Raw genomic sequence first — 57,194 nt, forward strand, 5'->3', positions numbered from 1 at the left:
ACCACCTCGTCGTGCAGGCTCTCGTGCACATACAACCGCTTCAACGCCGCACACGTCTGCCCGGTGTTGATGAACGCACCCCAAAACAGATCCTCGGCGATCGCCGCGGGATCGGCGTCCGGCAGCACGATACCCGGGTCGTTACCCCCGAGTTCGAGCGTCAACCGCGGCAGGTTCCCCGCGCTGGCGGCCACGATCGCCCGCCCGGTACGGGTGGAGCCGGTGAACATCAACTTCCCGAACCCGGGTTCGGCCACCACCGCCGCCCCCAACTCCCGGCCACCCGAGAGCACCGTCAACACCCCCTCCGGCAGCACCCGCCCGACAATCTCCCCCAACGCGAGCACCGACAACGGGGTGTACTCCGAGGGCTTGAGCACCACCGTGTTGCCCATCCGCAACGCCCCCGCCAACTGCCAGCACGCGATCAACGCCGGCCAGTTCCACGGCCCGATCGCCCCCACCACCCCCACCGCCCGATACCGCAACACCGCCGACTCCCCCACCTGCTCCGGCTCCAACGGGATATCCGCCGCCGCCCGCAACCACGCCGCCACACCACCCGCCTCAAACCGGCTCCCCGGCCCGTTCAACGGCTTACCCTGCTCCCGCGAAATCAACTCCGCCAACGCAGCCGACGCACCCTCCACCGCATCCGCCGCCACACGCAACAAACGGGACCGCTCCTCATGCCCCAGCGCCTCCCACCCCGGCTGCGCCACCCGCGCCGCCGACACAGCACGACTCAAATCCTCCGCAGTGCGATCCGGCGCGTAACCGAGCACCTCACCCGTCGCCGGATCCCTTACCTCGAAGCCCTCTCGCGCGGCAACCGCGGCCAGCAATTCGTCGTAAGTCTGCATGTCCTCTCTCTTTCTGCATGAGCGGCTCAGGCCGGAAAGGCCGACCGCGCCGAGTAGCCGAAGTCGGCCGTCAGGCTCGCGCCGGAGATCCCGGCGGCCAGTGGTGACGCCAGGAACAGCACGTGCGCGGCGATGTCCTCCGGCCGGTGCACGGGAAAGCCGTCGAACCCGCCCAGGTCGGCCCGGCTCATGGGAGTGTCCACAACGGACGGACAGAGTGCGTTCACCCGAACCGCTCCCGCCGTTTCGACGGACAACGCGCGGGCGAGCTGCACCACCGCGGCCTTGGACGCGCAGTACGGCACCATGCCCGGCGCGGCGACCAGCGCCGAGTCGCTGGCCAGCACCACCGCGGCACCCCGGCCGGAGGCGCGCAGTGCGGGCAGGGCGTGCTTGAGGGTGAGGAACGCGCCCAGCACGTTCACCGCGAACACGGCCTGCCAGTCCGCGAGCCCCACCGATTCCAGCGGTTCCCCCACCGGACCGGAAATCCCGGCACACGTGACGACGACGTCGATACCGCCGAACCGGTCGAGCGCCGTGCCCACAGCCGAGCGCACGGACTCCTCGTCGGTGACGTCGGTCCGGATCGCCAGCGCGGGCGGTCCCAACTTTTCCGCGGTACGTTCGACCGCCGGGCCGTCGCGATCGAGCAGCACCGGCCTGCCGCCGTGTTCCGCCACCGCCGCCGCGACCGCGGCACCGATGCCGCTCGCCGCTCCCGTCACGAGCACCACCGCGTCGTCGAGACCGAGGTTCATGTGAACGCCAGGGTCGGGACGTCGACGACGTGCGCGCCGCCGTCCACGACGAGTGTCGCGCCGTGGACGTAAGCCGCGTCGGAGCCCAGCAGGAACGCGACCACGCCCGCGATCTCCGCGGCCTCCGCGGGACGGCCCAGCGGCACGTCCTTCGTCACGGTGGCGTAAGCGGATTCGACGTCGGCCGCGCCTCCTTCACGCACGAGGACCGCCATCTCCTCATCGGCCATCGGGGTCCGCACCCAGCCGGGGCACACCGCGTTGGCCCGCACACCGCGGCGGCCGTAGTCCCGCGCGATCGAGCGCATGAGTCCCAGCAGCGCGTGCTTGCCGACCGTGTACCCGGCCGTCTCCGGAGCCGCACGCAGGCCCGACAGCGACGACACGATCACCACGCTGCCACCGGACGCCGCGAGCAGTGGCAGCGACTCCCGCACGGTCACGAACGCCGTCGTCAGGTTCGCGTGGAGGCTCGCCTGCCACGCCTCGTCGCTCGTGTTCTCCACCTTGTCGTAGCCGTGCCCGCCCGCGTTCGCGACCACGCCGTCGAGCGAGCCGTACCGCTCGCGCACGGTTTCGACCAGTTTCCGCATCGCAGAGCCATTTCCGGCGTCCGCGGGGATCGCGGTGATGCGCTGGTGCGCCGCCGCGACCGCCTCCAGCGGTTCCCGGCGGCGACCCGAGATGACGACGTCGCCGCCGTCGTCCGCGAGGCGGGCCGCGACGGCGGCACCGATGCCGGTGCCGCCGCCGGTGACGAGGTACGTGCTCACTGCGGTGTCCTTTCCGCCGCCCGCTGCGCGACCCGGTCGAGGTCCTGCTCGAGCGAGTCCCAGATGTGCTTCTTCGCCGACCGGAACACGGCCGCCACGACGACCGCGAGCACCGCGGCGACCGGCAGCAGCCAGGGCAGCAGCGTGATCACCGGGCTGTCGCTGCCCGCGAGCTGCGGGAAGTTCACGAACGCCAGCACCGTCACCGTCCACAAGCCGATGCCGCCGAGCAGCGGCAGGAGGAACGTCTTGCCCCACCGGGCGTCCCGCACCCGCCGGAAGTGCACGACGATGGCGGTGGCGGCGATCGCCTGCAGCACGATGATGCCGAGGGTGCCGATACCGGTGAACGCGGCGACCAGTGAGGTCACCGGGTTCGCGCCCGCCACGGCGTACGCCATGGCGATCACGGTCGCCAGCACGAGCTGGACCGTCGACGCGACCACGGGTGAGCCGTTCTTGCGCCGGGTGTGCGACAGCGGCTTCGGCAGCACGCCGACGCGGCCGAGCGCGTACAGGTACCGGGACGCGGAGTTGTGCAGCGCCAGCAACGCGGCGAACAGGCTCACCACCAGCAGGAGCCGCATGACGTCCGTGAGCGCGGTGCCGAGGTACTCCGCGGACACCGAGAACACCAGGTCACCGGTGGCCAGGTGGTCGGCCGCCGCCGCACCCGCGTTCCGCACTCCGAGCGCCGAGACGATCGCCCAGGTGGTCACCGCCGCGAAGATCCCGATGAACACGATCGCCACGTACGTCGCGCGGGGGATCGTGCGTTTCGGGTCGCGTGCCTCCTCGCCGAACAACCCGGTCGCTTCGAACCCGACAAAGGCGTTGGCGGCGAAGAGGAGTCCCAGGCCGACCGAACCGGTGGCGAACACCTCGGGCCGGAACACGTCGAACGAGAACCCGGTGCGGAAGAGGATGACGACGTCGAGCACGAGCAGGATCGACACCTCGCACACGAGCGCGACCCCGAGCACCTTCGCCGAGAAATCGATGCCCGCCCTGGTCAGCAGCCACACGCCGGCGACCGACACCAGGCTCCAGATCCACCACGGCACGTTCAGCCCGAACACGCTGTCGAAGACCGCGGAGGTGAAGAACCCGCTCGTGCCGACCGCCCCGGCGACGAAGCAGTTGTAGCCGACGACCGCGACGAAGGCCGCGACGAGCCCGGCGGTGCGGCCGAGCCCGCGCACCACGTAGGCGTAGAAACCCCCGGCGTTGACCAGTTTCTTCGCCATCTGCGCGTAACCGACCGCGAAGAGCAGGAAAACCACGGTCGCGATGAGGAACATGACGGGGGTACCGCCGCCGGTGCCGACCGCGATGCCGATCCCGCCGATGACGATGATGCCGGTGAGCGGGGCCACGGCGGCGAGCACGAGGAAGACGATCCCGCTGACCCCGAGGTGCCCGCGAAGGCTGGTTTCGTTACCGGACAACGGAATCACTCCTCGAAGGCGGAGCAGTCGGTCCTGTTGACGATCTCGGCCCCCGCCCCGACCGGGAAGTTCACCAGCGAGGAGGTGTCGAAGCCGTCGTTGCCGAAGATCTTGCCGTCGGTGTGCAGGGCTTCGAGGTCGATGAGGATGACCCCGAGGGTCGGCACGATCTTTTCCCGCCACACGAACAAGGTCAGCTTGTCGCGGACGGCGATGTGGTGGCAGGCGTCGGTGTCGGCGAGCCCCTGCTCGACGCCGCGGAGGCAGTGCCAGGTGTAGCGCCCGGGCGAGAGGTAGATGTGCTCGTAGACCTCGTTCGGCGAGTAGGTGTAGCGGTTGCGCAGGCCGACCAGCTCGCGGGTCGGCGCGTGCCGGGCCGCCGTGGAGCCGTCGATCGCGCCGTGCCTGATCCGCGCGGTGACACCGGTCGGCTCCTCACCGCGCTGCACCCGGGTGTACGCCGACTCGGCACGTGCCTCGGGGCCGGGCAGCCTGCCCTCGATGAGGGTGACGAGGCCGGCGTCGGTGTCGAGCACGAACGTCGTCGAGACCTCCCCGGCAACACCGTCCACAAGGTACAGACCGTCGCGGATCGACGTGACCCGCACCGGAACGTCCTCGTGCTCACCCCACGAAGCGACACCGTCGTTGATCGAAAGAGCACGCGGCCCGTCGAGGTCGAGCGCGAAACGCGTCCCGGAAAGATCCTTGACCGGTTCGAGCAGGTCGGCGTCCGGCGCGAAACCTTCGCCGAGGGCGCCGACCGGGATGAAAGCTTCGCCCATTTCTCCTCCACGTCGAGGGGGTTCTTTCGGAAAACCCTAGGGACTTGCGGCGAAAAACACCTAGGACGAGCGCGCACGGCGCTTGTCCTCCCGTGGCGATTCAGTGGCAGGAATGCGCTGACCGGTTCGGCGGGACGTCGAGCGTGGGGTTGCGGTCGAAGAAACCGACCGGTTTGAGCTTGAAACCGGTGTAGTCGACCGGCATGATCGGCCAGTCCTCCGGACGCGGGAAATGTGTGAGCCCGAAGGTGTGCCAGACGACGATTTCCTGCCCGTCGATGTCGCGATCGGCTGCGGCGTACGCGGGCAACCCGGCGCCGCCCGGATGCTGGTTGACGAGATCTCCCGCCGCGTACCGCTCGGCCGGGTCGTAACGGGTGACCCACAGGTGTTTCGTCGCGAAGGTGGCGCGGCGGGAAATGGAGGAATCCGGATCGGCGAGCAATTCCGGATTGCCTTCGGGAACCAGCGCGTAGGCCACGGGATCACCGAGCCGGTTGCGGGAACGGGGGTTCGTGATGTGCCAAACCCTGCCGACGCGGTTGTCGGCGAGGCGTTGCGCCTGCGATTCGGTGCGCAGTGGCGTGCGGCGCTGGGTGAAAGCGTTGCCGCGCGGGTTGTCCGGTCCCGCGGGGACGCGCTGGACCTCGACCTCCTCGACGAGGTTGGTGGGCCCGTCCACGGCCATGTGGAGGCGCGCGTTGAACAGGTGCTGGTGGTAGGGCGCGCCGAGGCCGGGCGCGAGTTCGGAGGCGTAGGCGTAGCCCTTGCCGGGGTGCGCGGAGGTGAACACGACCCCGGTGGCCTTGGCTTCACATTCGATGGTGCCGTCGAGGTAGAGGTACCAGTAGAAGCCGTAGTCGTAGTTTCCGATGGTGGTGAAGAAGGAGATCACCATGCGGCGCTGGCGGCGGGTCTCGGCCGAACCCGCCCAGAGATCGGTGTGCTTCCAGAGGATCCCGTAGTCCTCCTCGTGCAGGCAGATGGCGTTGTGCAGCACGCGGGGATGACCGAACTCGTCGGCCACGACGGCGTCGAGGTAGGTGATCTCGCCGAGGCAGTCGCAGCCGAGTTCGAGTGCGTTGGCGTAGCGGCCGATGAGGTACTCGCCGGTGTCGAAGTAGTTCTGCCACGACCGGACGGGCGAAGGATCGGCGTAGGGCACGACCATCTCGGAGATCGACGCGCGCCGCACGACGGGCCGGTCGCGGTCGCCGTCCCGGAAGGAGATGTCGTGCAGGACAAGGCCTTCGCGGACGTCGAAACCGATGCGCAGCGACCAGTTCTCCCACCGCAGCAGGTGGTCCTCCAGCGTGAAACTGGGTCCCTCGGGCTGGGTGATCACGATGGGTTTCTGGGTCGTCCTCAGTGGACCGGTGACGGCGGGGTCGTCGAAGTTGCCGGATTCGGCGGGCACCGGCACGGCGCCGAGGTCGATGACCTGGTCCACGGTCTTGTTCAGCACGTCCACGTAGGCGACCAGCCCGTCCACCGGGTGCGCCCACGCGTGGTCGCGCGGGTGTTCCTGCACGAACGCCAGACCGCGCAGGATCCGCCGCCCGGTCTCCTCGGGGTACTCGAACACCCCGGCCGACAGCGGCGCGACCCGCACCTTCGCCACGTCGAGCCCGCGTGCCGCCAGCGCGGCCAGCCACCGCTCGTCGGCGGCCAGCACCTCCTCGACCAGCGCGAACTCCTCGTCCAGCACCGGCAGCTGCCCGTCGACGGCGGGGTCGAGCTTGCGTTCCTCGGACACTGTCCCGGCGGCGAGCGACACCAGCACGTCCCGGCCGCCGGGGTCCGCCAGGTCGTGCAGGAGGACGCGGACGGTCCGTTCGGGCGCGGCGTCTTCGAGGCCCAGGTAGGCCACCCGCGCGCTCTCGGGCAGCAGGCCCGCGTCGGCGAGCACGTGCCGGACGCGGGTGATCTCGTCGGCGGTGAGGGGCGAAAGCGGATGCGGGGGTGGTGCGGCGGGCATCGGCGACCTCCGTTTTTCTCCACGTGTAGACGAAAGGATGCGTCACCGCAGCGGGAAACGCAAGGGCCGACCGATTACGGTGGGAGCCGTGCCGAAGCAGGTTGACCACGACCGCCGCCGTGCCGAGATCGCCGAGGCGACGTGGCGGCTGATAGCCGAACGGGGCATCGACGGGACGACGATGCGGGCGATCTCGGCCGCGCTCGGCATGGCCCACGGCGCGCTCAAGCACTACTTCCCGGACAAGAACTCGATCATCCGGACGGCGTTCACGCACGTCTTCGACAGCACGAACACGCGCATCCGGGAACGGCTCGGCGACGCGACCGGTTTGGCGGCGCTGCGCATCTTCTGCCTCGAAGCCGTCCCGGTCGAGGAGGTGACGATCCTCGAAGCCAGGGTCGTGCTCCCGTTCTGGCAACGCGCACTGGCCGACGCCGAGCTGGAGTCCGTCTTCGTCGACGCGATGTCCGTCTGGCGCGAGCAGATCCTCCGCTTCCTGCGCCAAGGCCGCGCGGACGGCTCGGTCCGCACGATGACGGACGACGAGGTCGTCACGGAGCAGCTGCTCGCCCTCCTCAACGGCGCCCAGGTGCTCGGCACCCTCACCCCCCGCGCGGCGACGCCGAAGCGGCAGCACCAGATGATCGACGCCTTCCTGGACGGCCTCCGCCGCTGACGGCGCGGGTCGGCCGGTTCAGGACGAGCCAAAGCCGATGGCCCGTGGAAGGCACCCTCCGCCGCTGGACCTCACGCGCCGCCGCGCCTCCGGTTCGCCACGGCGGGAGGGACCGGCGTGTCCTCGTCGTAGGTGGCTTGGGCCTCGTGGATCCGGTCGGTGTGCCGGTCGACCCACGCGACCAGGCCGACCAGGTGCGTCGCCAGATCGGCGCCCAGCGCGGTCAGTGAATAGGTGACCTGGATCGGCACGGTCGGGGTCACCGCGCGGTCGACGAGCCCGTCCCGGGTAAGCGCTTTCAGGGTCTGGGAAAGCATTTTCTCGCTGATGCCCCCGATGGCGGACGCGAGTTCCGAGAAGCGGTGCGGCCGGTTCGCCAGCAGGCCCACGACCAAGGTCGCCCACCGGCTGGTGATGTCGTCGAAGATCGGCCGGACCGGGCAGTCCGCAGCGAAGACGTCCCGCGAGTGCACCGGCCGTCCGCCGACGAGGATCTCTGGTCGCTGTCCCACGAACGGAGCTTACCTGTAGGTATGTACTTACGAATGGCTAGCCACCTGGCTAGCGTCGCCTCCGTTGGTGATCAACTGCCGCGAACGAGGAGCGCACTGATGATCGATCTACACGGGCGTACCGCTCTGGTGACCGGAGGCGCCAAAGGCATCGGCCGCGGCATTTCCGTGGCGCTCGCCGCGGAAGGCGCCGCGGTCGCGGTCAACTACGCCACGGACCCGCAGGCCGCCGAACGGACCGTCGCCGAGATCGTCGGCCACGGCGGCAGGGCCGTGGCCCTGGCCGGGGATGTCGGCAGCCCCGCCGACGTCGAGCGGCTCTTCGACCAGGCCGGTGCCGCTCTCGGTCCGGTCGACACCCTGGTGAACAACGCCGCCCGTTACTCCTTCCAGCCGCTGGAAGAAATCACGCCGGACGAGTTCGAGCGGCAGTACCGGACGAACGTGCTCGGCGTGTTCCTCACCTGCCAGGCCTTCGTGCGGCAGGTGCCCGTGGCCGGTGGGTCGATCGTGAACATCTCGACCTCGGGCATCGCGAGCAACACGCCCGGCTCGGCCCTCCACACCTCGACCAAGGGCGCTGTGACCACGCTGACCCGGGTGCTGGCCAACGAGCTCGGCCCGCGGCACATCCGGGTCAACGCCGTCGCGGCCGGTGCCACCGACACCGAGGGCGCCCGGAACCTCGGGCTCATCAACGACGAGAACGTCGCACGGGCCGTCGCAGCCACGCCGCTGGGCCGGCTCGGGCAGCCCCGTGACATCGGCCGCGTGGTCGCTTTCCTCGCTTCCGCCGAGGCCGCCTGGATCACCGGCGACGTCCTCTTCGCCTCGGGCGGCCTGCGCTGAGCCTCAGGACCACCGAAGAAATCCACTCACCGCCGGACTTGATCACGTCCTTGGCGCGGTCCACGAGCGTGCGGAAGCCGTCCGGGGGAGATCCTCCCGATGTCCCCGGTGCGCAACCAGCCGTCGTGGAACGTCTCCGGATCGACAACCCGCCCCAGGCGAGTAGGAGGTAGCGGTGACCCACGGGCCACCGCTACCTCGGCTACCGCTTCGCCGTGTTCCCCATGCGCAACACCTTCGGGCTGTCCCACGAGACCGTCAGGAGGAACACCCCGGGCAGGGCCGCGGCGCTCTACGCCGTGGGCGACGACGACGAGGTGCACGCCTTCCTGAACTTCGCCCTGCCGGAGCAGCCGTTCGCCGCGTTCCGCGATCCGGCCGCGCCGCCGGTTCCCTCGCGGGCCGGGGGCAAGGGCGGCGCCACGCTGTTCCCGGCGACCGCCGAGGCACTGGAACAGCGCAACGAACGCCTGCGCGGCTCAGCGCGATGCCACCCGCGCAGGGGCGGCCTGCCCACCCGGCCCTCACCCTGCCGGAGTTCGCGCTCACGACGTGACCCGGATCATGTTCCAGGACAACGGGGGCAGCGTGATCGCCAGCTCACCGGCGTCCACGCCGTGGCTTTCCCCGGCGCGGGGCACCACTCGCGCGGGATCGTCCGCCGTGTTGGCCGCCAGGGGATCTCCCCCGCCGAGGTAGGTGTGGGAGGCCCGGGACAAGCCTTGACAGGCACGAAGATCGACCGTCAGCGGCAGCGGCTCGTGCTGATCGCGGTTGACGGCGAAGATCGTGATCCCGTCCTCTCCCTGGACGGACACTGCGTCCAGCACCGGAACTTCGCCGAAGCGCTCGGTCTCGTACCGCGGCGACGTGATCGCGGGGCGCAGCACGGCACCGCGTCCGTAGCGGCTGGTCAGCGCGAACGGGTGGAAGATCGTCTGCCGCCAGGCGGGCCCGGCCGGTTCGGTGCGGATCGCGCCGATCGCGTTCACCAGCTGCGCCAGGCACGCGATCCGCACCCGGTCCGCGTGCCGCAGGAGGCTGATCAGCATGTTCCCCACGACCACCGCGTCGACCACGTTGTACTGGTCCTCCAGCAGCCGCGGCGCCTGCTCCCAGTCCCGCTCCACGGACGTTCCCTGCGAGTACCACACGTTCCACTCGTCGAAGGCGAAGCCGAGCCGTTTCCGGTGGCGCCCCTTGGCCCGCACGTGGTCCGCGGTGGCGATGGCGGCGTCGAGGTAGGCGTCCATGTCCGTGGCGCACGCCAGGAAACTCGCCCGGTCGCCGTCCCGCTCCTGGTAGTAGGAGTGCAGCGACAGGTGGTCCACGTGGTCGTAGCAGTGTTCGAGCACCGTCGCGTCCCACGCGGGGAACGTCGGCATCGCCGCACCCGACGACCCGCACGCGACGAGCTCGATGTCCGGGTCCACCAGCCGCATCGCCTGCGCCGTCCGCGACGCCAGCAGCCCGTACTCGTCGGCGGTCCGGTGCCCCACCTGCCACGGGCCGTCCATCTCGTTGCCGAGGCACCACAACCGGACCCCGTGCGGATCCGGCGTCCCGTTCTTCCGCCGCAGGTCCGACCAGTACGTCCCGCCGGGGTGGTTGCAGTACTCGACGAGGTCCGCCGCCGCGTCGGCGCCACGCGTGCCGAGGTTCACCGCGAGCATCGGCTCCGCGCCCACCCGCCGGCTCCACGCGCAGAACTCGTCCGTGCCCACGGCGTTGGTCTCGACCGACTTCCACGCGAGGTCGAGCCGGGTCGGCCGGGACTCCCGCGGGCCGACGCCGTCCTCCCAGCGGTAACCCGAGACGAAGTTCCCGCCCGGGTACCGCAGGACCGGCACCCCCAGCTCGGTGACGAGCTCCGCCACGTCGCCGCGGAAGCCGTGCTCGTCGGCGCTGGGGTGCTCCGGTTCGTAGATCCCGGTGTACACGCCGCGGCCGAGGTGCTCGACGAACGCCCCGTACAACCGCGGATCGACCTCGCCGACCGTGAACGCGGGATCGACGACCAGACGGGCCTGGGACATGGTGGTTTCCTTTCGCGGGAGGGACACCTCAGTCAGCTTGCCGCACCGACATCACGGCCCACGGCGGAAGCTCCACATCGATCTCGAGCGTGCCGTCGCCGGTGACCGTGAGCGTGAACCTCCGGAGCGCGTCGGCGACGCCGCTGAGGTACTCGCTCTGCGCGCGGGAGAGGTTCAGCGGGGAACCGAGCTGGTACCAGGCCTCGGCGACGTTCCCGTGCTCCCAGTCCAGGACCTCGGCCAGGAACGTGGTGCCCGGTTCGAGGCCGCTGATCGTGTGCCGGACCCGCCGGTGCGGTCCCGCTTCGGCCAGTGCCCGCGTCTCGGGGTACGAACCGGTGGACTTCAGTGCCAGCTTGCCCGGGTAGTTGAAGAACACCGCGGACAGCGCCGAGGTCCGGCTGTCCCGGGTCACGACGCCCTCGTCCGTCGCGAGCAGCAGCCGGTCGCCGAGCCCGTTCAGCATCCGGAACGCGTGGAACGTCGGCTTGTGGATACCGCTCTCGTTCACCAGGCCGAAGCCGCCGTGGAAAGGCCCGAGCCCGGCGCCGCCCTCCTCGAACACGTCGGTGAAGGTCCAGTAGGAGATCGAGTCCGCGAGCCCGACGCACTTCAGGTACGCCCGCGTGATGTAGGTGGCCGCGAACACCGTGTCGTGGATGAAGTCCCGCGCCGACGGCGAGGTGGACCACTCGGTGATGTGGACCTCCGCGTCCGGGTACTGGCTGTCCGCCAGGAGTTGACGCAGGACGGTCAGGTCGTCGAACGTGGCGTCGGCGTACCGGGCGATCTGCACCGCCTCGCCGTCGGCGCCGTAGGCGAAGTCCGTCGGGTACAGGTGGGTCGACACGAAGTCGACCGGCAGGTCGCGCTTGGCGCACCAGCCGAGGAAGTCCTCGATCCACACCGGACGCCAGTCGAGAGCGTCCACATCGGACGCACTGGCCGTCGCGTGCATCGCGGAGCGGTCCTCGACCTCGCCGCGGTACCGGTCGTCGGGCACGAAGACGCTCGTCGCGGGCCCGCCCACCTTCAGCCCGGCGTCGATCGCCTTGATCGCCGTCACGGTCCGCTCGTAGAGCTCGAAGTACTCCGTCTTGGTGCCGGTCCAGAAGTGCGGGACCAGGTTCGGTTCGTTCCACACCTCGAACCGCCACTGGCGCACCTCGTCGAGCCCGTACCGGCCGATCCAGTGTTCGACCGCGCGCGCCACCAGCTCCGCCCAGCGCCCCATGTCGTTGGGCGGGCTGCAGTGCGCACCCCACCAGAACACGGTCTCCTGTTTCGTCGCCAGCTCACGCGGCATGAACCCGAGCTCGACAAACGGGCGGGCGCCGGACTCCACGATGAAGTCGAACACCTTGTCGACGTAGCTGAAGGTGTGCACGGGGGCGGCGAGGGGCGAGTTCCGGCCGAACCCGTGGCCGTAGCTTTCCCGGTACACGAACATGTCGTCGTGGAACACGCCGTGGAAGCGGACCGCGCGGAAGCCGCAGGCGGCCACGGCCTCGGTGAACTGCCGCTGCCAGTCCGCCCGCAGCGCCTCGTTCGCCCGTCCGGCGCCGACGCACGCCGCCCAGCTGTGCGGGAGCGGGGTCTCGCGGGGGAGGTCGCCGTCGATTCGGAGGTTGTTCATTCCTTCACTTTCTGCTCGGAGTCGAATGCCCTACCCCTTGACGGCGCCGAGCGCCACGCCCGACTGCCAGTACCGTTGCAGGCTCAGGAAGGCGACGATCAGGGGGATGATCGTCAGCAGCGCGGCGGTGAGCACGAGGTTCTGGATCAGCGCGCCGTTGCCCGCGGTCGAGCCGAGCTTGTTCCACTCGTTGAGCCCGATGGTCAGCGGGTACCAGTCCGGGTCCTTGAGCATGATCAGGGGCAGGAAGTAGTTGTTCCAGATCGAGACGAACGAGAAGAGCAGGACCGTCACGCTCGCCGGCGCGAGCAGCGGCAGCGCGATCCGCACGAAGGTCCGGAACTCCCCCGCGCCGTCGACCTTCGCGGCTTCGAGCAGCTCCGTGGGCACGGCCTCCGCCGCGAAGACCCACATCAGGTACAGCCCGAACGGGTTGACGAAACTCGGGATCAGCACCGCCCACGGCGTGTTGGTGAGGCCGAGCCGCGCGAAGAGCAGGAACTGCGGGATCGCCAGCGCGATGCCGGGCACCGCGATCGAGCCCAGTACCACGAACAGGAGCAGCCGCTTGCCGCTGAACCGGAGTTTCGCCAGCGCGTACCCGCCGAGTGCGGCCAGGAAGGTCGAGACCACCGCACCGACGACGACGTACAGCACCGTGTTGAGCAGCCACCGCGAGAAGATCCCGTGCTGGTAGCGGAAAACCGCGACGACGTTGTCCCACAGGCGGAACCCGTGGCCGGGCGCGAGCCCGAACGTGGAGACGAAGTCGGCCTGCGACTTCGTCGCGTTGACGACCAGCCAGACCAGCGGCAACAGGCAGTACAGGGCGAACAGCCCCGTCATCACGGTGAGCGTGACGCTCTTCCTCGGGTTGTCCACTGTGTACAGCCGCGGGCGGGCCGCCGGGCTAGCTGTCGAAGGCATTCTTCAGTCCCCTGATCTGGACGGCGTAGGCCACCGCGATCGTGATCGCCGCCATGACGAGCGCGAGAGCGGCCGCATAGCCCTGCTGCGAGCCGGTGAACGCGAGGTTGTAGGCGTAGAGGTTGGGCGTGTAGTGGGTGGTGATACCGCTGTTGGCCACCATCGACGGCAGGATCTGCGGCTCGTTGAAGATCTGGAACGTGCCGATGATCGAGAAGATCACCGCGATGACCAGCGACCGGCGCAGGGCAGGCAGTTTGATCCGCCACACCACCTGGAACTCGTTCGCCCCGTCGAGCGCGGCGGCCTCGTACAGCTCACGCGGGACGGCTTTGAGCACCGCGTAGAAGATCAGCATGTTGAAACCGGTGAACGCCCACGTGACCATCACCCCGATCGACACCAGCGTGGTGCCCGGCGCGAAGGGGTCGAAGTCCGTGCCCACGGCCTTGTTCAAGCTGCCGAACAGGCCGTACTTGACGCCCAGCAGGAAGCCCCACATCAGCGTGGACACGACGGCGGGCACGGCGTACGGGAGGAAGATCGACACCCGCAGGAACCGGGCCCCGTGCAGCCGCCGGGAGTCCAGCGCCAGCGCGAGCGCCATCGCGAGGACCAGCATGACCGGCACCTGGACGAGCGTGAACGCCAGCACCCGCCGCACGCTGTCCCAGAACTGGGCGTCGTGGAACAGCTTGGCGTAGTTGGCGAAACCGGTGAACCTGGTGCCCCCGATCAGTTTCTGCTGGAACAGGCTGAGGTAGGCGGCGAAGCCCACCGGCACGACGTACACGAGCGTGAACAACAGCGCGAACGGCGCGATGAACACCAGCCCGATCTGGCGCCCGCGGCGCTTCCGGCGCCGCGTGGTGGCCGGGGCCGCCGTGGCCGGCAAGGTGGCTGTGTGGACCATGGTCGCGGTGCTCCTTCCTGCCGGGGAACCGTCAGTCCACCTGGAAGCCCTGCTCGTTGCCGTAGGCGATCATCCGCTGCTTCCACTGTTCGAGGATCGCGGCGAGCGAGCCCTTCCCCGTGCTGTAGAGCTGCGAGACGAGGTCGCCGTAGACCGACCGGGCCCACTCGAAGAACGGCGGGTACTGCCAGCCGCCCGCGACGATTTCCGAGGCTTCCGCGAGCACGGGGCCGGTCTTCTGGCCGCCGAAGTACTCGTCGGCCTTGCTCTGCGTGTCGGCGCTTTCCAGCACGGACTTGTTCGGCACGAACGCGCCCGCCTCGACACGGGACGAAAGCCCGCCGCCGTGCGTGAAGTACTCCAGGAACTTGTACGCCGCGTCCTTGTGCCCGGACGCGGCCGGGATGCCGAAGGCGCTGCCCCCGTTCTCGGCCCCGACCTTGGCGCCCGGCTGCCACTGCGGCATCAGCGCGACGCGGAAGTCGCCGGCGGCCTGGGGCGCGCGCTGCGGCAGCGACGACTTCAGCCAGCCGCCCATGATCTGGGAGGCGAGGCTGCCGTCGTTGAGCGTGCGGTTCCAGTCGTCGGACCACGCGGTGACCTTGGTGTTGAGCAGCCCCTCGTCGAGCATCTTCTGCCAGAACGCGACGGCCCTGGTCGTGGCGGGCTCGGTGAAGTCGATGTGCACCTTGTTGCCGTCCACTTTGAACGGCCGCCCGCCGGCCTGCCAGATCAGCGACAGCAGGAAGAACAGGTCGCCGGTGTCCTGGGCGATGTAGTGCTCACCGCCGAGCGCGCGGATCTTCTTGGCGTCGGCGTAGTACTCGTCCCACGTCGCGGGCGGCTGGGTGATCCCGGCCTTCTTGAAGCTCTCCTCGTTGTAGAACATGACCGAGGGGCCGTAGTCGGACGGCAGCGCGAAGACCTTGCCGTCGACCGTCACGTCGTTCCAGGCCGCCTCGACGTAGTCCGCCTTGAGCTTGTCGGCGCCGTGCCCCCCGAGGTCCTCGAGCTTGCCGGGGATGGCGAAGTAGGGCACCGCGAAGTACTCGAACATCGCGACGTCGGGTACGCCGGAGCCGGCCTGGATCGCGTTGTCGAGAGCGGTGTACTCGTCGTACGACGAGCCCGCGTTGACCACCTCGACCTTGATGTCCGGGTTCGCGGCCTCGAAGCCGGGCACGGCCTTCGCGACGGTGTCGTCCCAGCTCCAGACCGTCAGTTTCACCGGGCCGTCACCGCCTCCGCTGTCCGAGGGCCCGCTGGCGCAGGCCGCCAGCGCGAGCACGGGCACGAGCGCCGCGGCGAGGAACCTTGCTTTTCCGGGGAGCCTCATGAGCCGCCTCCTCCTTGAGATGACTCGAAACTGTTTCGAAGCTTTTTCGAACGCTGGTGGCAAGTTACTGGGCTCTCTCGCCGGGCGTCAAGGACTTCGAGGGCGGGAGGCGGCAACCTTGTGCGCTGTGTAACCTGAGGCCGGGTTCGAAAAAGTTTCGGGAAGAACGGAGTGCCGATGACTCGGCGATCTCGGTCCGGGCGGGCCACGCTCGCGGACGTCGCCCGGCTGGCCGGTGTCTCGCCGGCGACCGCGTCGAAGGTCCTCAACGGCCGCAGCGACGTGGGGGCCGGCACGCGGGACCTCGTCCTCGGCGCCATCGCCGAGCTCGGCTACAAGCCGACGACGGGGCGGCGCGACCCGCAGCGGGAGCGGACCCTCGTCACCGTGCTCGACATCGTGGAATCCCGTTACGCGGGCACGGTTCTCCAGGGCATCCTCGTCGCCGCGACCGCCGCGAGCGCCGAGCTCCTGCTGCGGCTGCCGCCGCCGGACTGGACCGCGACGAGCCGTACGGCGGCCCGCGCGTGGGTCGCCGAGGCGCAGGCGTCGGGCGTCTCCGGCATCATCGCGCTCGCCATCGCCGTGCCCGACGCCGTTCTCCTCGCCGCGGAGGAGGCGGCGCTGCCGGTGGTCACGATCGACCCGATCGACACCACCGACTCACGGATCATCAGCATCGGCTCCACCAACTGGGCAGGCGGGCGCTCGGCGACCGAGCACGTGCTGAAACTGGGGCACCGCAGGATCGGCTGGATCGGCGGGCCACTGGGCTCCGCCCCTTCGGCGGAACGCTTCCACGGCTACCAGGCCGCGCTGCACGCGGCGGGCGTCACGCCGGACCGCGCGCTCATCCGCCACGACACGTTCTCCGTCGAAGCCGGGCTCGAGCACGGCCGCACCATGCTGGCGCTCGAGGACCGGCCGACCGCGATCGTCGCCGGGAACGACGAGATCGCCGTCGGTGTGCTCGCGGCGGCCGGCGAACTCGGCATCCCCGTGCCGGCCCAGCTGTCGGTCACCGGCTTCGACGACACCCCGCAGGCCCAGTGGACCACGCCCCGGCTGACCTCCGTCGGCCAGCCACTCGTCGGCATGGGGCGGATGGCCGTCGAGACCGTCCTCGGCATGGCCGACGGCGTGCAGCCCGCCTCCCGCCACCTCGAACTCGCGACGACGCTCAACGTCCGCGACTCCACGGGGCCGGTGGCGGGCTGACCCGGAAGCCGGGTGTCAGGACGGGTCCCTTCCCGGCTCGATGCCGGCCTGGCGCATCACCTCCCGCGCCTCCGCCGGCCAGTTCCCGTCAGCGACCTGCACGTTGCCGTCGAGGACGTTGTGGTGCGGCTCGCCGGTCACGACGCGCGTCAGCCCGGTGTCGTACCAGTTCCCCCGGAAGGTGTTGTCGTTCGTGTTGTTGGTGGCACTCGCGTTGGTGAACGCCCAGACGCCGGAGTCCTGGATCACGTTGCCCGTCAGGCTCACGTAACGCGAACCTTCGTCGAGGTACAGCCCGACGGTCTCGTGGTTGTCGTAGACGTAGTTTCGGTCGATGACGGCACCCGGGTTCGCCGAGAGGTTGTAGATGCTGCCACCGTCGTGGAAGACCTTCTTCGTGCCGTGCACGAGGTTGTAGCGGACGACGGTGTCCTTGAGCGTGGTGGGCGTCGAGTACACCGGCTGGTAGTCGTACAGCCCGCGGTCGCGGTAGTCCTGGCTGCCCCCGGGGTCGTTGGCGCCCCAGCCCCAGCCCACGTCGATGCCGTCGTAGGCGAGGTCGGACACCTCGTTGTGCTCGATGACGGCGTGGGTGACGTAGGTGGTCAGGACGCCCGCCATGTCCTTGTAGTCCCGCGCGACGTCCGTGACCAGGTTGTCGGTGATGGTGATGTCCCGGTCGGCCATCGCGGGATCGGCGGGGTGGTGGGCGTCGGGCTGGACGCCGCCGGCGACGATGCCGGAACCGGCGTCGTCCCGGAAGGTGTTGCGGTGCACCGTGATCCGGGAGGCACCCAGCCCGGCACCGGAGGCGTGGGCGTTCGCGTCGTTGCCGATGCCGAGCGCCACCTGCCCGAGGTGGGCGAAGGTGTTGCCGGTGAACGAGATGTCGCGGGCGGCCGAAACCTGGACCGCGGCGGGCACCTGGTGCCAGCTGTTGCGCGCGGCCTCGAACAGCGGGCAGCCCAGCTGGCACGAGGTGAGGAAGTCGGCGGGCTGCGGGTAGGCGCCGGCGAGGAACGTGCCGCTCTGCTGGTTGGCGTAACCGACCGAGGTGCCGGGCTGGAGCCACGTGGTGTGCTCGAAGTGGAGACCGCGGAACGCGAGGTCGTGGACCGGCCGGGTGCGGGTGCCGCTCACCTGGACCAGCGAGGACAGGCGCGGCAGCTCGACGTCGCTGTGTGCCGGGTCCCACCCGGCGGGCGCCTTGTAGTACACCTTCCCGGCGTCCGGGTCGAGGTACCACTGCCCGGTCTGCAGGAACGCGTAGGAGTTCTCCAGCAGCAGCGTGCCACCCGCGAAGGGGTGGGCGAGGGTGTCATACCCCCAGTTGTTGTTGTTCCAGGCCGGTTGCCGCATCGTGATCGTGGTCCCGGTGATGCTCTCCACCGGCGCGTACCGGTCCGTGAAGGAGTTCTGGCTCTCCACCTCGATCCGGTCCTGGTCGGGCAGAGTGGCCAGGTAGCCGAGCGCCGGGTTCACAATGGACAATCCCGTCGGCGTGACCTGGACGTCGGTCCGGGCGATGGGAATCGCCGCTCGCGGGGCCGACACACCGTCCACGTAGAGCTGGCGGGAGTCCACGCCCTTCGGCACGTCCGCGACGTAGATGCCGGCCGCCGGGTCGTGCTGTTCCCAGCCGGTCACCGGCAGCCCGCCGGACAGGACGGGTGTCTGCCCCGGCAGGGCCTGCCAGGTGATGGTGTGGCCGTTGCGGCCGGAGTCCTCGCTGGTGAACTTCAACGGGGAGGCCAGCCGGTAGGTGCCGCCCGCGAGCGCGACCGTGACGTTCCCCCGCGCGGACAGGCCGCGGGCCAGCTCGCGTGCCTTCTCCAGGGTGGCCACCGGCCTGCCGGGAGTGCCCCGGTCGTGGTCGTCCCCGCCGGGGGCGACGAAGATCGTGAACCCGGGAGTCCCGGTGGCTTGCGCCGGGGCCGTGGTCAGTGCCACCACCGCTGCCGCGACGGCCAGCGCCGCCAGCGCTTTTCTGCCGGTGTACCGCATGGTGCAGTGTCCTTTCCGGAGGTTTGGTGCCGGCCGGGTTCAGCGCCCGAGCCAGCCGCCGTCGACGGGGATCAGCGCGCCGTGCACGTAGTCGGAGGCGGCCGAGGCCAGGAAGACGGCCACGCCGCCGAAGTCCTCGGGGCGGGCCCACCGGCCGGCCGGGATGCGCTCGAGGATCGCCCGGAACCGGGCGGGATCCTCGCGCAGGGCCAGGGTGTTGTCCGTCTCGACGTAACCGGGGACGATCGCGTTGACGTTCACCCCGCGCCCCGCCCATTCGTTGGCCAGCGCGCGGGTCAGGCCCGCGATGCCGGATTTCGCCGCCGCGTACCCGGGAACGTTGATCCCGCCCTGGAAACTGAGCAGCGACGCGGTGAACACGATCTTGCCGCGGCCGCGTTCGAGCATCCGCCCGCCCACCTCGCGGGTCAGCGTGAACTGGCTCGACAGGTCCACGCTGATGACGCGGTCCCAGTCCTCATCGGAGTGTTCCGCGGCGGGCGCGCGGGCGATGGTGCCCGCGTTGTTGACGAGGATGTCGATCGGCCGCCCCAGATCGGCCAGGCCGGCCGCGAGTTCCGCCACCGCGGCCCGGTCCGAGAAGTCGGCGGTGAGCGCGGTGCACCGGCGGCCGAGCGCGGTGACGCGCGCTTCGACCTCGCTGCCCGAGGTCTCCTGGTGCGCGCTGACGGCGACGATGTCCGCGCCCGCGGCGGCCAGCGCCTCGGCGATCCCGAGCCCGATCCCCCGGCGGGCGCCGGTGACGACCGCGAGTTTCCCGGTGAGGTCGAACATCCCGGTCACCGTGCCTCCCCCGCCCCACCGGACTGGCAGTCGATCAGGACCTTGACCACGTTCGCACCACTTTCCAACGCCACGAAGGCTTCCGTGGCCCGGCCGAACGGTTCCACCCGCGAGATCAGGGTCGCGGCCGGGATCACGCCCTCGGTGAGGAGGTCGACCGCCGCGGTGAAGTCCTCGCGGTCGTACAGGCGCGCGCCGAGCAACGTCAGCTCACGCCAGAAGAACCGGTGCAGGTCCACCTCGCGGGGCGCAGGGTGGATCGCCACCTGGACCAGCCTGCCCCGCGTCGCCAGCGCGGCGACCGCGGTCGACACCCCGGCCGCCGCACCGGAGACCTCGAAGGCCACCGCCGCCCCGGCGCCGTCCGTCCACTCGTCCACCGTCGCGGTGAAGCCGTCGTCGCGGGGATCGAGCGCGGTCAGGCCCAGCCCCTCCCCGATCGACCTGCGGTAGCGGTCCGGCTCGGCCAGCAGGACCTCCGCTCCGGACCGCCGTGCGAAGACCGCGATGAGCAGCCCGATCGGCCCTCCGCCCACGACGAGCGCCCGTTCGCCGGGCCGCAGTTCCGCCCGCCGCACGTCGTGCACCGCGACGGCGGTGGGTTCGACCAGCGCGGCGTGGTCGAGCGGGAGGTCCGCGGGCAGCCGCACCAGGGTGTCCGCCGGCACCGTCCAGCTGGTCTGCATCGAGCCGGGCGCGTCGATGCCCAGGAACACCAGCCGGTGGCAGATCGACGTGTGCCCGGCCCGGCACGCCGGGCACTCGCCGCACCACCGCAGGGGCATCACCGTGACCGGATCACCGACCTGCCAGCCTTCGACCCCGCTGCCGATTTCCGCGATCCGCCCGGACATCTCGTGCCCGAGCACGCCCGGCGGGCGGACCCTGCCGTCCATGTCGCCGTGGAAGATGTGCAGATCGGTGCCGCAGATCCCGGTGTAGGCCACCGCGATCCGCACCTGCCCCGGCGGCGGTGGCACGGCGTCGGCTGTTTCGACGACGAGTGTCCGGGCGCCGGAGTAGGCGACGTGGGAACTCATTGCGGGTCCTTTCGTGCGTGGTACGTCCGCGCCGCGTTGCCGTGCAGGACGGCGTCGGCCGGAAACCCGGCGAGCGCCTCGCGGACGAGGTCGAGCCAGGCGTCGTGGTCGGTGGCCAGGGTCAGCACGGGCCAGTCGCTGCCGTACAGGCACCGCTCCGGCCCGAACACGTCCAGCGCCTCGCGCAGCGTGTCGCGCAGGACGGCGCGGGTCGTGCCCGGTCTCGTCTCCGTCGCCAGGCCCGACAGCTTGCAGAGCACGTTGCCGTGCCGCGCGAGCCGGTACAGGTCCTCGCGCCAGCGGCCGTACTCCGGGCCGCCGGGAGACGGTTTTCCGAGGTGGTCCAGGACGAGGGTCGTCTCCGGGCAGGCGGCGGCCAGGTCGGTCAGCTCCGGCAACTGGTGCGCGCGGACGCACGCGTCGAACGGCAATCCCGCCTGTCCCAGCAGGCTCACGCCGGTCCGGAACTCGCGTCCGCCGAGGAAGCCGGGGCCCTCGTCCTGCACGTTGCGCCGCACGCCGAGCACGAACGGATCGTCGGCGTACTCCGCGAGAAACCGTTGTGTGGCAACGGGATCTCCGAGTTCGGCGTGGGCGACGACGCCGCGGATCCACGGGTGCCGCTCCGCTTCCCGCCGGAGCCACCCGATCTCGGCGTCGGCGTCGCCCCGGCTCCTTCCCGCTTCGACGAAGACGACGTCGGCTCCACGCCCCGGAAAGTCTTCCGGCAGAAAAGGCCGGTTGAGCTGCGGCACTTCGTCCAGCCACGGGTAACGCAACCGCCGTGGATCCCAGAAGTGCACGTGGGTGTCGATGAGGTCCGGACCACTCACGGCTCTCCCCCGGGGTTCTGGTTTTCCGGGCGCCCGTTGGGCCACGAAACGTCCCGCACGGGCTCCAGGCACGCCTCGACCTCCCGCAGCAGTTCCTCGTCACGCGGCTCGGAAAGCCAACGGACGTTCCGCCGCACTTCCTCCGGGTCGGCGGCGCCGACGAGCGTGGTGGGGAAATCCCCGGTGCTCACCGCGAACTGCAGCGCGACACGGGCCAGCTCCTCGCCGCGCGCCCCGCACAACGCACCCGCCTCCGCGCAACACTTCAGGATTTCCGCCGGCGCCGGATGCCAGGACGGCGCTCCGCGATTGGTCAGCGCGCCCATCGCCAGCGGTGACGCGTTGATCACGGCCGTGCCCCGGCGCGCGAACCGGTCCCGCCACGCGGCCAGCCGCCGGTTCTGCAGGGTGTAGTGGCAGTAGGAGATGATCGTGTCGACCGGGGCGCGTTCGACGACATACGCGAGCGCGGGCAGGGGGTACCCCGTCACGCCGACCGCGCCGATCACGCCGTCCTCCTGCAGCGCGCGCAGGGCCGGGATCGTTTCGCGCACCACCTGGTCGAGGTCGCCGAACTCGACGTCGTGGCACTGGACCAGGTCGAGGTGGTCGGTGCCCAGCCGGTCGAGGCTCTCCCGCACGCTGCGGGTCACCCGCTCCGCGCTGAAGTCGAACTCCGTGTCGCTGTACCGGCCGACCTTGGTCGCCAGCACGTAGGCCGAGCGGTCGACGCCGCGCAAAGCCTTGCCCAGTACCGTTTCCGCAACCGTCTCGCCGTAGTACGGGGATACGTCGAAGAACGTGATGCCGAGTTCGAGCGCGGTGTGGACGGCCTCGATGCCCCGTCGTTCACCGCCCCGCGGCAACCGTCCCAGCGGAGAGGCGCCGAAACCGAGCTCCGAGACCTCCAGCCCGGTCCCGCCGAGTGGACGGCGCTTCACGCGGCACCTCCGGACCGGTCGAACGGCGTCGCGTAGGAGGGGGTGCGCGCCCGCAGCGCGAGCCGCAACGTCAACCGGACGCGGGTGGACGGCGGCAGGTCCACGCGCAGCCAGGGGCCGCCGACGTGGACCGGCGCGGAGGTCACGACCGGCTCGCTGTGACCGTAGTCGTAGAGATCGCCGACCCACGACGGGTCCTCGCACACGGTGTGCTCCACGGTCTCGATGTGGTGCTCGGCGAACGCCCCCGCCTGCACGATCACCGGGCGCGCGGCCTCCGGGTCGAGGTTGACCAGGTCGACCACGGTCGCCTCGGGCTCGATCCCGGACACCAGCGCCGCGACCGAGGGAGGCAGGCCGGGACGGCGCGCGGTCGCGTCGTAGTAGCGCACGCGGGCCTGTTGCAGTCCCCCGTTGTACACGACCTGCGGGGCGCCCCAGGTGAGCTGGACCAGTGCCTCGGTGACCACCGGGTTCGACTGCTGCCACAGGTGGATGTCCGCCTCGGGGACGTCGCGGCCGCGGTACCGCTCCATCCGCGCCAGCCGGTGCCGCACCTGCGCCTGCGCGGCCGCCAGGATCCGCTCGGGGTAACCCGGGTTGTCGCCCGCGAGGTAGGCGAACCACGGCTCCTCGTGCCCCGCCTCCTCCTTGCTGCGGAAGGGCCGCACCGTGCGCCAGTCGTGCCCGCTCGCGGCGCGGAGGCGTTCGATGCGCTCCCGGTCCTCCGGGGACGCGGTGTGGTGCCACAACGCCGCGGGCACGCCCATCAGCATCGGGTTGTAGTCGAACCAGCCCCGGTCGTCGTACCGGAAGGGGACGTGCAGCGTCGGCGTGTGCACGTCTTCGCGCAGCTGCACCGTCCACTTCGACTGGAGGCTGGAATCCGCCTCGGTGAACGCCATGACCTTGCCGTGGCCGATGATCTCGTCCAGCGCCGGGCGCACCAGGTCGGTGAACGAGTCGTCGCCCGTGACCAGTGCCGCCGCCAGCGCGGCCACCACGGCCGCGTGCCCCACGCTGTACCAGCCGTGCGGCCAGGACCAGCCGTAGTGCCCGCCGTACCAGCGGCCGTCGAGCAGCCCGCCCACGGTGCCGTCCGGGGCGACGTTGTCGGGGACGATGCCATTGTTGGCGCGGGCGCGCTCCCGCCACGCTCCCACGTACTCGGCGAGCCAGTCGCGGTAACGCCCGTCGCCGGTCAGCAGGAACGCGTTGAGCACGAGCCCGGACGTGGCCAGGTTGACGGCGGTGTCGCCCACCCCCATCCGGCGCCGCATTTCCTCGCCCAGCCGCGGATCCCGGCCCGGCGGGTGCTCCCTGCTCGTCAGCCACTCCAGCGGATAGCCGTACATCCTCGCTTCCTGCGGCAGCCAGGGATAGGCGTCCCCGTCGAAAAGCCCCTCGCGCGAAGGGTCGCTGCCGTTGTGGGGACGCCGGATGATGCGGTGCGCGGGGTCGTAGTTGCCGTGGGCGGGATCGACGTAGAGCTCGGCGAACCGCACCGCCCGCTCCCGCCACCGCTCCGGCGCCGCCATGCACAGGAAGTACAGCAGCAGCAGGCTTTCGCCCTGGTGGAACCAGTCGTACCCGCGTTCGTACTCCTCGCGCAGCATGCCCAGCCCGGTCAGCTGCCGGGTGACGCCCTCCCAGTGCCGCTCCGACTCGGCGAGCAGGTCGTCGGCGCCGCCGAGCAGGTAGAGCTGCGGCCAGTTGAAGAACGTCTCGTAGAAGTCGTCCACCCCGTCCCGCGTGCTCAGGCGGCCGCCGTACCGCAGGCGCCCGTCGGGCTCGGTGAAGTCCCGCCCGAACCGGCGCCAGGCGTGGTCGAGCAGGTCGAACAGCTCGCGCTGCGCGATCGCCCAGCCCGGCGGTTCGAGCAGCGGGACCGAGGCCGTGAGGGCGGGAAGCATCAGGGGAGTTCTCCGTTCCGGGGCGGTGGCGCGGCGAGGTCACTCCTTGGTCGCGCCGGCGAGCATGCCGGCGACCAGGAAGCGCTGGGAGAAGAGGAAGACGAGGAGGACAGGGGTGATCGCCACGAGCGTGGCGAGCGCGAGCTCCGGCCGTTGCACGGCGGCGGTGCCGACGGTGGGGTTGAACTGCGGCACCGCGTTCAGCAGGGTGCCGAGCCCCACCTGCACGGGGAACTGGTCGCTCTCGGGCAGCAGGACGTAGGGCAGGAAGTAGTTGGTCCAGTTGGCCACGAAGCTGAAGAACCCGACCAGTGCCACGACCGGGGCGGCCAGCGGCAGCGCGATGTGCCGGAACACGCCGAACTGCGAGCAGCCGTCGAGCTTCGCCGCGGCGATGAGGTCCCGCGGCAGCGAGGTGGTGAAGTAGATGTAGGTCAGGTACACGCCGAACGGGTAGAACGCGTACGGCAGGATGACCGACCACATCGAGCCGATCAGGTGCACCGCGTTCACCTCCAGGAACAGCGGCACCACCAGCGTCGCGTTGGGCATCAGCATCACCACGAGCGTCGCGACGAGCAGCGTGCGCCGGCCGCGGAACTCGATCATCGCCAGTGCGTAGCCCGCGGGGACCGCCACGCACAACGTGATCACGAGCGCGACGGACGAGTACACCGCGGAGTTGCCCAGCCACGAGAAGATCGCGTTGTCCTGGAACGAGGTGAGCGCGTGCCAGTTGTCGGCGAGCGCCCGCCACGAACCGAACGACAGCGGGCTGCCGTGCACGAGCTGGTCGTCGGTCTTCGTCGCGGCCAGCAGCAGCCACACCACCGGCAGCACGAAGAGGACGAGGAACAACGCGAGCACCAGTGCCGACAGCGGGTTCGGCAGTCCCCTCGCGCCGTGCCTCCGCGGGCGCGCGGGCACCGGGCGCCCGCCGCTCCTCGCCTCCGCCGCCCGGGTCGGCACCCTGGTGTCAGTCGGCATCGAAGAACCCCGATCGTGCGACGAACACACCGGCGACGGCGAGCCCGATCACCAGCAGCTCCACCGAGATGGCCGCGGCCGTGTTCACGTTGTTGTTCTGGAAGGCGAAGTCGTACGAGAGCTGGTTGAGCGAGTAGTCGTGCCCGGCGACGCCCACACTCGCCTGCGACAGCAGCTGCGGTTCGACGAACAGCTGGGTGCCGCCGGCGAAGGCGAGGATGACCATGTAGACGATCCACTTGCGCAGCAAGGGGATCTGGATGCGCCACGCGGTCTGCCAGACCCCCGCGCCGTCGATCCGCGCCGCCTCCAGCAGGTCCGGCGAGATGTTGTTCAGCGCGCCGTACATCACCACGATCCAGCCGCCCGCGCCGGTCCAGAACGCGATCAGCGTGAACAGGACCGGCAGGTTCCCCGGCGCCACGACCTGGCCGAACGCGTCGAAACCCAGTGCCCGCAACAGGAAGCTCACCGGGCTCACCGACGGGTCCAGCATGAACAGCCACACCAGCACGCTCGCGGAACCCGCCAGCGCACCCGGGATGTAGTACAGGAAGCGCAAGGTCCGGCTGGCCGCGCCCGAGCGCAGGCGGTGCAGCAGCAACGCCAGCCCGACCACGAACACCACCAGCGAGGCCAGCCAGAACACCAGGTAGAGCGCGACGTGCCCGACCGCGGACAGGTACCGGAAGTCGCTCGCCGCCTCGGCGAAGTTCGCGAAGCCGGCGAAGTTGTCGCCCGCGTCGGTGAACGCGAAGTACACCGCGTAGAGCGTGGGCACGACCCCGAACGCGATCAACAGGACGACGTACGCGAAGACGAAGAGGTGCCCGGCCCGGCCCGGCCATCGCGTCCGCCGCCGGGACGTCCTGGCCGGGCGGGCCACCGTGGCCGTGCTCACTGCCCGACCTCGTACCCGTTGGACCGCGCGTAGTTGACGATCGCGTTCTGCCAGTCGGGCAGCAGGGACACGATCGACCTGCCCGAGGTCATCCCCGGCGTGACGGTCGCGGCCCAGATCGCCTCCTGGCTGAACTGCCCGTACCCCCAGCCCGGCCACACCTGCTTCGCGGCCGTCTGGAGCGGTTCCGCGATGTCACCCACGTAGTACCCGGCGGCGTTCTGCTTCGCGAGCCAGGTCTTCGCCGCCGGGGCGTAGGCCGGGTAGCCCGGCGCGAGCTGCCCCTGGTAGGCGTCCGAAGTGGTCACCCAGGTGAGGAAGTCGGTGGCGTCCTTGAGGTTCGCGCTGTGCGCGGACAGCAGCCACGTACCGCCGCCGACGTTGCCCACGGACGGTTCCGGGTCGCCCGCCCACTGAGGCAACGGGGCCACCGCGATCTGCCCCTGCGGCGTCTTGAACGACTCCTGGAACACCGAGCCGCCGAACCACGACGGTCCCGGCATCATGAGGACCTTGTCGGCGGCGTTCTTGTCGAAGTCGGAGCTGAACACGCTGCTGGTGGCCATCGTGTGGTTGGCGATCAGCGTGTCCAGCAGCGAGGCCATCCTCGTGCAGTTCGCGCTCGTGGTGTTCACCTTGACCGCCTTCGGGCCGGTGATCTCGTTGGCGCCGCACTTGGCGGACCACAGGTAGATCTCCGGGGCGAAGCTGTCACCCGCCGTGCCGACGAGGTAGCCGGGGTGCTCGGTGGCCACCCGCTGCCCCAGCGCCTGGTACTCCTCCCAGGTCTTCGGCACCTGGTAGCCCCACTCCCGCATGAGCGGGGCGTTGTACCAGAGCACGGTCTGGGCGAGGTCGTTGCGCAGGCAGTACAGCGTACCGTCCACAGTGCACGGATCGTTCGAGCCGGGAGCCCAGTTCGCCAGCGTCGCCTCCGGCACGAGCCCCTTGTTCAGCGGCGCGGTGAACCCCGCCTGCACCGCCCACGAGACCTCGTTGTTCTGCGAGCTGAACACCACGTCCGGCCACCCGCTCCGGGTGCGGTTGAACAGGCTGACCTTGGTCTGCAGGTAGTTCGAGCCGTTGGCGTCGCCGTCGTAGGTGACGATGTCCATCTGCACCGACGGGTGTTCCTTCTGGTACAGCTGGGCGGCCGGCAACCGGGTCGAGTCCACCCAGACCGTGATCGTCCCGCCCTTCTGGTCCACCGGCCGGAACTCGCCCTGTGCGCCGGTCCCGCTCCCGCCGTTCCCGCAGGCCGTGACCGCGGCGAGCACGGCCGCGGCCGCGAGGACCACCCCCGCGTACCACCCGCGCCGCCGGGGCGTTCTCCTGCCGCGGGTCGCGTCGGCAACAGGTGTCATCAGCTACTCCACTTCGTCGTGGCACCGGAAGGTCTGACTGATCGGACAAGGTTTCCCAGGATGTATGCGACACATTCGTGATGTCGCGCTGGCGTGTCCATGAAAACCGGTGCGCATCGGCACGTCAAGAGAGGAGCGTGAGAAAAATAAGTCATACACATTGTGCCGTCGGTATCGGGGATGTATGTTTCTCGGGATGTCCGACGACGAAGGAGGCGAGTGGGTGGACGGCGTGCCCGCTCCGGCCGGTCCCGGCCCTGACGAGAACCGGCAGGCGGCCCCCTACCGGCCCGGCTACGAACTGGTGGCCGAGCAGATCCTCCGGCTCATCGCGGAGCTCGACCTGCGCGCCGGTGACCGCATGCCGACCGAGAACGAGCTGGCCGCCCGCCTCGGCGCGTCGCGGACCGTGGTGCGGGAGGCGATCAAGATCCTGTCCGCGCTCGGGCGCGTCCGCGCGCAGAAGGGCCGGGGCCTCTACGTGGCCGACGACGAGGGGATGCTCGGCTCGGCGCGGTGGTCGGGCTTCTTCCTGCCGACCGACCTGGACCACGTCTACATGCTGTTCGAGTTCCGGCGGGTGCAGGAGATGACCGCCAGCCGCCTCGCGGCGACGCGGGCCACCCCCGTCGAACTGCGGGCGATCGAAGCGGCCGCGGAGACCTGCCGCCAGGGACACCTCACCGGCGAAGCGGCCCTGTTCGACCGCGGGGACGAGGAGTTCCACCTCGGGATCGCGGCCGCGTCCCACAACCAGTTCCTGCTCGCCGCGGTACGGGAAGCGCGGCGGCTGCAGCACCAGTCCAGCACCATCGGGCTCCACGGCACGGTCGGCGGCCACGCCGCCGAGGCGGTCGAGGAGCACGCCGCGATCTACCAGGCGATCCGGGACGGTGACCCGGAAGCCGCCGCACACGCCGCCGCGGTCCACCTCGACAATACCCTGGAGGACTACCGCCGCGAGATCCAGCGGCGGGTCTTCGGCTGACCGGCGTCGCGCGCCTGCCTTTTCATACACGATCACCGAGCCGTTCAGTCAGACCTGCCCGGCAATCGGGGGACGGGTACTTGTCCCGGGCCCGCACGGCTTTCACGCTGCTGTTGTTGGAAAACGACCGATTGGAGGCAGGATGAGCAAAATCATCTCCCGTGCGACCAAACGGATCTTCGGTATGGGCCGGATGGCGGGCCGCTACGTCTGGTACCACTGACCGACCGGCACGGGCCGGCTCGCCGTGCGGTGGGCCGGCCCGTGCCGCGGGCCGTATATCCACTTCGGACAGGAGGCGGCGTTGACCGAGCACCTACCACCGGGACCGCGGGGACACCGGCTGCGGGGCAACCTCCCCCGCTACGAAGCCGACCGGCTCGGGTTCCTCCGGCGCTGCCAAGAGGAGTACGGCGATTTCTGTTCCTTCGACGGGAACACGGTGGTCGTCAGCGATCCGGCGACGGTGCACGAGATCCTCGGCAAGACCAACGCGGAGTACCTCGCGGAGGGCACGCTGTTCGCCGGAGGGGACGACCTCGACGAGGCCGCGGAGCGCGCCGCGGTGTGGATGGCCGCCCGCCGCAAGGGATCGCGGGGTTTCAACCGCAGGGTCGCCACCGCGCACGCCGAACGCATGATCGGCATGCTCGACGAGCAGCTCGGCCGGGCCGGTTCGCAGACGGTCGACGTGCAGCCGCTGATGGCCCGCGTTTCCGGGTGCATGGTCGCGGACTACTGCTTCAGCGGCGAGGGCAGCGAACTGGTCGAGACCATCGAAGCCCAGGTGGCGGCCGCGATCCCCATCATGTCGGCGGCACGCGTGCTGCCCCGGTGGATGCCCGCGGCGAGGAACCGGCGTTTCGCCGCCGCCCGCCGCAGGACGATGGCCGCGATCGGCGGGATCGTCGACCGGCGCCGCGCCCGCCCCGCCCCCGAGTCGCCCCGCGACCTGCTCGACGTCCTGCTGGCCGCCCGCGACCCCGAACTCACCCAGCACCAGATCGAAGAAGTGCTCAGGGTGACGTTGCTGGCTTCCTACGGCGTGCCCGGCACGACGCTCGCCTGGATCGTGCGCGAGCTGTCCTTCCGCCCGGACATCCAGGCCCGCGTCCAGGACGAGGCGACCGCGTGGGACGGGCGGGAAACCCCGCCGGAACTGGCGGAACTCCCTTACACGGAAGCGTTGGTGAAGGAGATCCTGCGCGCGTACACGCCGACCTGGCTGATGGGGCGGACGGTGCGGGAGGAAGTTCGGGTCGGCTCGTGGACGCTGGCGCCGGGACGGCAGATCATGTTCTGCCCCTACCTCATCCACCGCGATCCGCGGTGGTGGGACGAGCCGGAGAAGATCGATCCCGGGCGCTGGCTCGGCGAGAAGGCGCCCCACGCACGCCACGCGTACTTCCCTTTCGGCGCCGGGCCTCGGACGTGTCTCGGTACCCACCTGGGCATGCTGCAGCTGACGCTCGTCACGTCGTGGCTGGCGCGGCGCTACGCCATCGCCGTCGAGACGCCGGGCACCGTTCCCGCCAGTCCCGCGGCCCTGCTGTCGCCGGCGGGCCTGCGTGCCTCGTTCGCCGTGCGGGAGCACGAGGACGCGGGGTTCGTCTCAGCGGGCGGCCGGTGAGTCCGTCGGGCCGGATTTCCGCCACGGCGCCGAGCAACGCGGTGACGAACGCCGTGGTCGCGGGCGGGTCCGGCGGCTCGCCGTGGGCGGCCAGGTAGACGTGCCGCCGGAACTCCCCCACCTCGCTGGCTTCGATCCCCGGCGTGCGGTGGGTGCGCAGGGCGAGCCCCGCCATCGTGGTCACGCCCATGCCGGCCGCGACGAGCGCCTGCTGCACGATGGGGTCGTCGCCGGTGCAGGCGATGGACGGGACGAAGCCCGCCTTCGCACAGGCGCCCAGGAACTCGCGGCGGCAGTTCTCGCAGCCCGCGATCCGCGCCGCGTCGCGGTTGCCTCATCGACTAACAGGCGATGTACGACGTCCTCCGCGACGCCCGTGATGCGCTGGCCGGACGTGTCGTCGTCAACCTGAGTTCGGACACCCCGGCGCGGACACGGGAGGCCGCCGCGTGGCTCGCCGAGTGCGGGGTGTTCTACAGTGGACCGAGGGAGGCTTTCGAGGTCCACGAGCGGTGCTGCGGCACCTCGGCAGGCCGGAGTACCTGGGCGCGACCACGCGCTGGCGCAGCTGTTCTACCGGGCGCAGTTGACGATTTTCCTCACCGCGCTTTGCGCGTACCTGCAGGCGTTCGCCCTGCTGGACGCCGGGGGCACCGACCCGGCGCGGCTCGCGCCGTTCGCAAGGAGGTCACGCTACCCCGGCTACCTCAGCACGGCGACGATGATGGGCGCGACGGCGGCGCACATCGTGGGGACGTCCCGTGACCTCGGGGTGGACGCGGCGCTGCCCGAGGCGGTGAAGTCCTTGTACGGCAGGGCGATCAGCGCGGGGCATGGCGTGGAGAACTGGACCAGCCCATGGGAGGCGGTCGCGAAGCGGCGGTGAGGATCGCGCGCTGGCCAGCGCCGGGTCTCGGCAGGCGGCGCGTCACGGCCGTCAGGCCCCCCGTTACGCGTTCGGCATCTCCGAGGCCGACACCAGGCTTTCCTGATCCACGCTGGGAGCAACACCCGCTTCCGCCAGCTGAGTGGTGAGAAACTCCACCACCGGCGCGCGTGTGCCCGGCGCGCTGTGCCCGACGCCGGGCACCACGACCATGCGGACCGGGGATCCGTGCTGCGCAAGGCTTTCACGCAGGCGGGAGAGCTCCTCCGGGCGGCTGCGGCCGGCCCGGCCCATCGCGGCCAGGTCGGCCCTGCCGTCGTCCTCGGAGCCGACGACCAGCAGGACCGGGATCCGCGCAACCGCGGCGGGATCGACGGGAATCCCGAACCGCCGCTCGGTGTCGGCGATGCCCTCTGGCCAGTCGAGGGCCTCGTCGAGGACGGTGACGCTGCCCGGCGCGCCCACGGCGACGGCGATGACCCGGTCCGGGTGGAGGAAGAGGAAGCGGTTCGCGAACTGGCCGCCCCCGGAGTGCCCGCACAGCAGCACGCGGTCGGTCCGCGCGTGCCACCGGTGCCGGACCTCCTCCAGGATGTCCAGCACAACCAGGTCGAACCGGACGCCGCCGGAGTCGATCGTCTTGTAGTTGTCCACGTCGTCGGGGCCGTTGAGGCCGACCGGGAACAGCGGGACCACGACGATGACGCCGTGCTCTTCCGCGAACGGGATGAACCCCTCACGCAGCTCCCCCACGCTGCGGCCCGTGCCGTGCACCGCCACCAGCACGGGCAGCTCGCTGTCCGGGGTCCAGCTCGTCGGGACGTAGACGCTGTAGCTGCACCGCGGATCCCGTGGCGCCACGAAGAACGGCGAACGCTTGGTCAGCAACCGCCGGCCGGGGTGGGTGGCGGGCAGGTCGGCGACGCGGATCACGAGGCTTCTCCCCCGGCTCGGCCGGGCACGGACAGGCGCGCCAGGGGCACGTGGTGCTGGCCCGCGTGCACGTCGCGGTCCCGCAGCGAACCCTGGCTCACCGGACGCGGGAAGGAGATCTTCACGACGTTGAGCGACGGGATCCGGAACAGCTGCACCGAATCCGCGTCGACGCGGTAGAGGTCCGCGACCACGCGTTCGTTCAAAAAGGACTCGTCCGCCGCGATCCGGTACCCCTCCTCGTCACGCAGGAACACCTCCATCGTGACCCAGAACGGCCCGGCGTTTTTCGAACGGACCTCGTGGGCGAGGTCCGCGAGGGTGGTCTCAGGCACCGGTGCTCTCCATCTCGATCCGGAACAGTTCGGTGGGGTTGTCGCAGTCCACGACGTGGTTCAGCACGAACTCGTAGGCCGCGCCGCGCTCGACCTCGGCGGGTGACGACGCGAACGCCAGGCTCGGCAGATAGTCCATCCCGGGCGCGGGCAGGTGCAGCATCAACGGGTTGGCGACCTTCGCGACGGCCGTCGCGGTCGCCTGGTCGGGCGCGTTCACGAGCAGCATCACGCCGACCTCGCGCGGCGGCCCGCTTTCGGGTTCCAGCTCGTCCAGCACCGCGTTGTACCCGTAGAGGCGGAGGTCGAAGGCGTACTCGTCGTCGGCCAGCCCCAGCGTCTGGCTCACGCGCTGCCGGAGGATCGTGTGCATCAGCTCCGCCCACGCGTCGAGGTCGGCGAGGATGAGCGGGTCCCGGATCGCGGAGAACGACATCGTTTCGTAGCCGGTGATCCGGGCGCCTTCCAGCTTGATCGTGTACTGGTCGGCCGCGTGGAACTTCGAGCCCTCGACCCGCACGATCCGGTCGTCGACCGCCGTGTAGCGCGCGTCGCGGACGTCGAGGGTGCCATCGGGTTCCCGCATTTCGAACGGGTTCACCGTCTCGTACAGCATGTGTGCGGCCACGGTGGTCGGCGTGCAGGACACCGCCGGGTCCAACGGCTCGATGGTGAACCCGTCGGCGTCGATGGTCGCCAGCACCCCGCCCGCGCGCGGGTTGGTGGTGCACTGCCCACCGCACTCGACGATCTTCGCGGCGTGCCACGTGGGCCCCGGCGGCATCCCCTTCATCAGCGGGTACGCGGCCGCCAGCGCGGTGTCGGTGGCGCGGCCCGCGAGCACGACCTGCGCACCCGCGCGGAGTGCCTCGACGATCGGCTCGTGCCCCATCGCGCCGACGATGTGGGTGCAGCTTTCCAGCGTCTCCGCCCGCAGCTCCCCCAACGGCGGCAACGGGTGCACGCGGCCGGAGTCGAGGTATTCCTTCAGCACGGCCGAGTTCTGCTCGCTGTAGATCCGCGCGACCTTGAGGTCCAGCCCCGCCTCCGCCATCACCTCCGCGACGATGCCGGCCACCCAGTCGACACCGCTGTCGGTCCCGCTCGTGCCGCAGGACCCCACGATCACGGGGATGCCGGCCGCCGCGGCCGCCGTCAGCGCGCTGCGCAGGTCGCGCTTCACCGCCTTGGCGGTCGTCTTGGGGGACGCCGACCCGAGGTAGTGGGGGCCGGAGTCCGTGGACCCGCCGTCGATGCTGATCACGTCGGCGCCCAGCGCGATGCCGCGCTCGACCGTCGCGTGGTCCCAGCCCGCGCCGAGCATGCCGCTCGGCGTCAGCACGCGGACGGACTCCACCGGTTCGTTGTCCATGGTCCTCATTTCTTTCCCTCGGCGATCAGGTCGGCGTTCACCGCGAACCGGGGACGGCCCGCGAGTGCTGCCAGCAGTTCCTCCGCGCCCTGGAGTCCCGCCGTGGCACGGGCTTCGGCGGTCTGGCCCGCCAGGTGCGAGTAGACGACGATGCCGTCCACGCCCCGGAGCGGGCTGCCGGGCGGCAACGGCTCCTCGCGCGCGACGTCGAGCGCGGCACCCGCGATCTCGCCCGACCGCACCGCGGCGGCGAGCGCGTCCTCGTCGACGATGGCCCCGCGCGCGGTGTTGACGAGCAGCGCGGTCGGCTTCATCTGCTTGAAAGCGCTTTCGTCCAGCAGGCCCCTCGTCCGGTCCGTGAGCGACGTGTGGACGGAGACGTAGTCGGAAACGGCCAGCAGTTCCGGCAACTCCACGAACCGCACCTCGGCGCTGTCCCGCAGCTCCGGCGGCACGGAGGTGGTACAGACCATGTGCATCCCGAAGGCTCGTGCCAACGGCACCACCGCCCGCGCCGCCGCGCCGTAGCCGATGAGGCCGAGCGTCGCGCCCCGCAGTTCGTGCCCGTCCTCGCGGGGCCAGATCCCGTTCGCCACGCCCTGCGCGGACTGCACCAGCCGCCGCGCCCCGGCGAGCAACAGGCCCATCGTGTACTCGGCGACGGCGTTGGCGTTGACACCGGGCAGGTTGCTCACGCTGATGCCCAGCTTCGCCGCGGCGACGGTGTCGATCGAGTCGTACCCGACGCCGGTGCGCACGATGGCGCGCAGCCGCGGCGCGCGGGCGAGGACGTCGGCCGTGAAGGGGTCGTGGCCCACCAGCGCGGCGTCGATCCCGTCCAGCGCCGCCTCGAGCTGTTCGGGGTCGCGGCGCCCGCTCGGGGGCTTGTGGACGGTGTCCAGGCCTGCCCGTCGCAGCAGCCGGTCGACCTCGTCGCCGGGGCGCAGGTAGTCCGTGGTGATGAGAACGCGGGGCACGTCTTCCTCTCCCTCAAAGCGCCCGGCCGGTGGCGGACCGGCGCTGCAGCGCGCTGACCCGGGCGACGCCGAGCACCGCTACGAGCGCGACGATCGCGACGTCCAGCAGCATCAGGGGCCAGCCGGTCACGTCGACCATCGCGCCGACCAGTGCGGGCCCGAGGAACCCGCCGCTCGCCCAGCCCACGGTGTACAGCCCGGTGTAGGTCCCGACGACGCGGTCCGACGGGGCGAGGTTCCACAGCACGACGACCGCGTTGACCAGGAACGCGGACGCGGAGGCGGCCGCGAGGCACAGCGCGACCATGGCGCCGGTGGGGGTCCGGATCACCGTGCCCAGCACCATGGCCGCCGCGAACGCCGCCATCCCGATCATCATCACGCGGAGCCGGCCGAAGCGTTCCGCGAGCATCGCGACCGGGTAGGCGGCGACGATGAAGGCCACGCCGCTGGGCAGCGTCAGCCCGCCCGCCTCCCCCGCGGACATGCCCAGCGCCTCCATGCCGTAGGGCGTGATGAGCGACCGCGAGGCGGCCCACGCGCCGCCGAAGAACAGGATGGACAGGATGAGCAGCAGCCTGCTCCGGTCGGAGTCCTTGATGATGTCGGGCACGATGTCCCGCACGCGGACGCGCACCCGCGACTCGGCGTGCTGCTCGCGGTCCTCGGCCAGCGCCGCCTGGTAGGCCGGGGACCGGCTGTCCCGCACCTTCAGCGCGAGCACGAGCACGGACACCACCATCAGGATCGACGGGATGGCGAACGACAGCCCCGGGTGGTCGTCGATCAGGAGGATGCTGATCAGCGCCGCCACGATCGCCGTGACGCTCGACGCGATCTTGACCGCCGCGTTGGCCCGGCTCCGCCGTTCGGGCGCGATGAAGTCCGGCAGCAGCGCTTCGGCGATCGGCTTGAACGAGTTCGCGATCAGCGCGTAGGCGAACATCACCGCCACCAGCAGCGGCAGCGACGCCGCCACGTGCGGGATGACGAGGAACAGCAGCGCCGCCACCGGCATCCCCACGACGAGGTAGGGCATCCGGCGGCCCCACGACGTCCGGGTGTTGTCCGACCGGTTGCCCATCCACGGCTGCACGAAGATGCCGAGCAGGTTGTCCATGCCCATCAGCAGGCCGATGAGCGCGGCGCTGGTGAGGTGCTGCCGCAGCAGCGGCGGGACCTGGGACTCGTAGAGGTTCCAGGTCGACTCCTGGGCGAACACCGCCAGTGCCACGAAGAACGTGATCCGCCCCGTGCGGACGCGCTGAACGGTCGCTGTCGTCATTGGCGCAACCTTTCCTCCCGCCACCGCCGAGGGTGGCGCTTACGCTATAGCAAAAGACTCATAGATTGCAATTAGCTATGCCATGGCAGATTCGAACTCGACCAGGAGCGTCAGGTCGTCGTCGACACGGATCCGGCACTCGGGCCCGAAGCAGCACGAGGACTCGCGCTCCTCGAAGACCGCGGGCCCGGTGATCTCCGTGCCCGGTCGCAGCCGGTACCGGTCCCAGACTGTGGCCCGCAGCCAGCCGTGCCCGGGGATCCACACCTCACGCGTGCCCCGCCGCGGATCGCCGTCGAGCGGTTCGCACGCCAGGGAGACGTCGTGCCCCGGCAGCTGGGCCGAAAGCCGCCAGTTGACGACCTCCGCGGGGCCGCCGAGCGAACGCCCGAACGTCGCGCGGTACGCCTGCTCGAAGGCGGCGTGCAGGTGGTCGAGGTCCAGCTCCCCGTCCGGCAGTGCGACCTCGATCTCAGACCCCTGCCCCAGGTAGCGCAGGTCGGCCGAGCGGCGGAACCGCACCTCCTCCGGCTTCTCGGGCCGCAGCACCGCGAGGGCCTGTGCGGCCATCTCCTCGTACGCGGCCGCGACCCTCGCGTCGTCCACTTCGGACAGTGCGGAGGGCAGGCTGCGTGCCTGGTCCACCGTCGGCGCGGCGACGAGGAAGCCGTAGGCCGACATGACCCCGGCCCGCATCGGCACGACGATCCGCCGGATCTTCAGCTGCTTCGCCAGACCGTAGGCGTGCACGGGGCCGGCCCCGCCGAACGCCACCAGCGCGAAGGCGGCGGGATCCCGGCCCTGCTCGGACAGGTGCATCCGGGCGGCGGCGGCCATGCTCGCGGTCGCGACCTCGACGATCCCCGACGCGGCACCGACCCGGTCGAGCCCGAGCGGCTCCGCCACGTCCCGGTCCACCGCCTTGTGCACCTCCGCCGTCCGCAGCCGCATCTCGCCGCCGAGGAACGCGGCGGGGTCGAGGTAGCCGAGGACGAGGTCCGCGTCCGTCACCGTGGGCCGTTCCCCGCCGCGGCCGTAGGCGACGGGCCCCGGCACGGAACCGGCGCTCCGCGGGCCGACCTTGAGCAGGCCCAGCGGATCGGGCGCGGCGATCGACCCGCCGCCCGAGCCGATCTCGATCATGTCCACGACCGTCAGCCGGACCGGCAGCCCCGAGCCCGGTTTGAACTTGTCGACGCGGCCCGCTTCGAAATCGTGCTTGCGGCGGGGTTCCCCACCGCTGACGACCGCGATCTTCGCCGTCGTGCCGCCCATGTCGAACGAGAGGACGTCGCTTTCGCCGAGGCGCCGTGCCACCGCCGCGGCCGCGATCGCGCCCGCCGCCGGCCCGGATTCGAGCAGGCGGACGGGGAACTCCTTCGCGTCCTCCACGGTCGTGATCCCGCCTGAAGACAACACGATGTGCAGCGGCGCGTCGATCCCCATCGCCAGCAGGTCGTCCCGCAGCGCGTCGAGGTACCGCGACATCAACGGCTGCACGTAGGCGTTGAGGCACGCGGTGCTCGCGCGCTCGTACTCGCCGAGCACGGGGGCGACCGCGCTGGACAGCGTGACCGGCAGCCCGGGGTGGGCCCGCGCCAGCAGCTCCCGCACGCGTCGTTCGTGGCGGCCGTCGCGGTAGGAGTGCAGGAACGCCACCGCCACCGCCTCGACGCCCCGCTCCAGCAGGTCCGCCACCTCCGCCAGCACCCCCGCCTCGTCCAGCGGTTCCAGCTCGGTGCCGTCGGAGCCGATGCGGCCGCCCACCCCGCGGCACAGGTGCCGGGGCACGAGCGGTTCGGCGGGACGGGCCAGGAGATCGGTGGTGTCGAACCTGATCTCCCTGGCCATCTCCAGGGTGTCGCGGAAGCCGCTCGTGGTAAGCAGGCCCACGACCGCGCCAGTGCGTTCGAGCAGGGTGTTGGTCACCAGCGTCGTGCCGTGCACGACCGCGGCGACGGCCCCGGCGGGCGTGCCGGTTTCGGCCAGCAGCCGCGTGATCCCGGCGGTGATCGCCTCGTTGGGGGCGTCCGGGGTGGTGGGCAGCTTGCCGGGCCAGGTCAGGCCGCGAGCCGGGTCGTGCAGCAGCAGGTCGGTGAACGTGCCGCCCACGTCCACTCCGATGCGGACGGTGCGCTTCATCGGACGTACCCACCGATCTCGTCGGCCAGCACGAGTTCCGGCTCGCGGTCCTCCGGCGCGCCGTAGCCCCCGCCGCCGGGGAAGGAGATCACGACGGAAGCACCGGGCGCGAGCTGCGAGATCGACTTCAGCGGCACGCGTTTGCCGTTGTCGAGCACCACCTGCGCGGTGGCGCCGGGTTCGCCGCCGGCGAGCCCGAGCGCGGGGTGCCGTTCGCGGTCGCCGAGCAGCACCAGCTGCACCGGGCGGCTCGTCGGGTTGTGCACCTCGATCTCCTGCCCCAGCCCGCCGCGGCGCCGCCCGCGGCCGCCGGATCCGGCCCGGAGTTCCTTGCGTGCGAACCGGAGCGGCGAAGCGACCTCCATCGCCTCGACACTGCCGCTGCCGGAGTTGGTCGGGAAGGCCGTGGCCGACAGGCCGTCCTTCTCCTTGGACGCGCCCATACCGCCGTTGGCGAAGAGCATCTGGGCGAACGGGCGCCCGGCGTCGTCGACCCCGGCGAAGCGGACCCGCAACGCGGGCGCTCCCCCGCTGTCGGCGATGACCCGGTCGGGCAGCACCGGCGCGAGCGCCTGGTAGATCGCACACGAGAGCAGGTGCCCGGTCAGGTGGCGCGCGACGACGGGCGCGGGGAACCGCGGGTTGACGATGCTGCCTTCGGGGGCCGTCACGCTGATGGCCCGGTAGGAGCCCCAGTTCGTGCGCGTCGCCGGGTCCAGCAGGATCTTCAGCGGGTACATCGAGTACGCGCGGGTGTAGTTCAGCGTGGAGTTCGTGGAGAACGGCACCTGGCCCGAGGTTCCCGTGTAGTCGATCTCGATGCGGTCGCCGCGCACGGTGACCGCGCATTCGATGCGCGTCGGATGGCCTTCGACGCCGTCGGCGTCCAGGCCCGCCCGGTACACCCCGTCCGGCAGCTCGCGGATCGCCGCGCGCATCGCCGCGTCGGTCATCGCGTGCACCTGCGCCGCGAACTCCTCGAAGTCCGCTTCGCCGAAGTCGTCGAGGAACTCCCGCGCCCGGCGTCCGCACACGGCGTGCGCGGCGGCCTGCGCCTCCAGGTCACCCCACAGGTCGTCAGCGAGGCGGACGTTGGCCAGCAGCAGATCCTTGACCCCCTGTTCGAGCCGGCCCGCGCGGTACAGCCGCACGGGCGGGATCAGCAGGCCCTCGGACATCAGGTCCGTGGCCCCCATCGACGGGCTGCCGCCGATGTCGGGCGAATGCGCCGCGGTACCGGCGAAAGCGACGAGCGCACCGCGGTGGAAGACCGGGGTGATCATGGCGATGTCGGGCAGGTGGCCGGTGGCGATCCACGGGTCGTTGGTGATGACGCAGTCGCCGTCCTGCCACTCCTCGTGCGGGAACCGGTCCAGGATCACGGCGGTCAGCGAGCTCATGAGCGCGGCGAACCCCGGGATGCCCGCACGGGACTCGGCCATCGTGCGGCCCTGGCGGTCCATCAGGACGACGGTGTAGTCGTTCGACTCGCGGATGATGGTGGAGAACGCGGTGCGCAGCATGGTCGACGCCGCCTCGTCGGTGGCGGCGGCCAGCCGGTCCCACCGTACTTCGAGCCCCACCGGGTCGGGCACGGGCGCGTTCACGACGCCGCCCCGATCGCCGTGGCGATGGCCTTGCCGAGGCCCTCGGTCGTCCCGGCACCGCCGAGGTCCGGGGTGAGCACGCCCGGCTGCTCGTCGAGCACGCTCTCGATCGCGGCCACGATCCCCGCCGCCGCCGTGGTCTCCCCCAGGTGCTCCAGCATCATGGCGCCGCTCCAGATCTGCCCGACCGGGTTGGCGATGCCGCGCCCGGCGATGTCCGGTGCCGACCCGTGCACGGGCTCGAACAGGCTCGGCCACGTGCGGTCCGGGTTGATGTTGGCGCTCGGCGCGATCCCGATCGTCCCGGCGCACGCGGGGCCGAGGTCGGACAGGATGTCGCCGAACAGGTTGCTCGCGACGACCACGTCGTAGGAGTCGGGCCGCAGCACGAACTTGGCGGTGAGGATGTCGATGTGGTCCTTGTCCGCGGCCACCTGCGGGTACTGCCGCGCCATCGCTTCGGCGCGCTCGTCCCAGTACGGCATGGAGATGGAGATGCCGTTGCTCTTGGTCGCCCACGTCAGGTGCCTGCGCGGGCGGGCGGCGGCGAGTTCGAACGCGTACCGCAGCACCCGGTCCACGCCGGTGCGGGTCATCACCGTCTCCTGCAGCACGGTCTCGCGGTCGGTGCCGTCGAAGATCCGGCCGCCGATGCTGGAGTACTCGCCCTCGGTGTTCTCGCGGACGACGAGGAAGTCGATGTCGCCGGGCTCGCGGTCGCGCAGCGGGCTGCGCACCCCGCGCAGCAGCCGGACTGGCCGCAGGTTGACGTACTGGTCGAAGCCGCGCCGGAACCGCAGCAGGCTGCCCCACAGGGAAACGTGGTCGGGCACCACCTCGGGCCAGCCGACCGCGCCGAAGAAGATCGCGTCGAAACCGCCGAGCACGTCCCGCCAGTCCGGCGGCAGCATCTCCCCGTGGCGGACCCAGTACTCGGCGCTGGCGAAGCCGAACTCGGCCGTCTCCAGCTCGAACCCGTGGAGATCGGCGGCGGCCCGCAGGCACCGCAGCCCCTCCGGGACCACTTCACGACCGATGCCATCCCCCGGGATGACCGCGACACGATAACGGCGCGACACCACCATCTCCTTCGACGCCGGAGCTGTTCCGCGCTCCACTGTGGTCCGCGCCGGGTACCGCGGCAAGACGCTCGGCGGCAACCTATCCTTTCTCCCATGGAAACCCTCAGCGCCGGGGTGACGTCGTGACGAACTCGATGGACGACCTGCACTTCTTCCACGTGGTCGCGTCCAACGAGACGCTCACCGCCGCCGCCCGGGAGCTCGGCTGGTCGCTCCCCGCGGTGAGCAAACGACTGAAAGCCCTGGAACAGCGGCTGGACGTGCGCCTGGTGCACCGCGGCACGCGGCGTCTCGTGCTGACTTCGGAGGGTGAGCTCTACGCGTCCCACCTGGAGGCGATCCTCGACCGGCTCCGGGAGCTGGAGGACCTGATCACCCACGGCTCCGGCGAGCTGCGGGGGTCCATTGTGGTCCAGTCCACGCTCGGCCTCGGCCGCGCGCACATCGCCCCGCTGCTGGGCGAGTTCACCGCGCGGCACCCGCAGGTCGGCATCCAGCTGCGCACGTCGGCACTCCCCCTGCGCCCGCACCGGCACGAGTTCGACCTGGCCGTGCACGTGGGGCTGCCGCCGGACTCGACGCTGCGGATGCGGCGGCTGGCGAAGAACCGTCGCGTGCCGTGCGCCGCACCGTCCTATGTGGAGCAACGCGGGATGCCGGAGCGGATCGAGGACCTCGCGGAGCACGACTGCATCGTGCTCCGCGAGAACGAGGGCGACTTCGACCTGTGGCGCTTCGGCGACGCCCGCCACCCGCGTCAGGTGCGGGTGCGCGGGCGCCTGTCGAGCAACGACGGCGACGTGGTGACCGACTGGGCGCTCCAGGGCCGCGGGGTGATCATGCGGTCGGAGTGGCAGGTGCGGTCCCACCTCGACAGCGGCGCGCTGGTGCGGGTGCTGCCCGGCGTCCCGACTCCGCCGGCCGACATCTACGCGCTCCTGTCCGACGACGTGCACGTGCCCCGGCGCGTCAGCGAGCTGATCAAGTACCTCGCCGCCCACCTGCCCCGGCGGATCGGTCCCTGAGGGAGCAGCCTCAGCGGACCTTGACGCCGTCCTTGAAAACCGCTCGAACCCGCTGCTTCAGCTCTGCGAATTCCAGCGCGTCCCCGTCGACGAGGACGAGGTCGGCCCGTTTGCCGGGGGTGAGGGTGCCGAGTTCGGCATCCACGCCCAGCAGTGCCGCGGCCGACGAGGTGGCGGCCACGAGCGCGCCGGCCGGACTGAGCCCTCCCTCCACCATCAGCGCCAGCTCGCTCAGATTGGCTCCGTGCGGGAAGACGCCGCTGTCGGTCCCCATCGCGATCTTGACACCCGCATCCACCGCACGCGTCATCGCGTCCCGGTGGATCTCGACTATCTCCTCCGCGTACTCCAGGGTGCTCGCCGACACACCGGCGCCCGACGCCCCGGCACTCACGATCGCGCGCGGCGCGGCCAGCGTCGGCACCAGCCACGTTCCGCGTTCGACCATCAGGTCGATGGCCTCCTCGTCGAGGAAGATCCCGTGTTCGATGGACCGCACCCCGGCGCGCACTGCCGCCTTGATGCCCTTGGCCCCGTGTGCGTGTGCCATCACCGGGAGCCCCACGGCTTCGGCCTCGGCCACGACCACGGCGATCTCGTCGTCCTGGAACTGCGAGTGCTCCGGACTGTCCGTGTGGGACATGACCCCGCCGGTCGTGCAGATCTTGAGCACGTCCGCGCCGGCCCGGATGATTTCGCGCGCCCTCTGGCGCACCGCGTCCGGTCCGTCGACGACACCATCCGGCCGGCCCGGGTGGGGCAGCAACGGGGTCAGGTGGAGACCCGACGGCAGCCAGCTGTCGCAGTGACCGCCGGTCTGGGACAACGCGGTGATGGAGATCTGCATCCACGGGCCGTCGATCAGCCCGTTCTCGATGGCCCGCACCATGCCCAGGTCCGCACCGCACGCGTCGCGCACGGTCGTGATCCCGCAGTCGAGCGTGCCGGACAGGTTCCGGGCGGCTTCGTAGAACTGGTAGGAGAACGGACGAGCCGCCGTGCTGAACACGCCCGTCCCGCTCACCGTGACGTGCACGTGGCAGTCGAACATGCCGGGGATGACCGACGTGCCGGCCGCGTCGATCGCGACATCCCCGTCGAGCCCACTGCCGACTTCGACGATCCTGCCGTCCTCGAACGTCACGTCGGCTTCCGCCGGGGCCGAGCCGGTGCCGTCGAAGACGCGGCCGTTGCGTACGACCGTGCGTACCATGGGACCTCACCAGGCCTTGCGTTGGTTGCCCTCTTCGACGGTTTTCGCGGCCATCCCCTGTTTCTTGCCGCCCAGCATGCTCAGGCCCTGGTGCGAGACGTGGAAGCCCAGGTCCTCGCTGACGAGCTTCTTCCACGGTCGCGAGAGGATCGAGTGGGTCATGCGCCGGGCGTAGCGCGGTCGCTCCATGATCATCTCGGCCAGCTCCCAGGCCCTCGCCAGGAGCGAGTCGTGCGGCACGACCTCGTTGACGAGCCCGAACTCGAGCGCCTTCCGCGCCGGGATCGACTGTCCTGTGTAGATGTGGTGGGCGGCGCGTTTCGTCCCCATCAACGCCTGCAGGGCCAGCCCCAGCCCGTCACCCGGGGCCGTACCGGCGAGGAAGTGCGGATCCATGAGGTCCGCGTCCTCCGTCGCGAGGGTGATGTCGCACAGCAGGGCGAACTCCGTGTGGACGCCGGGCCCGTTGATGGCGGCGATGGTGGGGATCTCCAGCGCCGTCACGAAGTTCTCGATCAGCTTGGTGCCGTCGTAGAACTGCTGGTAGATGTAGTCGGGGTCCTCCTCGTACAGCGGCTTCTGCCACACGTCGCGCGGCGCGCCGCTGAACCACCGGTCGCCGGTGCCGGTCAGGATGAGCACCTCGTTGTCCGGATCGTTCCCGACGTCCTGCCACACCCGGTTCCACGCGTTGTGGGCGGCCCAGTTGTGGACGTAAGTGCCGCCGTCGGTGTGCATCCGCAACTCGAGGATGCCGTCACGCCGTCGCATGACGAAGGAGTCTTCGTACTTCTTCGCGTACTCCTCCAGGGACGGCGGTGGCACGTATCCCGGCCACCGCGCGGCCAGATCCTCTCGGGACATGGGCAGCTCCTTCATCGTCGAACTCCTTAAAGCAACACGAGTCTTGCATTAAGGCTGCGGGGAGTCAACCCGGTATCGTCAGGGCGGATCCGTACCGCACCGACTGGAGAGCGACCCGACGATGGCGGAGCAGCCAAAACGAGCACGTCCCGGCGGCCGCACCGCGGCCGTGCGGCAGCGCATCCTCCGCGCGACGATCGAACTCGTGGCGAAGCACGGCACGGAACACCTGAACTACGAGGAGATCGCCCGGACCGCCGGGGTGAACAGGGTGACGCTCCACCGCAACTGGCCGTCGCGCAACGACCTGCTGCGCGACGCCCTCGCCGAGTTCGCGAGCGAGTCGATCCCGTTGCGGGACACCGGAAACCTCGTCGCGGACCTCACCGACTACCTCTGCACGATGGCCCGCACCGGACAGTCCACGGTCGGACGGGCACTGCTGCAGGCGGCCATGCACTCGGGCGACGAGCCGGTCATCCGCGAACTGGGCCTGCAGCTGCTGGACAACCGGCTCCCCGAAGTACAGGCACTGCTCGACCGGGCCACCGCACGCGGCGAGATCCCGCGGGTCGACGCGGTCTTCATCAACCAGATGCTGTCCGGACCGGTGCACCTGCACCTCACCAGGGGCCGGACACCGTTCGAACGCGCGGACGCGCAACGCATCGTCGACTTCGTCCTGGCGGGAGCGCGGGCCACGGCAACCGAGCCGGACGTCCACAAAGGACGAACACGAGCCACGTGACGGGGGCGCAGCTCCCAGGGGATGGTGCCGGACAGGACCGCGCGTGGATCGTGCTGTCAGTGATCAGGGCGCGGATCTGCAGCGTCGCCGCGCGCGGAGAGCTCTGGCTGATGAGGATGCCGCCCTCGCCGCGTTCGCGCATCTCCCCCAGTTGCGCGGCCCCCGGGGTCAAGTCGGCGGCGGACTGGAAGTCCGCTGTGTTCAGCGGCGCGCAGGACACCACCTCGATCCTGCCGAAGCGGTCCCGGATCGCGCCGGCCAGCGCGGGGATCTCTCACCGGCCAGTGCCGTGAGCCGGTCGCGGTTGCGGGCGACGAGGGCGACCCGGAACCCCTCCCGGCCGAAGGCCGCGACCGAGGTGTTCCGGGAGAAGGGCCTGGGGGTACCGCTGGAGGAGATCGCGCAGCGGGCGGGCGTCAGCGCCGGGACGCTCTACAACCGGTTCGGCGGCCGGGAGGCGCTGATCGACGCGGTGATGCCCGCGCTGGTCGCCGAGCGGATGGGCGAGGCGCTGAGCCGTGCGGAGGCGCTCGCCGATCCGTGGGGCTCGCTGGTCACCTACGTGACCGTGCTGTGCGAGCAGCAGGCCGGGGACCCGGCTTTCCGCGACGTCGTCAGCAGGCAGCTCGCGGGCAGGCCCGAGCTGACCGCGAAGTGCGAGGCCGAACTCGGCAAGTCGGTCCCCTTGTTCGAGCGCGCGCGGCGGGCCGGGCTGCACGCCGGCGCGACGCACCCACTGCCCGCGCCCGCTCCGGACGCGGACCAGATCCGGCGGATGCTATAGCAAACCGGCGGGGAGCGGTACGATGAGCGTGTGACCGAGGATCTTCTCGCGACGCTGAAGAGCGACACGCTCGCCGATCGCGCGTACAAGGCCATCCGTGACGCCATCGCGACGGGAGGCCTGCGCAGCGGGGAGAAGGTCACCGAGCGCGGCCTGGCCGCACAGCTGTCGGTCAGTCCGACGCCGGTCCGCGAGGCGATCCGCCGTCTGGAACAGGACGGTCTCCTGGTGCGCAAGGGCCCGCGCACGGTCATGGTCTCCGAGATGGGCGACGCGGCGCTGGAGGACCTCGCCGAAGTGGAGGTGGGCCTACGTGGCATGGTCGCGCGGTTCGCCGCCCGCCGCGCAACGCCGGAGCAGCTCGACAGCCTCGACGCGATCCTGGACGAGGCCGACGACCTGCTGATCCTGATCGTCCAGCGGAAGCAGGCGGGACAGCACCCGCAGCGGCACCTCGACCAGCTGATGGACACCATGCAGCGGTTCAACGACGCGCTGGAGGCGTGCGCGGGAAACCCCGTGCTGACCCGCCTGCTGGACCAGGCCAGGGTGTTCTCCCGCGCCGAAAGCCGGGCCCGCCGCCTCGAACGCATCGCCCACGACCCGACCTTCGGGCTCGACCGCTACTCCGGCCACCGCGCACTCGTCCGAGCCCTCCGGGCGGGCGACGCGGAAACCGCGGAAGCCCTCGTCACCGCCGACGTGCGCGGTGGTCTGGACGACCTCCTCCACCCACCCCGCTGAGCCTTCCCGCGTCAGCGGCGCCAAGCCAGCTGCCGCCCCACTCCAGCCCGGCGCGGCGGAAGCACCCCCAGCCTTCCCGCGTCAGCGGCGCCAGCCGAGGTGCAGGCCCTTGCCGACGGGCACGGTCGCGGCGACGAACGCTGAATCGACGGCGATGAGCGCCAGCACGTCGGCCACCTCCGCGGGGTGGGACAGGACGTTGTCGATCGCGAGGACGCCGCCCGGCCGCAGGACCCGTGCGGGGTGAGGCCACCAGCCCGCGTACCGGGTGCGCTCGGCGTCGAGGAAGAGCAGGTCCACGGAAGCGCTTTCCCGCCGCGCCAGGTACGCGCCGCCGTCCTCGATCACCCGCGTCACGCCCAGACCCGCCAGGTTCTCGGCCACGCCGGGCCACTCCGCCACGTCCACGGTCGTCACGCGGCCACCCGTGTCGCGGGCGGCGTCGGCGAGCCACATCGCCGAGTAGCCGTTCGACGTCCCGATTTCGACGACCTCCCTCGCCCCCGCGATCCGCAGCACGAGCGTGAGCAGCTCGGCCGTCGCCGGTTCGAGGTTGCGCAGGCGCCGCAGCCGGTCCGGCTCGGCCGCGTCCTGTGCCGCGCCCCGCTCGAACAACCCGGCCAGCCGCCGGCGGAATTCCTCGTCCACGCCGACAGTATCCCGTTCGCCGGGACGGAACCTTCGGAGGGAGCCGAACGGAGCAGCGCCGGACAGGAATCGGACAGAGCGGCGGAAAAGTCTAGACCACTGACGGCGATCGCTCGCACACTGCCCGCACGGTGTGTTTTTTCCGGTCCCCCCAGGAGGTGTATCCCCTTGCGCCGACGAATCGCGATCGCACTCGGTGGTGCGGCAGCTCTCGTCCTCGGTGTCACCACCGCCGCACTGACCCCGGCCACCGCCGCGCAGGCCGCTCCCGGCCTGATTTCGGCTCTGCAGCGCGACTTCGGCCTCACCGCCGAACAGGTCCAGACCAGGTTGACCCAGGAGAAGGCGGCGACCGAAGCCCTGCCGGCCGCCGAACGCGCCGCCGGCACGGCCTTCGCCGGCGCGTGGTTCGACGCGGCGCGGGGCAAGCTCGTCGTCGGGGTGACCGACCCCGCCGCGGCCCCCGCCGTCGAGCGGACGGGTGCCGTGACGGTGCCCGCCAAGGTCAGCGCGGCGAGCCTGGACGCCGCGAAGGCCAAGCTCGACGACTCGGTGCGGGCGCAGGCCGCACCGGCGTCGGTGACCAGCTGGCGCACGGATCCCCGTCACGGCAACCTCGTCGTGGCGGTGCAGCCCGGCGCGCAGGGGGCCGACGTCGACGCGTTCCTCGCGCGGGCGCGGCAGACCGGGGTGCCCGTGACGGTGGAAACGGCGGCACGTCCGCAAACCGTCGCGGCCGGCACCGTCGGCGGCGATCCTTACTACATCAACGGCAACGTCCGGTGTTCCATCGGGTTCTCGGTGCGGGGCGGGTTCGTCAGCGCCGGGCACTGCGGGCAGCCGGGCGCGTCGGTGACCGGCTGGGACGGCTCGGCCATGGGTTCGTTCGCAGGCTCGTCCTTCCCCGGCGACGACTACTCCTACATCACCATCGGCAACGGCTGGTGGACCACGCCGGTCGTGCTCGGCTGGGGCACCGTGAGCGACCAGCTGGTGCGCGGTTCCGCGGTCGCGGCCCCCGGCACGTCGATCTGCCGCTCGGGCTCGACGACGCACTGGCACTGCGGCGTGGTGGAAGCGCTCAACGAGACCGTGAACTACCAGCAGGGCACGGTGTTCCAGCTGACGAAGACCACGGTGTGCGCGGAGCCCGGCGACTCGGGTGGCTCGTTCATCTCCGGTGACCAGGCGCAGGGCGTCACCTCGGGGACGACGGGCAACTGCAGCACCGGCGGGCACACGTGGTTCCAGCCGGTGAACGAGATCCTGCAGCGGTACGGACTCTCACTCGTGACGGCCTGACCGGTACCGGCCGGGCGCTCCGCGTAGAACTACTCATGCGCGGGGCCCCGGCCGGCCCCCACACTGGGGCCATGACCGGAACGCGACGTCCCGGCGTGGCCCTGGCCGGGTTCGCGCTGTGTGTGGCCTTGCTGGTGGTGGACGTGGTCGCACTGGCCGGGGACGCCTTCGGGGCTTTCGGCTGGCACGCCGGTGAGTACACCTACACCTTCGTCGCCATCACCCTCGCCGCGATCCTGGCCGGCTGCCTGCTGAAGCTCGCCCGGCCACCGTGGCCGTCGTTCGGCACGGGGCTGATCCTGGGCGCGACGCTCGGTGCCGTGGCCCTCGCCGCGGTGGGCGCACTGCTCCTCATCGGACTGTCGCAGTGGTCCAGCGCGGCCGCGGTCAGTGGAATTCCAGCCAGTCGAGGTTGAGGGCGCCCGTGTCGCCGGACTCGTAGGACAGCGTCACCACGGGGTTCGGCCCACTCACCGGGATGTCGCCGAACGTCACGGTGCCCCAGGCGTCCCAGCTGTCGGAGACCCTCGGGAACGCCACCTGCCGCACCTTCCGCCCGTCGACGGACAGCGTCATCGTGCGGCTGTCGCTGTTGGCGTTGGCGTACCGCAGGGTGATCGCGCCCGTGCCCGCGGCCGCCGTCGCGCGGTGCACGGTGAACGACGACGACGCGCCCTGCGCCCACAGCCCGTCGAGGAAGGCGCGGCCGGAATAACCGGTGTGGTTGACGTTCGTCTTCACGCCGCCGGTGTTGAGCGCGTCCTCGGCTTCGATGTGGGCCGGATCGGGGCAGCCACGCAGCGCCGCGACGCCCGGCGTGTCGGGGCACGCGTCCCGCGCGTCGGTCACCCCGTCGTCGTCCCGGTCGCCGTTCGTGGCGCCGGTGAGCACGATGTTGACGGTGTGCTCGCCACGCAGCGACGCGGGAACCGAGTTCCCCGGCACCCTCCTGCCGTCGAGCGTGAACGACCGGATGCGGGTCCCCGCGCCGTGCAGCGCGACGGTCAAGTCGGCGTCGCGGTAGTGCAGGTTCCGCAGCGTCACGTCACCCCAGCCCGCCGGGAGCACCGGGCTGAACGCCAGCCCGGCGTCGGTGAAGTCCATGCCGAACAGTCCGTTGTGGATCATGCTGAGGAACGCCGTGGCGGACCAGGTCTGGTCCGGTTCCGAGCCCCAGTGGAACTTCACGGTGTCCCCGAGGCGTTGCCAGCCTCCGTCGACGACGCCCGTGTTGCCGTTGTAGATCTCCCAGAACCCGCTGTTGCTGTTCGCGAGTTTGGCCAGCCGGGCGGTTTCCGAGGCGAACGCGTCCTGCTCCCCCTGCTGCGCGAGCGCCTTGGCCCACAATCCCTGGACGAGCGGCCACACGATCGCGTTGTGCCTGCCGGGCTGCTCGTCGGAGTACCGCGCCCAGTTCGGGTAAGTGTCGGGCATCCCCCACGGCATCTCGGCCGCGTGCGAGACGATCGAACGGGCCTGCGCCGGGTTCGCGATCCCGAAGAGCAGCGCGAACGCGAGACCGGTGCCTTCCTGGTAGGCGCCGTGGGTGCCGTCGGCGAGCACCATGTAGTCGTAGAGCCCGGTCCGCTGGTTCCAGAAGTGCCGGTTGATCGCGGACTTCAACGCGGCGGCCTTGGCCCGGTACCCGGCGACCTCCCCGCCGGGCCGTCCGAGCCGCTCGGCCATGTTGGCCAGGTTGACGTACGCGGCGTAGTAGACCTCGTTGGTGCTCAAGAACATCCCGTTCGCCACGCCGGGCCATGGCATGCTCCCGGTGCTCACCGACTCGGTGGCGTCGGCGGGCGGCGCGGGGTATCCGGCGATGCCGTCGTTGAAGAACGAGGCGCCGGTGAACAGCCCGTAGCCCGGGTTGAACCCGGGAGCCGCGCTGTGCTCACGGATCGCGACGGTGTCCGCCGCCGTGCGGTAGGCGTTGTCCAGGAACGTCCGGTCGCCCGTGACGAGGTAGTGGTTCCACGCGGCGGTCACCCAGATGACCTGGTCCCACTGCTGGTCGTCCTGCTGCACGCGCAGGTTGCCCGCGGCGTCCTTGTCGACGACCGACCACAGCGTGTTCTCCGCCTGCGCCGGGGAAAGCAGGCTTGCCGCGTTCCAGCTGTTGACCGACGCGTCCCGGGTCCAGGGCTGGTCGTACCCGCCGCCCGCGCGGATGATGCCGACGTCCGGATCGAGCAGGCCGCTCTTGCCGTAGCGGACGGGATCCGCGGCGATCGTGTTGGTGCGCAGCAGGTTGTCCAGCGCCGCGCGGTACGCGTTGCCGTACAGCGCCTGGCTGTCGGGGCTGGCGAACTCGAGTGAGGGCGCCGGGGGCGCCGTGCTGCCGCTCGCGCCGGGTGTGAAAACGGTCGCGCACAACGCGGTGATCAACGCGGCGACCGCTCCACGGCGGCGCCCGGTCAGCCGGTACTTCACCTGATCATTCCACCACGGCACCCGGTTTTCGCCGCCGTGGAAGGGAAAACCTGTCCGCTTCTGTCACCCGCCGCTCAGGGCGGCCTGCTCACCGCGATGAGGTCGACGACCATGACGACGGGCTCGTCGGCGCCGCGGTGACCGATCAACATGCGCGGCTAGATGCCGGGGGCCCAGTCCGACCAGGCCACGAGGGCGACCGGAGCCGCACACCCTGCGGGGCTGTGATGGCAGGCCGCTCCCCGCATGCGCGGAGCCGCCCGTCCACCGGGGACGGGCGGCTCCGGCGTACCGGTTGCTCAGCCCAGCAGCTGCACCGTGAGCGGCCGGGCGGTCGGCTGGGCCGCCACCCGCGTGGTCACGGTCTTCGTCGCCGGGTCCCAGCTCCACGTGCCGCGCGCGGCCGGCACGCCGTTGACCAGCACCGCCGCCGGTGCGGTCGCGTTGGTGACGCGGACCGTCCAGCTGCGCTGCGCCGGACGACCCGGGTAGGTGCCGTGGGGCGCGTCGATCGACAGCGTGCCGAAGTGGGGCAGCTGGGTGTACCGGATGTCGGTCGTCGCGCTCTTCGGCTGGGCCGACGTGCCGTCGTCCTCGTACAGCGTGGTCGCCCCGTTGGCACCGGCCGCCACGGTGACCGTGACGTCGGTGAGCGGGTTCTTCACGTCCCCGCTGACGTCACCGGTCCGCGTCGTCACGATGCCGCCCGAGCGCAGGAACACCGGCATGGTGTCCCAGCCCGTCGTGACCTGGGCGGTCGTGCCGCCGTGGTAGGTCCGGCCGGTGAACCAGTCCGTCCACTCGCTGCCCGGCGGGAACCACACCGTCGTCGTCGCGGTGGCACCCGGGCTCGTCACCGGCGCGACCAGCACGTCGGGGCCGTACAGGTACTCGCCGCCGGCCTGCGCGTAGGCCTCCTGCTCACCCGGGTACTGCAGGTACAGCGGCCGCGTGATCGGCAGGCCCGTCACGGTGGCCTGCTGCGCCAGCGAGTAGGTGTAGGGCACCAGCTTTTCCCGCAGGTTCAGGAACTTCGTGGCCGACGCGTCGGCCTCCGGGCCGTACTGCCACGGCAGCCGGTCGCTGTGGTTGGAGTGCAGCCGGTCGATCGGCTGGAACGTGCCGAACTGCACCCACCGGGCGTACAGGTCGTCGGGCAGCTTCGTGCTACCGGGCTCGGTGCCCGGCTGCTGCAGGCCGTTCGTGTGCCCACCGATGTCGTGGCTCACCGACGGCAGCCCCGTCGCGGCGGACTCGCCCGGCGTGTACCCGACCTCGAACGCCAGCGTGGCCCAGTCGGAGGTCGTGTCACCGGTGAAGTGCAGCGTGGTGCGCTTGTCGGCCCACGGCCCCGTCGGCACCGGGGTCGGCGAGCCGTAGCCACCCGCCTGCAACGAGCCGTACGCGCGGGAGAACGCGAACCCGCGGCCCAGAGTCGCATCGGCGTTGTTGGCGTACTGCTGGTTGATCCACGAATCGCCGGTGACGCCCTGGAGGCTGGACACCGAGCCGTCGCAGCACCAGTCGAGCCACCAGAAGTCGTTGCCCTGCTGCTCGATCGGCCGGTGCAGGTCGAGGTAGGCGCGCAGCTGGTCGGGATCGCCGAAGTCGAACACGTAGCAGTCACCGCCACCGCCGCAGCCACCGGGCTGCAGCTTGCCCTTCGCCGTCGCCTGCGCCGCCGCGAACTGCGGGTCGGAGGCGAGGATGCTGGGGTGGATGTTCAGCGTCGTGTGCAGCCCCTGGTCGTGCGCCCAGGCGAAGAACGCCGTGGGATCGGGGATGCGCGTCGCGTCGATCTCCCAGCCGTTCCAGCGGTTGGGCGACTTGTAGTCGGTGTCGACGACGAGGACGTCCAGCGGCACCTTCTCGTCGCGGAAGCGCTGCACGATGTTCTGGAAGTCCGTGGCGGTGCGGTCGTAGTACTCGGAGTACCAGACGCCGTAGGCCCAGCGCGGCAGCAGCGTGGCCGGTCCCGTCAGCTTGGCCAGGTCGCCCAGCGCCTGTGCGTAGTCCTGCCCGTAGCCGAAGACATAGCCGTCCTGGTAAGGCTTTCCGCCGTGCGAGGGCCGCTGGGTGACCTTCTGCGTGCGGGGGTCGTACAGCGCCGACGCGGTGTCGTCGAGCAGCGACCAGCCGTCCTGGTACAGGATGCCGGGTGCGGTGGTCGTCGTGCCGTCCACGCCGTCGAGGCCGCGCCGGTAGCCGCCGAGCGCCGCGTGCGGCGCCAGCAGCGGGGACCGCGCCGGGGTGACCGCGGCGGTGTCGAGGTTGACGTGGCAGCTGGTGGCGTCGGGGCAGCCTAGCGTCACGGTGTTGGTGCCCGCCTTGAGCGTGACCGGGACGGCCACGGTGCGCCACGAGTTCCAGCTGCTCGTCGGGGCGAGCGTGACGGTGGTGGCCGCGGCGCCGCCCACGGCGACGGACATCGTGCGCGGCTGGGCCGGCTGCGAGCCCGTCGCGTTGGCGTAGCGCAGCTGCAGGTCGTACTTCCCGTTCGCGGGCACGCCGGTCACGGTGAGCGTGTCGGCCGCGCCGGCCTGCTCCAGCCCGGCGACGAAGCCGTGCGCGGAGTAGTCGTCGTGGTCGTTGGCCGTGCGGGCACCGCCGGTCAGCGCGCCCTGCTCGGCCTCGCACACCACGCCGAACGCACACGGCGTGGGCGCGGGCGGGGCGGGCTGCGGGTACGCGGCTCCCTGCGGGACAACGGCGAGGCTGTCGATGTTGACGTTGCCGGAGTCACCGGCGCCGCGCTCGACCGTCACCTCGTGCCGTCCGGCCGTCAGCGCCACGGACGTGGTGGCCAGCGCCCAGGTGTCCCAGTCGGCGGTCGGCGGCAGGGTCACGGTGTGCGCGTCCCCGCCGTCCACGCGCACCGTCAGCGTGCGGGTGGTGTGCTGCCCGTCGCCGCCGGTCGCGTTGGCGTAGCGCAGGTCGAGCTCGTAGTTGCCCGCGGTCTGGACCTCTGTGCGGAAGGTCAGCCGGTCACCGGTGTTCTGGAACCCCGCGGCGAAACCACGGCCGGTGTAGCCCCGGTGGTCGGTGGCGATGCCGGGCCCGGCCAGCTGCAGGTCCTCGGCCTCGCACAGCACGCCGACGGCACACGTCGGCGCCACCCGGTCGGCCCACGGGCGGGCGGTGACGGTCTGGGCACCCGTCCGCAGCTGCACGGTGAGGTTGTCGTCGGCGAAGGCGCCGGAGCCCAGCTTGTAGCGCAGCTTGACGGCGCTGGTCTCGATCGTCAGCCAGCCGTCGCTCGTCCTTGTGGTGTAAGGGGTCCGGCCGAAGTCCCGGCGGCCGACGGCGTTGAACGTGCCGGAGTCCACAAAGGCGGAGTCACCGGCGTACTCGGTGCGGATGAGCGTCGGGGACAGCACCTCGAACCGCGCCTGCCCCGCGACCACGGCCTGTCCCCCCGGCGACGGGACCGCCGTCGCCTCGGTGGCCGCCGCCGTCGTCCCGACCAGCCCGGCCACCGCGGCCAGCACCGTCACTACCCGTCTGCGGAAAACCCTTGCCCGCACCGCCATCGCGCCTCCTTGCCCGATCACTCGCGGGGAAACGTACCTCCGCGGGTAACTGAACCGAGCAAGATCGCGCAAAGCTGTCCGGTGTTCTGTCCGGTCCCCGGCTTTACTTCGACTCGAGTCGTCCGAACGGATTCACCTTGTCCGCCAACGCCTCCCAGCCGCTGTGGTCGATGTCCAGCGCGTGGCGGAGGTAGGCGAGGGTGGCGCGCTGGACCAGTGCGACCCGCGCCGGGTCCTCGTCCGTCGTCTCCCTGACCCCGTAGCCGGAGATCCCGCCGAGGAAGTGCTCCGCGCCGGACAGCGTGAGCAGGCTCTTGGGGCCGGGGCTCAGGTGGTAGGGGTCGGTCGTCCAGTCCGGACCGAGGACGGTGAGCGGCAGGTCGTCCTTGTCGCCCGCCACCACCAGCGCGGGCCGCGTCAGCTGCGTGAAGTCGACGTGCCGCAGCCACGGCAGGTTCTCGGCGGCGAACGGGGTCAGCGCGTCGCCGCCGCGCCCGGCCGTGGCCAGCAGGACGCCGGCCTTGACCCGCGGGTCGGACAGGTCCTCCGCCTCCCCCGTCTCCGGATCCCCGACCCGCAGGCCGAGCAGGATACCCGCGGTCTGCCCGCCGAACGAGTGCCCGGCGACGGCGATGCGGCTCCGGTCGAGCCGCCCCGGCAGGCCGGGCACGGCGGCCGCGAGGTCGTCGAGCCGGTCGAGGACGCGCTTGTCGTCCTCCACGCGGTAGCGCCAGAACCTTGGGGCGCGGGGATCGTCCGGTGGGATGCCGAGCGTGGTGGAGTCGAGGTGGGTGGGCTGGATGACGACGAAGCCGTGGGCCGCCCAGTAGTCCGCGAGCGGCGCGTAGCCCTCCAGGGAGGACCCGAAGCCGTGCGAGAAGACGACCACCGGCAGGTCTTCCCCGGTCAGCGGCGCGGAGATCCGCACTTCGAGGTCGTGGCCGCGGCCCGGAGCGGGCAGCACGACGGGCTTCACGGAAACGATCATGGTTGTCCTTCCCCAGCGGGACTGGCAGGATGAGAGAAACGGGACAGTGTCCCGTTTGACGATACGGGACACTGTCCCGGTTAGCAACGAGGGTGGTGGACGTCATGACGCGCAGCGGGGAACGGCCCAAACGGGCGGACGCACTGCGCAACCAGGCCGCGCTGCTCGACGCGGCGGCCGCGGTCTTCGTGGAATCGGGCGTGGAAGCGCCGATCCGCGACATCGCGGCGAAGGCCGGCGTCGGCACGGCCACGATCTACCGCCACTTCCCGACGCGGGCGGACCTCATCGTGGCCGTGTACCGGCACCAGGTCGAGTCACTCGCCGAGGAGGGGCCGGCGCTGCTCGCGGCCGCCCCCGGCCCGTACGCCGCGCTGCGGAACTGGATCGACCACTTCGTGGATTTCGTGGTGACCAAACAGGGTCTCGCGACGGTGCTGCAGTCCGACGACCCGTGCTACGACCCGCTGCACTCGTACTTCCTGGACCGGCTGCTGCCGGTGTGCAAGCGCTTGCTCGAGGCCGCGGTGGCCGCGGGAGAGATCGTCGAGGGGCAGGACGCGCACGAACTGCTGCGCGGCGTGGCGAGCCTTTGTGCAGGGGCGGGCGGCAATTCCCGCTTCGACGCCCGCCGCATGGTCCGGTTGTTGATCGCGGGGCTGCGCCGGTAGCTCACCCGCCACCGGTCGGACAACCCGTGCAGCGCTCATCGCCAGCGGACCCGCGCCCGGATCGCCAGCGTCGCCTGCTGCAGCCACTCCCCCGCCTCCGGCACGGTCGCGCTGACCGGCGCGTCCGTCGCGACGAGCAGTTTCTCGCCACGGAGTTCCCCGCCGTCGAGCGTGAGCACGTAGTCCGCGCCCTCGCGTCCAGCCCGGCGACTACCGCAACCTCGGGCTGTGGCAGGCGGAAGGACCTTCGTGGAAGGCGGGGGCCACCACGGCAGCCAGCGACCGCCTCAGGCCCGCAGGCTTTCCGCCGCCGGTCACTGTCATCGACCCGGCACCGCCCGCAGCCGCGGTCGCCGATGCGATGGCAGGCGGGCCCGCGCTGACGACGGGACCTACGCCCCGGCGTGCGCGCGGCCGAGGACGTCGAGCAGGAGTTCCCGGGACGGTTCGACCGGGGCGATCGCCAGCAACCGCGCGGATCGCAGTGCCAGGTCGGCGATCCGCGGCAGCTGGTCGCGGCCGAGGCCGACCTCGGCGAGCGTGGCGGGCACGCCGATCGCGCGGTTGATCCCGGCCACGTGCGCGACCGTCCGTTCCGCCGACTCCCCCGCCGCCGGGTCCAGCGCGGCACCGAACCGGGCGATCCGCAGGGCGACAACAGGATCCGCACGCAGTGTGTCGAGGACGTATGGCAGCAGCAGTCCCGTGCCGAGCCCGTGCGGGGTCTTGGTCAGCGCGCCGATCGGGTACTGGAGCGCGTGGCACAGGTGTGTTCCGGTGGAGCCGAACGCGATCCCGCCCAGCAACGCCCCCAGCGCCACCTCGCTCCTCGCCCGCCGGTCGCCGGGGTCCCGCACGGCGACCGGCAGCCACGGCCCCAGCTTTTCCGCGGCCCGCAACGAGATCGGCTCGGTGAGCGCGTTGCGCCCCGTGAACACCGGCAGCGCCGCGGCCCACTCCGTATCGAGCGGCCGCGCGGTGTAGGACTCGGCCGCGTGCACGAGCGCGTCGATGCCGGAGAACGCGGTCACCTGGCGCGGGGCGGCCAGGGTGAACTCCGGGTCCACGACCGCGGCGGCCGGGACCAGGAACGGGCTGGAGATCCCCACCTTGAGCTCGCGGTCCGGATCGGACACGACGGCCACCGGCGTCACCTCCGAGCCGGTGCCCGCCGTGGTCGGTACCGCCACCAGCGGCAGGACCGCGCCCGGCACGAGGTTTTCGCCGTAGTACCGGCTCAGCGGCCCGTCGTGGACGGCGAGCAGTGCGATCAGCTTCGCCGCGTCGAGCGCGCTGCCCCCGCCGATCGCGAGCACGACCTCCGCCGCGTGCTCCCGCGCCGCCGACGCACCCTCGTCCAGCGTGCCCAGCGGCAGCTCCGGGGTGACGCCGGACCACTTCCGCACCTCGCACCCGTGCCGCGTCAGGGCCCCGGTGAGCTCAGCCAGCAGCGGCGTGCCTTCGAGGAACGGGTCGACGACCGCGAGCACCCGTTTGCCGTGCGCC

50 protein-coding genes and 2 pseudogenes (1 of these 52 running past the window's edge) are annotated in these 57,194 nt (G+C 71.0%); 13 read left to right on the forward strand and 39 right to left on the reverse strand.

Annotated features, from left to right (window positions below):
• The 6 genes from BMZ92_RS19075 to BMZ92_RS19100 form a co-directional block, all read right to left on the reverse strand.
• On the reverse strand, positions 1-863 hold an 863-nt coding region (locus tag BMZ92_RS19075), incomplete at its 3' end, for an aldehyde dehydrogenase family protein (RefSeq protein ID WP_143249895.1).
• Between the two features lie 26 nt (positions 864-889).
• Positions 890-1,624: an SDR family NAD(P)-dependent oxidoreductase gene (locus tag BMZ92_RS19080; protein ID WP_091509425.1), complete on the reverse strand. Its 735-nt coding sequence runs from the start codon at positions 1,622-1,624 to the stop codon at positions 890-892.
• On the reverse strand, positions 1,621-2,397 hold the full coding sequence (locus BMZ92_RS19085; protein WP_091509428.1) for an SDR family NAD(P)-dependent oxidoreductase: 777 nt from the start codon (positions 2,395-2,397) through the stop codon (positions 1,621-1,623). The genes BMZ92_RS19080 and BMZ92_RS19085 overlap by 4 nt, the downstream gene beginning before the upstream one ends.
• Positions 2,394-3,845: an APC family permease gene (locus tag BMZ92_RS19090; protein WP_091509430.1), complete on the reverse strand. Its 1,452-nt coding sequence runs from the start codon at positions 3,843-3,845 to the stop codon at positions 2,394-2,396. The genes BMZ92_RS19085 and BMZ92_RS19090 overlap by 4 nt, the downstream gene beginning before the upstream one ends.
• A gap of 5 nt (positions 3,846-3,850) precedes the next feature.
• On the reverse strand, positions 3,851-4,630 hold the full coding sequence (locus BMZ92_RS19095) for a MoaF C-terminal domain-containing protein (protein WP_091509433.1): 780 nt from the start codon (positions 4,628-4,630) through the stop codon (positions 3,851-3,853).
• A 100-nt stretch (positions 4,631-4,730) separates the two neighbouring features.
• On the reverse strand, positions 4,731-6,608 hold the full coding sequence (locus tag BMZ92_RS19100) for a primary-amine oxidase (RefSeq protein ID WP_091509435.1): 1,878 nt from the start codon (positions 6,606-6,608) through the stop codon (positions 4,731-4,733).
• 88 nt (positions 6,609-6,696) lie between these two features.
• Between BMZ92_RS19100 and BMZ92_RS19105 the strand changes: the two genes are divergently transcribed.
• On the forward strand, positions 6,697-7,287 hold the full coding sequence (locus BMZ92_RS19105) for a TetR/AcrR family transcriptional regulator (RefSeq protein WP_091509438.1): 591 nt from the start codon (positions 6,697-6,699) through the stop codon (positions 7,285-7,287).
• A 71-nt stretch (positions 7,288-7,358) separates the two neighbouring features.
• On the opposite strand, the gene BMZ92_RS19110 is transcribed toward BMZ92_RS19105, so the two are convergent.
• The gene (locus BMZ92_RS19110; protein WP_091509439.1) at positions 7,359-7,799 is read right to left on the reverse strand and encodes a winged helix-turn-helix transcriptional regulator; all 441 of its coding nucleotides are present in this window, start codon (positions 7,797-7,799) and stop codon (positions 7,359-7,361) included.
• Positions 7,800-7,898: 99 nt separating this feature from the next.
• Here BMZ92_RS19110 and BMZ92_RS19115 point away from each other — a divergent pair, with 99 nt between their 5' ends.
• Positions 7,899-8,648, forward strand: coding sequence for an SDR family NAD(P)-dependent oxidoreductase (locus BMZ92_RS19115; protein ID WP_091509442.1), 750 nt, complete (start codon positions 7,899-7,901; stop codon positions 8,646-8,648).
• Positions 8,649-8,652: 4 nt separating this feature from the next.
• Here the strand turns inward: BMZ92_RS19115 and BMZ92_RS38830 are convergent.
• The 6 genes and pseudogenes from BMZ92_RS38830 to BMZ92_RS19145 all read right to left on the reverse strand — a co-directional run.
• Positions 8,653-8,840, reverse strand: a pseudogene (locus BMZ92_RS38830) (fatty acid--CoA ligase); the annotation flags it as partial.
• 353 nt (positions 8,841-9,193) lie between these two features.
• The gene (arfA, locus tag BMZ92_RS19125) at positions 9,194-10,684 is read right to left on the reverse strand and encodes an arabinosylfuranosidase ArfA (protein WP_091509444.1); all 1,491 of its coding nucleotides are present in this window, start codon (positions 10,682-10,684) and stop codon (positions 9,194-9,196) included.
• Between the two features lie 28 nt (positions 10,685-10,712).
• The gene (locus tag BMZ92_RS19130) at positions 10,713-12,320 is read right to left on the reverse strand and encodes a GH39 family glycosyl hydrolase (RefSeq protein ID WP_091509447.1); all 1,608 of its coding nucleotides are present in this window, start codon (positions 12,318-12,320) and stop codon (positions 10,713-10,715) included.
• A 30-nt stretch (positions 12,321-12,350) separates the two neighbouring features.
• Entirely contained in the window at positions 12,351-13,247 is an 897-nt protein-coding gene (locus BMZ92_RS19135; protein ID WP_091509449.1) for a carbohydrate ABC transporter permease, read from the reverse strand.
• A complete protein-coding gene (locus BMZ92_RS19140; protein WP_091509451.1) occupies positions 13,231-14,160 on the reverse strand; it encodes a carbohydrate ABC transporter permease in 930 nt (309 codons plus the stop codon). Before BMZ92_RS19140 ends, BMZ92_RS19135 begins: the two co-directional genes overlap by 17 nt.
• 31 nt (positions 14,161-14,191) lie before the next feature.
• Complete coding sequence (locus BMZ92_RS19145) at positions 14,192-15,496, reverse strand: ABC transporter substrate-binding protein (RefSeq protein ID WP_091509453.1); 1,305 nt, start codon at positions 15,494-15,496, stop codon at positions 14,192-14,194.
• 177 nt (positions 15,497-15,673) lie between these two features.
• On the opposite strand from BMZ92_RS19145, the gene BMZ92_RS19150 reads away from it, so the two are divergent.
• Entirely contained in the window at positions 15,674-16,714 is a 1,041-nt protein-coding gene (locus tag BMZ92_RS19150; protein ID WP_091509456.1) for a LacI family DNA-binding transcriptional regulator, read from the forward strand.
• A gap of 15 nt (positions 16,715-16,729) precedes the next feature.
• Here the strand turns inward: BMZ92_RS19150 and BMZ92_RS19155 are convergent, their stop codons facing one another.
• From BMZ92_RS19155 to BMZ92_RS37840, 9 genes are read right to left on the reverse strand one after another with little or no spacing between them, the layout of a single operon-like run.
• Complete coding sequence (locus BMZ92_RS19155; RefSeq protein WP_091509458.1) at positions 16,730-18,718, reverse strand: right-handed parallel beta-helix repeat-containing protein; 1,989 nt, start codon at positions 18,716-18,718, stop codon at positions 16,730-16,732.
• Between the two features lie 39 nt (positions 18,719-18,757).
• Complete coding sequence (locus BMZ92_RS19160; protein WP_091509844.1) at positions 18,758-19,513, reverse strand: SDR family oxidoreductase; 756 nt, start codon at positions 19,511-19,513, stop codon at positions 18,758-18,760.
• Positions 19,514-19,518: 5 nt separating this feature from the next.
• Positions 19,519-20,562, reverse strand: coding sequence for a zinc-dependent alcohol dehydrogenase (locus BMZ92_RS19165; protein WP_091509460.1), 1,044 nt, complete (start codon positions 20,560-20,562; stop codon positions 19,519-19,521).
• The gene (locus BMZ92_RS19170; RefSeq protein ID WP_177228770.1) at positions 20,559-21,395 is read right to left on the reverse strand and encodes an amidohydrolase family protein; all 837 of its coding nucleotides are present in this window, start codon (positions 21,393-21,395) and stop codon (positions 20,559-20,561) included. The genes BMZ92_RS19165 and BMZ92_RS19170 overlap by 4 nt, the downstream gene beginning before the upstream one ends.
• Positions 21,392-22,336, reverse strand: coding sequence for an aldo/keto reductase (locus tag BMZ92_RS19175; protein ID WP_091509464.1), 945 nt, complete (start codon positions 22,334-22,336; stop codon positions 21,392-21,394). The genes BMZ92_RS19170 and BMZ92_RS19175 overlap by 4 nt, the downstream gene beginning before the upstream one ends.
• On the reverse strand, positions 22,333-24,249 hold the full coding sequence (locus tag BMZ92_RS19180; RefSeq protein ID WP_091509466.1) for a DUF8034 domain-containing protein: 1,917 nt from the start codon (positions 24,247-24,249) through the stop codon (positions 22,333-22,335). The genes BMZ92_RS19175 and BMZ92_RS19180 overlap by 4 nt, the downstream gene beginning before the upstream one ends.
• A gap of 39 nt (positions 24,250-24,288) precedes the next feature.
• Complete coding sequence (locus BMZ92_RS19185; RefSeq protein WP_091509468.1) at positions 24,289-25,236, reverse strand: carbohydrate ABC transporter permease; 948 nt, start codon at positions 25,234-25,236, stop codon at positions 24,289-24,291.
• Complete coding sequence (locus BMZ92_RS19190) at positions 25,226-26,137, reverse strand: carbohydrate ABC transporter permease (protein ID WP_091509470.1); 912 nt, start codon at positions 26,135-26,137, stop codon at positions 25,226-25,228. Before BMZ92_RS19190 ends, BMZ92_RS19185 begins: the two co-directional genes overlap by 11 nt.
• Complete coding sequence (locus BMZ92_RS37840; RefSeq protein WP_218153497.1) at positions 26,134-27,501, reverse strand: ABC transporter substrate-binding protein; 1,368 nt, start codon at positions 27,499-27,501, stop codon at positions 26,134-26,136. The genes BMZ92_RS19190 and BMZ92_RS37840 overlap by 4 nt, the downstream gene beginning before the upstream one ends.
• Before the next feature lie 196 nt (positions 27,502-27,697).
• Here BMZ92_RS37840 and BMZ92_RS19210 point away from each other — a divergent pair, with 196 nt between their 5' ends.
• Together BMZ92_RS19210 and BMZ92_RS37845 are read left to right on the forward strand one after the other, a co-directional pair.
• Complete coding sequence (locus BMZ92_RS19210; protein ID WP_177228771.1) at positions 27,698-28,489, forward strand: FadR/GntR family transcriptional regulator; 792 nt, start codon at positions 27,698-27,700, stop codon at positions 28,487-28,489.
• A 304-nt stretch (positions 28,490-28,793) separates the two neighbouring features.
• Positions 28,794-30,119 carry a cytochrome P450 gene (locus BMZ92_RS37845; protein ID WP_218153498.1) on the forward strand — a complete coding sequence of 442 codons (1,326 nt, stop codon included), beginning with the start codon at positions 28,794-28,796 and terminating at the stop codon, positions 30,117-30,119.
• Positions 30,120-30,159: 40 nt separating this feature from the next.
• On the opposite strand, the pseudogene BMZ92_RS38835 reads toward BMZ92_RS37845, so the two are convergent.
• A pseudogene (locus BMZ92_RS38835) lies at positions 30,160-30,432 on the reverse strand (LysR family transcriptional regulator substrate-binding protein); the annotation flags it as partial.
• Positions 30,433-30,705: 273 nt separating this feature from the next.
• Between BMZ92_RS38835 and BMZ92_RS37435 the strand changes: the two are divergent.
• Positions 30,706-31,005 carry an imine reductase family protein gene (locus tag BMZ92_RS37435; protein WP_177228772.1) on the forward strand — a complete coding sequence of 100 codons (300 nt, stop codon included), beginning with the start codon at positions 30,706-30,708 and terminating at the stop codon, positions 31,003-31,005.
• 63 nt (positions 31,006-31,068) lie between these two features.
• Here BMZ92_RS37435 and BMZ92_RS19230 read toward each other — a convergent pair whose 3' ends face one another.
• The 8 genes from BMZ92_RS19230 to BMZ92_RS19265 all read right to left on the reverse strand — a co-directional run bounded on the left by BMZ92_RS19230 (position 31,069) and on the right by BMZ92_RS19265 (position 40,735).
• Positions 31,069-31,938 (reverse strand): alpha/beta hydrolase family protein, encoded by an 870-nt coding sequence (locus BMZ92_RS19230; RefSeq protein ID WP_091509483.1) that lies wholly within the window; start codon positions 31,936-31,938, stop codon positions 31,069-31,071.
• Positions 31,935-32,273 carry a DUF4387 domain-containing protein gene (locus tag BMZ92_RS19235; RefSeq protein ID WP_091509485.1) on the reverse strand — a complete coding sequence of 113 codons (339 nt, stop codon included), beginning with the start codon at positions 32,271-32,273 and terminating at the stop codon, positions 31,935-31,937. The genes BMZ92_RS19230 and BMZ92_RS19235 overlap by 4 nt, the downstream gene beginning before the upstream one ends.
• Positions 32,266-33,645, reverse strand: a complete 1,380-nt coding sequence (locus tag BMZ92_RS19240; RefSeq protein ID WP_177228773.1) for an acyclic terpene utilization AtuA family protein — start codon at positions 33,643-33,645, stop codon at positions 32,266-32,268. The genes BMZ92_RS19235 and BMZ92_RS19240 overlap by 8 nt, the downstream gene beginning before the upstream one ends.
• Before the next feature lie 5 nt (positions 33,646-33,650).
• Positions 33,651-34,622 carry a phosphoglycerate dehydrogenase gene (locus BMZ92_RS19245; RefSeq protein WP_091509487.1) on the reverse strand — a complete coding sequence of 324 codons (972 nt, stop codon included), beginning with the start codon at positions 34,620-34,622 and terminating at the stop codon, positions 33,651-33,653.
• Positions 34,623-34,635: 13 nt separating this feature from the next.
• On the reverse strand, positions 34,636-35,907 hold the full coding sequence (locus tag BMZ92_RS19250) for an MFS transporter (protein ID WP_091509490.1): 1,272 nt from the start codon (positions 35,905-35,907) through the stop codon (positions 34,636-34,638).
• A gap of 75 nt (positions 35,908-35,982) precedes the next feature.
• Positions 35,983-38,049: a hydantoinase/oxoprolinase family protein gene (locus tag BMZ92_RS19255; RefSeq protein ID WP_091509491.1), complete on the reverse strand. Its 2,067-nt coding sequence runs from the start codon at positions 38,047-38,049 to the stop codon at positions 35,983-35,985.
• Positions 38,046-39,656 (reverse strand): hydantoinase B/oxoprolinase family protein, encoded by a 1,611-nt coding sequence (locus BMZ92_RS19260; RefSeq protein ID WP_091509493.1) that lies wholly within the window; start codon positions 39,654-39,656, stop codon positions 38,046-38,048. The genes BMZ92_RS19255 and BMZ92_RS19260 overlap by 4 nt, the downstream gene beginning before the upstream one ends.
• Positions 39,653-40,735: a tartrate dehydrogenase gene (locus BMZ92_RS19265; protein ID WP_091509852.1), complete on the reverse strand. Its 1,083-nt coding sequence runs from the start codon at positions 40,733-40,735 to the stop codon at positions 39,653-39,655. Before BMZ92_RS19265 ends, BMZ92_RS19260 begins: the two co-directional genes overlap by 4 nt.
• A 125-nt stretch (positions 40,736-40,860) precedes the next feature.
• On the opposite strand from BMZ92_RS19265, the gene BMZ92_RS19270 reads away from it, so the two are divergent.
• On the forward strand, positions 40,861-41,763 hold the full coding sequence (locus BMZ92_RS19270) for a LysR family transcriptional regulator (RefSeq protein ID WP_245783138.1): 903 nt from the start codon (positions 40,861-40,863) through the stop codon (positions 41,761-41,763).
• Between the two features lie 10 nt (positions 41,764-41,773).
• On the opposite strand, the gene BMZ92_RS19275 is transcribed toward BMZ92_RS19270, so the two are convergent.
• On the reverse strand, positions 41,774-42,976 hold the full coding sequence (locus tag BMZ92_RS19275; RefSeq protein ID WP_091509495.1) for a metal-dependent hydrolase family protein: 1,203 nt from the start codon (positions 42,974-42,976) through the stop codon (positions 41,774-41,776).
• A gap of 6 nt (positions 42,977-42,982) precedes the next feature.
• Positions 42,983-43,840: an enoyl-CoA hydratase/isomerase family protein gene (locus BMZ92_RS19280; protein ID WP_218153499.1), complete on the reverse strand. Its 858-nt coding sequence runs from the start codon at positions 43,838-43,840 to the stop codon at positions 42,983-42,985.
• A 121-nt stretch (positions 43,841-43,961) separates the two neighbouring features.
• On the opposite strand from BMZ92_RS19280, the gene BMZ92_RS19285 reads away from it, so the two are divergent.
• The 3 genes from BMZ92_RS19285 to BMZ92_RS19300 all read left to right on the forward strand — a co-directional run bounded on the left by BMZ92_RS19285 (position 43,962) and on the right by BMZ92_RS19300 (position 46,116).
• Positions 43,962-44,588: a TetR/AcrR family transcriptional regulator gene (locus BMZ92_RS19285; RefSeq protein WP_091509499.1), complete on the forward strand. Its 627-nt coding sequence runs from the start codon at positions 43,962-43,964 to the stop codon at positions 44,586-44,588.
• 289 nt (positions 44,589-44,877) lie between these two features.
• Positions 44,878-45,372 (forward strand): TetR/AcrR family transcriptional regulator, encoded by a 495-nt coding sequence (locus BMZ92_RS19295; protein WP_091509503.1) that lies wholly within the window; start codon positions 44,878-44,880, stop codon positions 45,370-45,372.
• A 30-nt stretch (positions 45,373-45,402) separates the two neighbouring features.
• A complete protein-coding gene (locus BMZ92_RS19300) occupies positions 45,403-46,116 on the forward strand; it encodes a GntR family transcriptional regulator (protein WP_091509505.1) in 714 nt (237 codons plus the stop codon).
• Between the two features lie 81 nt (positions 46,117-46,197).
• Here BMZ92_RS19300 and BMZ92_RS19305 read toward each other — a convergent pair whose 3' ends face one another.
• Positions 46,198-46,764: an O-methyltransferase gene (locus BMZ92_RS19305; protein WP_091509507.1), complete on the reverse strand. Its 567-nt coding sequence runs from the start codon at positions 46,762-46,764 to the stop codon at positions 46,198-46,200.
• A gap of 168 nt (positions 46,765-46,932) precedes the next feature.
• On the opposite strand from BMZ92_RS19305, the gene BMZ92_RS19310 reads away from it, so the two are divergent.
• Positions 46,933-48,066, forward strand: a complete 1,134-nt coding sequence (locus BMZ92_RS19310; protein ID WP_091509509.1) for a S1 family peptidase — start codon at positions 46,933-46,935, stop codon at positions 48,064-48,066.
• Positions 48,067-48,137: 71 nt separating this feature from the next.
• Positions 48,138-48,482, forward strand: a complete 345-nt coding sequence (locus BMZ92_RS19315; protein WP_143249898.1) for a hypothetical protein — start codon at positions 48,138-48,140, stop codon at positions 48,480-48,482.
• Here BMZ92_RS19315 and BMZ92_RS19320 read toward each other — a convergent pair.
• The 3 genes from BMZ92_RS19320 to BMZ92_RS19330 all read right to left on the reverse strand — a co-directional run bounded on the left by BMZ92_RS19320 (position 48,454) and on the right by BMZ92_RS19330 (position 55,017).
• Positions 48,454-50,499 carry an MGH1-like glycoside hydrolase domain-containing protein gene (locus BMZ92_RS19320; RefSeq protein ID WP_091509514.1) on the reverse strand — a complete coding sequence of 682 codons (2,046 nt, stop codon included), beginning with the start codon at positions 50,497-50,499 and terminating at the stop codon, positions 48,454-48,456. The two genes, BMZ92_RS19315 and BMZ92_RS19320, sit on opposite strands and share 29 nt — an antisense overlap.
• A gap of 299 nt (positions 50,500-50,798) precedes the next feature.
• Positions 50,799-54,029, reverse strand: coding sequence for a TIM-barrel domain-containing protein (locus BMZ92_RS19325; protein ID WP_091509515.1), 3,231 nt, complete (start codon positions 54,027-54,029; stop codon positions 50,799-50,801).
• A 103-nt stretch (positions 54,030-54,132) separates the two neighbouring features.
• Positions 54,133-55,017: an alpha/beta hydrolase family protein gene (locus BMZ92_RS19330; RefSeq protein ID WP_091509517.1), complete on the reverse strand. Its 885-nt coding sequence runs from the start codon at positions 55,015-55,017 to the stop codon at positions 54,133-54,135.
• Between the two features lie 104 nt (positions 55,018-55,121).
• Here BMZ92_RS19330 and BMZ92_RS19335 point away from each other — a divergent pair, with 104 nt between their 5' ends.
• Positions 55,122-55,688, forward strand: a complete 567-nt coding sequence (locus BMZ92_RS19335; RefSeq protein ID WP_091509858.1) for a TetR/AcrR family transcriptional regulator — start codon at positions 55,122-55,124, stop codon at positions 55,686-55,688.
• Between the two features lie 35 nt (positions 55,689-55,723).
• On the opposite strand, the gene BMZ92_RS37440 is transcribed toward BMZ92_RS19335, so the two are convergent.
• A complete protein-coding gene (locus tag BMZ92_RS37440) occupies positions 55,724-55,867 on the reverse strand; it encodes a hypothetical protein (RefSeq protein ID WP_177228774.1) in 144 nt (47 codons plus the stop codon).
• 213 nt (positions 55,868-56,080) lie between these two features.
• Positions 56,081-57,194, reverse strand: partial view of an iron-containing alcohol dehydrogenase gene (locus tag BMZ92_RS19340; protein ID WP_177228775.1) — the 3' portion only. Its footprint extends 74 nt past the window's final position; 1,114 of the gene's 1,188 nt are visible here — the last part of the coding sequence; its start codon lies off the right edge, out of view — the gene reads right to left on this strand; the stop codon is at positions 56,081-56,083.

The organism is Amycolatopsis sacchari, from assembly GCF_900114035.1.
Lineage (GTDB): Bacteria > Actinomycetota > Actinomycetes > Mycobacteriales > Pseudonocardiaceae > Amycolatopsis_E > Amycolatopsis_E sacchari.

Bases quoted from the DNA above. Each gene is read 5' to 3' on its own strand.
- BMZ92_RS19080 (WP_091509425.1), bottom strand. From the start codon at position 1,624: ATGAACCTCGGTCTCGACGACGCGGTGGTGCTCGTGACGGGAGCGGCG.
- BMZ92_RS19095 (WP_091509433.1), bottom strand. From the start codon at position 4,630: ATGGGCGAAGCTTTCATCCCGGTCGGCGCCCTCGGCGAAGGTTTCGCG.
- BMZ92_RS19100 (WP_091509435.1), bottom strand. From the start codon at position 6,608: ATGCCCGCCGCACCACCCCCGCATCCGCTTTCGCCCCTCACCGCCGAC.
- BMZ92_RS19115 (WP_091509442.1), top strand. From the start codon at position 7,899: ATGATCGATCTACACGGGCGTACCGCTCTGGTGACCGGAGGCGCCAAA.
- arfA (WP_091509444.1), bottom strand. From the start codon at position 10,684: ATGTCCCAGGCCCGTCTGGTCGTCGATCCCGCGTTCACGGTCGGCGAG.
- BMZ92_RS19130 (WP_091509447.1), bottom strand. From the start codon at position 12,320: ATGAACAACCTCCGAATCGACGGCGACCTCCCCCGCGAGACCCCGCTC.
- BMZ92_RS19135 (WP_091509449.1), bottom strand. From the start codon at position 13,247: ATGCCTTCGACAGCTAGCCCGGCGGCCCGCCCGCGGCTGTACACAGTG.
- BMZ92_RS19140 (WP_091509451.1), bottom strand. From the start codon at position 14,160: ATGGTCCACACAGCCACCTTGCCGGCCACGGCGGCCCCGGCCACCACG.
- BMZ92_RS19145 (WP_091509453.1), bottom strand. From the start codon at position 15,496: ATGAGGCTCCCCGGAAAAGCAAGGTTCCTCGCCGCGGCGCTCGTGCCC.
- BMZ92_RS19150 (WP_091509456.1), top strand. From the start codon at position 15,674: ATGACTCGGCGATCTCGGTCCGGGCGGGCCACGCTCGCGGACGTCGCC.
- BMZ92_RS19155 (WP_091509458.1), bottom strand. From the start codon at position 18,718: ATGCGGTACACCGGCAGAAAAGCGCTGGCGGCGCTGGCCGTCGCGGCA.
- BMZ92_RS19160 (WP_091509844.1), bottom strand. From the start codon at position 19,513: ATGTTCGACCTCACCGGGAAACTCGCGGTCGTCACCGGCGCCCGCCGG.
- BMZ92_RS19165 (WP_091509460.1), bottom strand. From the start codon at position 20,562: ATGAGTTCCCACGTCGCCTACTCCGGCGCCCGGACACTCGTCGTCGAA.
- BMZ92_RS19180 (WP_091509466.1), bottom strand. From the start codon at position 24,249: ATGCTTCCCGCCCTCACGGCCTCGGTCCCGCTGCTCGAACCGCCGGGC.
- BMZ92_RS19185 (WP_091509468.1), bottom strand. From the start codon at position 25,236: ATGCCGACTGACACCAGGGTGCCGACCCGGGCGGCGGAGGCGAGGAGC.
- BMZ92_RS37840 (WP_218153497.1), bottom strand. From the start codon at position 27,501: ATGACACCTGTTGCCGACGCGACCCGCGGCAGGAGAACGCCCCGGCGG.
- BMZ92_RS19210 (WP_177228771.1), top strand. From the start codon at position 27,698: ATGTCCGACGACGAAGGAGGCGAGTGGGTGGACGGCGTGCCCGCTCCG.
- BMZ92_RS19240 (WP_177228773.1), bottom strand. From the start codon at position 33,645: ATGGACAACGAACCGGTGGAGTCCGTCCGCGTGCTGACGCCGAGCGGC.
- BMZ92_RS19250 (WP_091509490.1), bottom strand. From the start codon at position 35,907: ATGACGACAGCGACCGTTCAGCGCGTCCGCACGGGGCGGATCACGTTC.
- BMZ92_RS19255 (WP_091509491.1), bottom strand. From the start codon at position 38,049: ATGAAGCGCACCGTCCGCATCGGAGTGGACGTGGGCGGCACGTTCACC.
- BMZ92_RS19275 (WP_091509495.1), bottom strand. From the start codon at position 42,976: ATGGTACGCACGGTCGTACGCAACGGCCGCGTCTTCGACGGCACCGGC.
- BMZ92_RS19280 (WP_218153499.1), bottom strand. From the start codon at position 43,840: ATGTCCCGAGAGGATCTGGCCGCGCGGTGGCCGGGATACGTGCCACCG.
- BMZ92_RS19285 (WP_091509499.1), top strand. From the start codon at position 43,962: ATGGCGGAGCAGCCAAAACGAGCACGTCCCGGCGGCCGCACCGCGGCC.
- BMZ92_RS19315 (WP_143249898.1), top strand. From the start codon at position 48,138: ATGACCGGAACGCGACGTCCCGGCGTGGCCCTGGCCGGGTTCGCGCTG.
- BMZ92_RS19325 (WP_091509515.1), bottom strand. From the start codon at position 54,029: ATGGCGGTGCGGGCAAGGGTTTTCCGCAGACGGGTAGTGACGGTGCTG.
- BMZ92_RS19330 (WP_091509517.1), bottom strand. From the start codon at position 55,017: ATGATCGTTTCCGTGAAGCCCGTCGTGCTGCCCGCTCCGGGCCGCGGC.
- BMZ92_RS19335 (WP_091509858.1), top strand. From the start codon at position 55,122: ATGACGCGCAGCGGGGAACGGCCCAAACGGGCGGACGCACTGCGCAAC.